Source organism: Mesoflavibacter sp. SCSIO 43206 (genome assembly GCF_019904215.1).
Taxonomy (GTDB): Bacteria; Bacteroidota; Bacteroidia; order Flavobacteriales; family Flavobacteriaceae; genus Mesoflavibacter; species Mesoflavibacter zeaxanthinifaciens.
This window is the reverse complement of the sequence record NZ_CP063201.1, coordinates 1,405,073-1,462,743: the sequence shown is the minus strand read 5'-3', so window position 1 is coordinate 1,462,743 and position 57,671 is coordinate 1,405,073. Positions and strand designations below refer to the sequence as shown.

46 protein-coding genes and 1 tRNA gene (2 of these 47 running past the window's edge) are annotated in these 57,671 nt (G+C 31.5%); 33 read left to right on the top strand and 14 right to left on the bottom strand.

Annotated features, from left to right (window positions below; all coding sequences use genetic code 11):
• Positions 1-1,777: the 3' portion of a 1-deoxy-D-xylulose-5-phosphate synthase gene (gene dxs / locus INR78_RS06780; protein ID WP_255593138.1), read on the top strand. The gene continues 2 nt to the left of window position 1, outside the view; only the last 1,777 of its 1,779 coding nucleotides appear in the window; its start codon straddles the left edge of the window (only 1 of its three bases is visible, at position 1); its stop codon occupies positions 1,775-1,777.
• A 31-nt stretch (positions 1,778-1,808) separates the two neighbouring features.
• Here dxs and INR78_RS06775 read toward each other — a convergent pair whose 3' ends face one another.
• From INR78_RS06775 to INR78_RS06765, 3 genes are read right to left on the bottom strand one after another with little or no spacing between them, the layout of a single operon-like run.
• The gene (locus INR78_RS06775) at positions 1,809-2,534 is read right to left on the bottom strand and encodes a fibronectin type III domain-containing protein (protein ID WP_223078000.1); all 726 of its coding nucleotides are present in this window, start codon (positions 2,532-2,534) and stop codon (positions 1,809-1,811) included.
• A 4-nt stretch (positions 2,535-2,538) separates the two neighbouring features.
• Positions 2,539-6,510: a thrombospondin type 3 repeat-containing protein gene (locus INR78_RS13685; protein ID WP_223077999.1), complete on the bottom strand. Its 3,972-nt coding sequence runs from the start codon at positions 6,508-6,510 to the stop codon at positions 2,539-2,541.
• Positions 6,511-6,554: 44 nt separating this feature from the next.
• On the bottom strand, positions 6,555-7,895 hold the full coding sequence (locus tag INR78_RS06765; RefSeq protein WP_106677335.1) for a deoxyguanosinetriphosphate triphosphohydrolase: 1,341 nt from the start codon (positions 7,893-7,895) through the stop codon (positions 6,555-6,557).
• 223 nt (positions 7,896-8,118) lie between these two features.
• Here INR78_RS06765 and INR78_RS06760 point away from each other — a divergent pair, with 223 nt between their 5' ends.
• On the top strand, positions 8,119-9,387 hold the full coding sequence (locus tag INR78_RS06760) for a hypothetical protein (RefSeq protein ID WP_223077998.1): 1,269 nt from the start codon (positions 8,119-8,121) through the stop codon (positions 9,385-9,387).
• Positions 9,388-9,460: 73 nt separating this feature from the next.
• The gene (locus INR78_RS06755; RefSeq protein ID WP_223077997.1) at positions 9,461-12,304 is read left to right on the top strand and encodes a TonB-dependent receptor; all 2,844 of its coding nucleotides are present in this window, start codon (positions 9,461-9,463) and stop codon (positions 12,302-12,304) included.
• A gap of 73 nt (positions 12,305-12,377) precedes the next feature.
• Here INR78_RS06755 and INR78_RS06750 read toward each other — a convergent pair whose 3' ends face one another.
• Complete coding sequence (locus tag INR78_RS06750) at positions 12,378-12,734, bottom strand: nicotinic acid mononucleotide adenyltransferase (protein WP_223077996.1); 357 nt, start codon at positions 12,732-12,734, stop codon at positions 12,378-12,380.
• 383 nt (positions 12,735-13,117) lie between these two features.
• On the opposite strand from INR78_RS06750, the gene INR78_RS06745 reads away from it, so the two are divergent.
• The 3 genes from INR78_RS06745 to INR78_RS06735 all read left to right on the top strand — a co-directional run bounded on the left by INR78_RS06745 (position 13,118) and on the right by INR78_RS06735 (position 17,715).
• The gene (locus tag INR78_RS06745) at positions 13,118-14,320 is read left to right on the top strand and encodes a porin (protein WP_223077995.1); all 1,203 of its coding nucleotides are present in this window, start codon (positions 13,118-13,120) and stop codon (positions 14,318-14,320) included.
• 72 nt (positions 14,321-14,392) lie between these two features.
• Positions 14,393-16,696, top strand: a complete 2,304-nt coding sequence (locus INR78_RS06740) for an inorganic phosphate transporter (RefSeq protein ID WP_223077994.1) — start codon at positions 14,393-14,395, stop codon at positions 16,694-16,696.
• Between the two features lie 143 nt (positions 16,697-16,839).
• Positions 16,840-17,715 carry an OmpA family protein gene (locus INR78_RS06735; RefSeq protein ID WP_223077993.1) on the top strand — a complete coding sequence of 292 codons (876 nt, stop codon included), beginning with the start codon at positions 16,840-16,842 and terminating at the stop codon, positions 17,713-17,715.
• 78 nt (positions 17,716-17,793) lie between these two features.
• Here INR78_RS06735 and INR78_RS06730 read toward each other — a convergent pair whose 3' ends face one another.
• Entirely contained in the window at positions 17,794-18,360 is a 567-nt protein-coding gene (locus INR78_RS06730; protein ID WP_223077992.1) for a DUF3109 family protein, read from the bottom strand.
• A 129-nt stretch (positions 18,361-18,489) separates the two neighbouring features.
• Here INR78_RS06730 and INR78_RS06725 point away from each other — a divergent pair, with 129 nt between their 5' ends.
• From INR78_RS06725 to INR78_RS06715, 3 genes are read left to right on the top strand one after another with little or no spacing between them, the layout of a single operon-like run.
• A complete protein-coding gene (locus INR78_RS06725) occupies positions 18,490-19,071 on the top strand; it encodes a MarC family protein (protein ID WP_027879542.1) in 582 nt (193 codons plus the stop codon).
• 53 nt (positions 19,072-19,124) lie between these two features.
• Positions 19,125-19,325 (top strand): hypothetical protein, encoded by a 201-nt coding sequence (locus INR78_RS06720; RefSeq protein WP_106677321.1) that lies wholly within the window; start codon positions 19,125-19,127, stop codon positions 19,323-19,325.
• 1 nt (position 19,326) lies between these two features.
• Entirely contained in the window at positions 19,327-19,929 is a 603-nt protein-coding gene (locus INR78_RS06715) for an FAD-dependent oxidoreductase (protein ID WP_223077991.1), read from the top strand.
• A gap of 24 nt (positions 19,930-19,953) precedes the next feature.
• Here INR78_RS06715 and INR78_RS06710 read toward each other — a convergent pair whose 3' ends face one another.
• The 3 genes from INR78_RS06710 to INR78_RS06700 form a co-directional block, all read right to left on the bottom strand.
• Entirely contained in the window at positions 19,954-21,549 is a 1,596-nt protein-coding gene (locus INR78_RS06710; protein ID WP_223077990.1) for a S41 family peptidase, read from the bottom strand.
• Positions 21,549-21,980, bottom strand: coding sequence for a dCMP deaminase family protein (locus INR78_RS06705; protein WP_027879546.1), 432 nt, complete (start codon positions 21,978-21,980; stop codon positions 21,549-21,551). Before INR78_RS06705 ends, INR78_RS06710 begins: the two co-directional genes overlap by 1 nt.
• Positions 21,981-22,132: 152 nt before the next feature.
• Positions 22,133-22,720 (bottom strand): HupE/UreJ family protein, encoded by a 588-nt coding sequence (locus tag INR78_RS06700; RefSeq protein ID WP_027879547.1) that lies wholly within the window; start codon positions 22,718-22,720, stop codon positions 22,133-22,135.
• 142 nt (positions 22,721-22,862) lie between these two features.
• Here INR78_RS06700 and INR78_RS06695 point away from each other — a divergent pair, with 142 nt between their 5' ends.
• Entirely contained in the window at positions 22,863-23,852 is a 990-nt protein-coding gene (locus INR78_RS06695; RefSeq protein WP_223077989.1) for an SMP-30/gluconolactonase/LRE family protein, read from the top strand.
• 73 nt (positions 23,853-23,925) lie between these two features.
• On the top strand, positions 23,926-24,930 hold the full coding sequence (locus INR78_RS06690; RefSeq protein ID WP_106677313.1) for a LacI family DNA-binding transcriptional regulator: 1,005 nt from the start codon (positions 23,926-23,928) through the stop codon (positions 24,928-24,930).
• Between the two features lie 36 nt (positions 24,931-24,966).
• Here the strand turns inward: INR78_RS06690 and INR78_RS06685 are convergent.
• A tRNA-Leu gene (locus INR78_RS06685) sits at positions 24,967-25,048 on the bottom strand.
• A 144-nt stretch (positions 25,049-25,192) separates the two neighbouring features.
• Between INR78_RS06685 and INR78_RS06680 the strand changes: the two genes are divergently transcribed.
• The 3 genes from INR78_RS06680 to pth all read left to right on the top strand — a co-directional run bounded on the left by INR78_RS06680 (position 25,193) and on the right by pth (position 27,508).
• Positions 25,193-26,134 (top strand): ribose-phosphate pyrophosphokinase, encoded by a 942-nt coding sequence (locus INR78_RS06680; RefSeq protein ID WP_223077988.1) that lies wholly within the window; start codon positions 25,193-25,195, stop codon positions 26,132-26,134.
• Positions 26,135-26,163: 29 nt separating this feature from the next.
• Positions 26,164-26,796: a 50S ribosomal protein L25/general stress protein Ctc gene (locus INR78_RS06675; RefSeq protein ID WP_106677311.1), complete on the top strand. Its 633-nt coding sequence runs from the start codon at positions 26,164-26,166 to the stop codon at positions 26,794-26,796.
• Positions 26,797-26,875: 79 nt separating this feature from the next.
• Positions 26,876-27,508: an aminoacyl-tRNA hydrolase gene (gene pth / locus INR78_RS06670; RefSeq protein ID WP_223077987.1), complete on the top strand. Its 633-nt coding sequence runs from the start codon at positions 26,876-26,878 to the stop codon at positions 27,506-27,508.
• A gap of 49 nt (positions 27,509-27,557) precedes the next feature.
• On the opposite strand, the gene INR78_RS06665 is transcribed toward pth, so the two are convergent.
• Positions 27,558-31,526, bottom strand: a complete 3,969-nt coding sequence (locus INR78_RS06665; RefSeq protein WP_223077986.1) for a reprolysin-like metallopeptidase — start codon at positions 31,524-31,526, stop codon at positions 27,558-27,560.
• Positions 31,527-31,643: 117 nt separating this feature from the next.
• Between INR78_RS06665 and INR78_RS06660 the strand changes: the two genes are divergently transcribed.
• The 13 genes from INR78_RS06660 (at position 31,644) to INR78_RS06600 (ending at position 45,743) form a co-directional block, all read left to right on the top strand.
• Positions 31,644-34,472, top strand: coding sequence for a M43 family zinc metalloprotease (locus INR78_RS06660; protein ID WP_223077985.1), 2,829 nt, complete (start codon positions 31,644-31,646; stop codon positions 34,470-34,472).
• A gap of 81 nt (positions 34,473-34,553) precedes the next feature.
• A complete protein-coding gene (locus INR78_RS06655; protein ID WP_255593137.1) occupies positions 34,554-35,465 on the top strand; it encodes a bifunctional riboflavin kinase/FAD synthetase in 912 nt (303 codons plus the stop codon).
• Positions 35,458-36,777 carry an HTTM domain-containing protein gene (locus INR78_RS06650; protein WP_223077984.1) on the top strand — a complete coding sequence of 440 codons (1,320 nt, stop codon included), beginning with the start codon at positions 35,458-35,460 and terminating at the stop codon, positions 36,775-36,777. Before INR78_RS06655 ends, INR78_RS06650 begins: the two co-directional genes overlap by 8 nt.
• 165 nt (positions 36,778-36,942) lie before the next feature.
• Positions 36,943-38,214: a serine--tRNA ligase gene (serS, locus tag INR78_RS06645; RefSeq protein ID WP_223077983.1), complete on the top strand. Its 1,272-nt coding sequence runs from the start codon at positions 36,943-36,945 to the stop codon at positions 38,212-38,214.
• Between the two features lie 444 nt (positions 38,215-38,658).
• A complete protein-coding gene (locus INR78_RS06640; protein ID WP_223077982.1) occupies positions 38,659-40,443 on the top strand; it encodes a tetratricopeptide repeat protein in 1,785 nt (594 codons plus the stop codon).
• A gap of 10 nt (positions 40,444-40,453) precedes the next feature.
• On the top strand, positions 40,454-40,777 hold the full coding sequence (locus INR78_RS06635) for a DUF4286 family protein (RefSeq protein WP_106677507.1): 324 nt from the start codon (positions 40,454-40,456) through the stop codon (positions 40,775-40,777).
• Between the two features lie 41 nt (positions 40,778-40,818).
• Positions 40,819-41,616: a 16S rRNA (adenine(1518)-N(6)/adenine(1519)-N(6))-dimethyltransferase RsmA gene (gene rsmA, locus INR78_RS06630; RefSeq protein ID WP_223077981.1), complete on the top strand. Its 798-nt coding sequence runs from the start codon at positions 40,819-40,821 to the stop codon at positions 41,614-41,616.
• A gap of 9 nt (positions 41,617-41,625) precedes the next feature.
• Positions 41,626-42,996 (top strand): magnesium transporter, encoded by a 1,371-nt coding sequence (gene mgtE, locus INR78_RS06625; protein WP_255593136.1) that lies wholly within the window; start codon positions 41,626-41,628, stop codon positions 42,994-42,996.
• Positions 42,997-43,001: 5 nt separating this feature from the next.
• Positions 43,002-43,937 (top strand): 2-hydroxyacid dehydrogenase, encoded by a 936-nt coding sequence (locus tag INR78_RS06620; RefSeq protein ID WP_223077980.1) that lies wholly within the window; start codon positions 43,002-43,004, stop codon positions 43,935-43,937.
• A 24-nt stretch (positions 43,938-43,961) separates the two neighbouring features.
• A complete protein-coding gene (locus INR78_RS06615; RefSeq protein ID WP_223077979.1) occupies positions 43,962-44,420 on the top strand; it encodes a DUF1801 domain-containing protein in 459 nt (152 codons plus the stop codon).
• Position 44,421: 1 nt separating this feature from the next.
• Positions 44,422-44,811 (top strand): VOC family protein, encoded by a 390-nt coding sequence (locus INR78_RS06610; protein ID WP_027879562.1) that lies wholly within the window; start codon positions 44,422-44,424, stop codon positions 44,809-44,811.
• Positions 44,812-44,831: 20 nt separating this feature from the next.
• Positions 44,832-45,329: a hypothetical protein gene (locus INR78_RS06605; RefSeq protein WP_223077978.1), complete on the top strand. Its 498-nt coding sequence runs from the start codon at positions 44,832-44,834 to the stop codon at positions 45,327-45,329.
• An 87-nt stretch (positions 45,330-45,416) separates the two neighbouring features.
• Entirely contained in the window at positions 45,417-45,743 is a 327-nt protein-coding gene (locus tag INR78_RS06600; RefSeq protein WP_223077977.1) for a helix-turn-helix transcriptional regulator, read from the top strand.
• Here INR78_RS06600 and INR78_RS06595 read toward each other — a convergent pair whose 3' ends face one another.
• From INR78_RS06595 to INR78_RS06585, 3 genes are read right to left on the bottom strand one after another with little or no spacing between them, the layout of a single operon-like run.
• Complete coding sequence (locus tag INR78_RS06595; RefSeq protein WP_027879564.1) at positions 45,744-47,567, bottom strand: lysophospholipid acyltransferase family protein; 1,824 nt, start codon at positions 47,565-47,567, stop codon at positions 45,744-45,746. It abuts the gene before it with no gap.
• Positions 47,568-47,608: 41 nt separating this feature from the next.
• Complete coding sequence (locus INR78_RS06590) at positions 47,609-48,859, bottom strand: aspartate kinase (RefSeq protein WP_223077976.1); 1,251 nt, start codon at positions 48,857-48,859, stop codon at positions 47,609-47,611.
• The gene (locus tag INR78_RS06585) at positions 48,860-49,339 is read right to left on the bottom strand and encodes a GNAT family N-acetyltransferase (protein ID WP_106677287.1); all 480 of its coding nucleotides are present in this window, start codon (positions 49,337-49,339) and stop codon (positions 48,860-48,862) included.
• Positions 49,340-49,456: 117 nt separating this feature from the next.
• Between INR78_RS06585 and fbp the strand changes: the two genes are divergently transcribed.
• The 5 genes from fbp to INR78_RS06560 are packed head-to-tail and all read left to right on the top strand — an operon-like array spanning position 49,457 to position 53,727.
• Positions 49,457-50,461, top strand: coding sequence for a class 1 fructose-bisphosphatase (gene fbp / locus INR78_RS06580; protein WP_027879567.1), 1,005 nt, complete (start codon positions 49,457-49,459; stop codon positions 50,459-50,461).
• A 53-nt stretch (positions 50,462-50,514) separates the two neighbouring features.
• Entirely contained in the window at positions 50,515-50,871 is a 357-nt protein-coding gene (locus INR78_RS06575) for a fructose 1,6-bisphosphatase (protein WP_223077975.1), read from the top strand.
• Positions 50,872-50,885: 14 nt separating this feature from the next.
• Positions 50,886-51,704 carry a cell envelope biogenesis protein OmpA gene (locus INR78_RS06570; RefSeq protein WP_223077974.1) on the top strand — a complete coding sequence of 273 codons (819 nt, stop codon included), beginning with the start codon at positions 50,886-50,888 and terminating at the stop codon, positions 51,702-51,704.
• Positions 51,691-52,182 carry a Rab family GTPase gene (locus INR78_RS06565; protein ID WP_027879570.1) on the top strand — a complete coding sequence of 164 codons (492 nt, stop codon included), beginning with the start codon at positions 51,691-51,693 and terminating at the stop codon, positions 52,180-52,182. Before INR78_RS06570 ends, INR78_RS06565 begins: the two co-directional genes overlap by 14 nt.
• 18 nt (positions 52,183-52,200) lie before the next feature.
• On the top strand, positions 52,201-53,727 hold the full coding sequence (locus tag INR78_RS06560) for an ATP-binding protein (RefSeq protein ID WP_223077973.1): 1,527 nt from the start codon (positions 52,201-52,203) through the stop codon (positions 53,725-53,727).
• Between the two features lie 50 nt (positions 53,728-53,777).
• Here the strand turns inward: INR78_RS06560 and INR78_RS06555 are convergent, their stop codons facing one another.
• On the bottom strand, positions 53,778-54,209 hold the full coding sequence (locus tag INR78_RS06555; protein WP_027879572.1) for a TerB family tellurite resistance protein: 432 nt from the start codon (positions 54,207-54,209) through the stop codon (positions 53,778-53,780).
• 241 nt (positions 54,210-54,450) lie between these two features.
• On the opposite strand from INR78_RS06555, the gene mfd reads away from it, so the two are divergent.
• Positions 54,451-57,671 carry the 5' portion of a transcription-repair coupling factor gene (mfd, locus tag INR78_RS06550; RefSeq protein ID WP_223077972.1) on the top strand. The gene runs 118 nt beyond the window's last position, so only the first 3,221 of its 3,339 coding nucleotides appear in the window; the start codon lies at positions 54,451-54,453; its stop codon lies off the right edge, out of view.

Genomic DNA, 57,671 nt, shown 5'->3' with positions numbered 1-57,671 from the left:
GAGCAAAATACTTCAACATATAAATTCGCCAGACGATTTAAAAACCTTAAATCAAGAACAGCTATTACTTTTAGCTAAAGAATTGCGTGAATTTATCATAAATATTGTTGCCACAAAAGAAGGTCATCTTGGTGCTAGCTTAGGCGTAATAGAACTTACTATTGCTTTACATTATGTATTTAACACACCAACAGACCAATTAATTTGGGATGTTGGTCATCAAGCTTACGGACATAAAATTTTAACCGGAAGACGTGATATTTTTGAAACCAATAGGCAATTAAATGGTATTTCTGGATTTCCTAAGCGTAAAGAAAGTGAGTATGATGCGTTTGGCGTTGGACATTCTTCTACATCCATTTCGGCAGCATTAGGTATGGCAATTGCTTCAAGAATAAAAGGTGATTTAACCACACAACATATTGCTGTAATTGGAGATGCTTCTATAGCTAGCGGTATGGCGTTTGAAGGCTTAAATCATGCTGGAGTAAGTAAAGCTAATTTACTAGTTATTTTAAACGATAATGCTATTGGAATTGACCCAAGTGTTGGCGCTTTAAAACAGTATTTAACCAACGTTAAAAAAGGCACTCAAAAACAAGATAATATTTTTGAAGCTTTAAATTTTGACTATTCTGGACCAATTGACGGACATGATTTACCAGCTTTAATTAACGAACTTGAGCGATTAAAATCTGTTAAAGGACCTAAGTTTCTTCACGTGATTACCACCAAAGGAAAAGGTCTTAAACAAGCCGAAGCTGACCAAGTAAAATACCATGCTCCAGGACAATTTGATGCAAAATCCGGTGAGCTTATCACAAAAACCGAAACTAAACCTCAACCACCAAAATACCAAGATGTTTTTGGTCATACTTTAGTAGAATTAGCTAAAACAAACCAAAAAATTGTTGGTATCACACCAGCTATGCCAACCGGAAGCTCTTTAAAATATATGATGGACGCATTTCCTGACCGTGCTTTTGATGTTGGTATTGCCGAGCAGCATGCAGTTACTTTGGCTGCAGGAATGGCTACACAAGGGTTAATTCCGTTTTGTAATATTTATTCGACATTTATGCAACGCGCATATGATCAAGTTATACATGATGTTGCTACACAAAACTTACCTGTTATTTTTTGTTTGGATCGTGCAGGATTAGTGGGACAAGATGGCGCAACACATCATGGTGTATTTGATTTAGCCTATTTACGTTGTATCCCAAATCTTATCATTTTTGCACCAAGAAATGAGGTTGAATTACGTAATATGCTTTACACTGCTCAATTAGGACTAAACCACCCAATTGCAATAAGATATCCTAGAGGAAGAGGTATTACAGTAGATTGGAAACAACCATTTTCTAAAATTGAAATTGGTAAAGGCGAGCAATTAAAAGAAGGTAAAGAAGTTGCTGTGTTATCTATTGGAACGATTTCAAAAAATGTTACTGAAGCACTTAACAGTATTGAAAACCCTGAAACTTTTTCTCATTACGATATGCGCTTTGTAAAACCTTTAGATGAGGCTTTACTTCATTCAATCTTAAAAAAACACAGCACAATTATTACTGTTGAAGACGGAACTGTTTGTGGTGGATTTGGCAGTGCTATTTTAGAATTTGCTGCAAATCACAACTATAAAAACAACTTTATTACAAAAGGAATTAAAGATGAATTTATAGAACATGGCACAACTGAAGAACTACAGAAAATCAACGAAATTGATTCAGAAAGTTTAAAAATTATATTTGAAAGCATAAAAAAAGCAGACTGATTAGGTCTGCTTTTTTTAAATTTAAGAACAATTAATTTGTTGTAAATGTCCAAACAGCACCTATCGTTTTGGTGCCAGAATTGTCTTTAGTATCTATTTGCCAGTAATATGTTGTTCCTGGATCTGTACTTACATCAAAGTTTTCTGCTGTTAAGTCTGTGCTAACTGCTGTTGTTGGAGGGTTAGATGTACCAAAATATACATCATAAGTTAATGTATCGTTTATATCTACATCTGCTCCAGACCAATTTAAAGAAGTTGTTCCAGACACAACTGCATCTTCTTCATTAGGACTTACTAAATCTGCTAAGAATGGTGCATAGTTAGAAACACCTTCTCCTTCTGTGTAAAATGCAAAAACCTGAGATGGACTAGCTGAATCTTCTGCATCTTTTGCTGTTACTGTCCAATAATAAGCTGTACCTGGTTGTAAAGTTAATGTTCTTGTAGTTGTTGTAGATGTAACTTGTTCAACTAAATTAGTCATATTATTATCTAACGCTACTCTCAATTCATAACTTACTGTATCACCATCAGGATCTGTAGCTGCTGCCCATTCAAAATTAACAGTACTATCTATACATAATAAATCTGATGTTGGGTAGATTAATTGACTAACTGCACTTGGTGCTGTATTTGGTGTATCTGGAGTAGGAGCTACTCCTCCATCACCACCATCTCCATCACTTCCTCCACAAGAAGCAATTACAACACTAAAAAATAATACAGTTATTATGTTATATAATTTCTTTTTCATCTTATTATTTTTTTATGATTTTTATAGTTTTTGGTGCTTTTTCTGACTGAATATTTACAAAATAAACTCCGCTTCTTAGCGATTGAAAAGGAATGTAAATTTCTTTATTATTCGCAACATCAAAAGAGTTACTATAAACTACTCTTCCATTTATATCATAAACATTTACAGGAAGAGCGTTTGCCTCTAAACCATTTGGCAGTATAACTTTTAAATTATCTACAACAGGGTTTGGTGTAGCCTTAAATTCTATAATATTAATTTGTTTAGTAAATGTACCTTCGCAAGCTTGAGCTGTCTTAATTTCTAACAATCCAGACTTTAAATTTTCTAATATTATATTGTCTTGGCTTGTAATTAAAATAACTTCACCATTTAAAGTCACTGTGTAAGGCGCTGTACCTCTGTACATATTAACTTCAATATCTTCTCCATTATTTTGTTCTATAAGCTCAAGTTCTATTGTTTCTGCAGCTTCAACACTAACCTCGGAACATTGAACATGGTCATATTCGTTAACAGACACACATACAGTGTATGGTCCACCTACAGATAAGTTTTCTATAGTTAAGTTGTTTGTTGTTAACTGTTCTGAAATATTTGTTCCTGGACCATTAACGGTAACCGTATAAGTTACATATGTTTCATTTACATTAATATTTATCTTACCGTTATCTTGTCCTTCGCATGTTTCTGAAACTACTTCTATTGAAATGTTATCTTGAGCTGCGTAACTAGTATCACAAATATCTCCTATCCCGTTATTGTTAACGTCTTCTTGATTTGGATTAGATGTATCAACACAATTATCTATAGAGTCTACAACACCATCTCCATCTGAATCTTGACAAACATCTCCTACTCCGTCATTATCACTATCTAATTGGTCTGGATTAGCTATTGTTGGACAGTTATCATTTATATCTAATATTCCGTCTTGATCTGTATCTTGACAAACATCTCCAATTCCGTTATTATCAACATCAGATTGATCTGCGTTTGCAACACTTGGGCAGTTATCTACACCATTAACAACACCATCATTGTCATCATCTCCATTTGGATCAAAAGAGAACTGTCCTGAAAATATACCTCTACCATAAGTAGCAGCAAAAACCATATTATCGTCTCTTAAATCTAAATCTAAAACTTTAACATTTGACATTCCGTTAAATGCAGGATTCCAAGTTGGATTAGCATCAGAAAAGTTGGTTGTATACCAAACACCTAACTCTGTACCTATAATTACTTCTTCATTATTTAAAGGATTTCTTAATATTGACTTTACTGGTAAATCTGGAAGATTACCTTCTTTAGTCTGCCAGTTAGCTCCTCCGTCATTTGTGTACCAGATATTTTCTACTCCATAGTTATGAATGGTAACAAAAATTTCATCTTCATTGTTACCTAACTCAATATCAGACACACTTCCTACTATAAAATTATTAAGTTCTAATTCTGTCCAAGTAGGACTACTACCATCTGCATTTTCTACTTTAAAAATATCTCCTAAAACTGTTCCTACAAATAAGGTTGAAGATGTTGTTGTAAAAGGAGAAACTGTTAAAGCAGTTGGTGTACTATCAAATTCAGAATTTGTTAAATCTGAAGACGTTAAAGTTGAGCTAGATTTTATGCCTGAGTATCTTCTTATTACAGTACTAAGGTTGTTAGAATAATTTGAATATAAAATATCCAGATTAGAGTCTAATGCTTGTGGGTTAATAAAAGCTCCGTTAGAAGCGTTTTCATTATTAATTGTTACGTTAGTATTAGTTTCTAAATTAAATAAATTAATACCTGAGTTGTACACGTAATTTCTTATAAAATACTTATCATCGCCTTGATCAAAAAATGTGTAAGCACCATCACCTCCATATGCCTCTACAGAACTATCCGCTCCATTTGAATTTGCATTTTGAAACAATTGCGTACCATTATCTTGTAAACCTCCTGCAAAATAATCTCCGTTAAAAGCTGTTGTTGGAGCTACACCGACAGTGTAAAATTGACTTGTATTAAAATCTTTATCTCTTGGACTTAAGACTACACCTGCATTTGATGAATAGTAAATTCCACCATCATTTCCTACTAACATGACACTAGAACTATTGTTTCCAAAAACTAAGGCATGTTGATCTGCATGAACTTCTTGATAGCCAAAACCACCATACCAATGAGATAATTGAGACCAAGAAGTACCACTATTAAACGACTTAAACAAATCTATTCCTCCTGCATAAACTATATCGTCATTTGCTGGATCTACTTCTAAAAGTAAGTCGTAAAAGGCTTGACCTCTAGTAAAGTCATTTGCTGATATACCAGTATCTGCATCATTTGGTAAAGTCATATTAGTAGTTGAAGAAAAACCGTCTTCTGTTTTAATCATTATAACGGGAGCAGTTGTTCCTTCTGCTAGGACATAGATTTTATTAGGGTCTGATGAAGATACTGCTATTTGAGTTCTATCTGCATCTGCTACGACTTCTTCTACACTAAAAGAGTTTCCGTCTGTAGATGATAAGATTGTTCCGCCTCCTTCACCAAACACATAACTATCAATTGTAGAAACCCAAATTTTATTATCTGCTCCAATTTCTATATCATTTGGACAATACTGAACGCCTCCTGCTAGTGATTGTAAAGAAACTAGTGACCACGAGTTTCCGTTATCTGTTGATTTGTATAGTCCAAATTCTGGTCCACCAAGATAGGTTGTTGCGTTAGCAGATCCGTAAAAACCATCTCCTGCAGCTACATAAACCTCAGAAACACCATTATTATCTCTTACTTTAATATCATTAATATGCTGAATACCAGGAACCAAATTACCTGTAAACGAACTAGACACAGGATTTAAAGAACCTGTCATTGTACTACCTGCAAGAATTGAAGCTTCTAGTATATCTCCATCTGCTTTAGAAATCATTACTGATGGTATTGTAATTGTATTATCATCTCCTCCCATAGGGATAGGTTGACCTACTACATTATTCATCATAATAACTCCTACTGCTCCTGCATTTTGAGCATTTTTTACTTTTTGAGTAAAGTTACAGTTACCTCTTCTTATTAAAGCTATATTGCCCGATATTTGAGCACCATTAACTAATGCGCTACATCCTTCTGTTGGTAATCCTGTTCCATCATCTACTAAAACTATATTTGCTGATATTACAGATGTAATTTCTGGTCCAAAAGCAGTTGTTGGGTATGACAAATAGTCTCCTGCTACATCTGAAGGTGAATTAACAGAAATATTAGATGCAGATTGAAATGATGTATCACCTGTAATACCTCCAAAAACATTTGTCCATGTTGCTCCTGCATCATCAGATTTCCAAACACCACTTCCGTTAACATCTCCTCCTACATAAGATTCTCCTGTTCCTAAGTAAAAGACATTACTATTGTTTGGATCGTATGTTATACAAGATACAGCTAAGTTTTCTGGTACATTAACTCTTTGCCACGATGATTCTGGATTTGATATGTTTGTGTTTTTCCATAAACCACCACTAACTCCTCCTGCAAAAACAGTTTCATTTGATGCATCGTTTGGATCAAACATTATAGCTCTTGTTCTTCCTCCTACATTGTTTGGTCCTCTTTCTACCCATCCATTATTCATAGCATCACCTGGCACTCTTCCAGCAGCTAATGTATTTAGTCTAGCGGCATTTATGCTATCTCTTAATGGTTGTAATTTTTCTGGTGTTGGTCGTCCTAATAGAGGATTCATGGTAAGTTCCCATTCTTGCTCGTAAAATTTATTTGGCGTTAAACCTTGAGCCTTTCTTTCTGACTTACTTAGTTTTAAAGTGTTTTTAAATGGGCTTTTTTCTAAGTTTTCTGAATGGATATTTCTAACTTGATTGTTTTGTTTTAAAGCAGAATTATCTTCAGAGAAATTTTGATATAATGCAAATATTCCTAAGGCTAATAATAAAATTATTAGTAATTTCTTTTTCATAATAATAAATAATTAATCTTTTTGCTAAAATAATATAAAATATTCTATAATGTAAATCCTTTTATCTTTTTATATTGAAGAATGGCTTGACTATCAGATAATGAAGCTACATAATGACAAATATTTAAAAGTCTTTGATATATACTTCCTTCTTTACTAAGTGTTTCTGGCAAACTCTTTAAAATTAATTTATCATAATTAGATGTTGGTCCTTCTTCAAAATTACTCTGAATAGATTTAGTGTAAGTTGTTAGAAGCGTATTTATTATTTGATAGCCTGCTATTTCTTTTTCTAACACTTCTTTTGATTGATAAATTTTCTCAACACTCAGCTTTATAATGTCATTTATTTGAGCTTCATATTTACTCTTATCTAATAAACTAATATTGAAATCTCCTTTTAAAATATCTTCTTCATTAGTCATAAATATTTGCACAGCTTCGTTTATAAGACTATTAATAGCTAAAGCTCTTAAGTAACTTACCCTATCTTGGGTATTAGTTAATAAAGCATACTTTTTAGTATTTATAGAGTCTCTAACTAGATTAATTAAATACTCTAAAGCAAACTCTTCTTCGATTAAACCTAGATTTATACCGTCTTCAAAATCTATGATTGTATAACAAATATCATCTGCTGCTTCTACCAAAAATGCTAAGGGATGTCTATTGTATCTTAAATGGTCGTCAGATTTTTTTATTAAACCTAATTCTTCAGCTACATCAACAAACGCTTTTTTTTCACTTTGAAAAAAACCATACTTTTTATCTGATATCTGATTAGTTGGTTTTTTAGGTAATGATTCTTTAGGGTATTTTGTAAAAGCACCTAATGTAGCGTAACTAAGTCTTAATCCTCCTTCTCTGCCTGACCTACTTTGTGTCGCGATTTTAAAACCGTTAGCATTGCCTTCAAAATCACATAAATCTTGGTATTCTTTATCAGATAGTTTTGATTGATATTTTTTTCCTTCACCATTTATAAAAAACTCTCCTATAGCTTTTTCTCCGCTATGTCCAAATGGCGGATTACCTATATCATGAGCCAAAGCAGCAGCAGCTACAATTGCTCCAAAATCATTTGCTTGATATCCTAAAGTGGTTTGTAAATGTGGATGTTTTTCTAAAATCTTTTGACCAACCTTTCTACCTAAAGAGCGTCCTACAACACTTACTTCTAAACTATGTGTTAAACGTGTGTGTATAAAATCTGTCTGAGACAATGGGATAACTTGAGTTTTATCTTGCAGACTTCTAAACTCTGAAGAAAATATAACCCTATCATAATCCACTTCAAAACCTAAGCGAGTTTCATCTTGTTCTTTTCTTAGTCGTTTATTAGTATCACCAAAGCGCTTTAAGGATAGTAATTGTTCCCAATTCATTATATAAGTTTTAGAGCTGCAATATAAGTAATTGGCATGTAAAATGTTTTCCATTTTAATGTTAACTAAACGTTTTCTAGCAATAAATAAACAATATACCTCATAACGTTAAGCTAACTTTTTAGTGATTAACTATTAATACCTAGTTAACTTAGACTTTACAGTTTGATAGTTTCTTTGCGGTGAATATTTAAAACTAAAAAACACACATAAAATCAATATCATGAAAAAATTATTATTCTTATCAATTTTATCATTGTCTATGGGTCTTACATCTTGTATCCAGGATGATGACACTCCAATAATTATCGAAGTTGGCAACGGAAATGGTGGAGGATCAACTACTGACCCACAAGATGTTGTAATCAACAAAACAGGTCTAATCACACAAGACGAGACTTGGACAAAAGATAATATTTACAGATTAAACCAAAAAGTAGTTGTAGAAGCTGGTGTTACTTTAACAATTCAAGAAGGTACAATAATAAAAGGGTCTCCAGGAACAGGATCTTTAGCTTCTGCTTTAATCGTTGCTAGAGGAGGAATGATAAATGCTGTTGGTACTCCTTCAGAACCAATTATTTTTACATCTACTTCAGATAACATTCAACCAGGTCAAACTGCTGGTACAAATTTATCTATAAACGACAGAGGTCTTTGGGGAGGAGTTTTATTATTAGGTAATGCACCATGTTCTTTTTCTGGTGACGTTGAAGAATTACAAATTGAAGGTATTCCTGCTGATGATACTTTTGGATTATACGGAGGTAATGATGCAGAAGATAGTTCTGGTGTTATGCAATACGTTTCTATACGTCACGGTGGAGCCTTAATTGGTGAAGGAAATGAAATTAACGGTTTAACTCTTGGAGGTGTTGGTACTGGTACTGTATTAGACAATATAGAAGTTGTTGCTAATGTAGATGACGGAATAGAATTTTTTGGAGGAACTGTTAATGCAACAAACTTATTAGTTTGGGGACAAGGAGATGACGGTTTAGATATTGACCAAGCTTATTCTGGTACTATCGACAATGCTGTAGTAGCGTTAGGAGATGTTTCTGATCACGCATTTGAAATTGATGGACCTGAAGGATCTGCACCTGGTTCTTTCTTATTACAAAATGCCACTATCATTGGTAACTTAAACACTAACAATGGTGAGTATGCTGACTTTAGAAAAGGGGCTACTGGTACAGTACAAAATATTTATGCTTACGGATTTAAAGATGATTCTGATGTAGAGCTAGATGCAGACGCAGATGCAACTACCTACAATAACGGTACTTTAGTATTTGCTAATTGGGAAATTGTTTTACCTGAAGCAGTAACTAATGTAGAAAACATTTTTGTTAACAAAGCAGAAAATGTAACTGTTACTGGTTTTGGATCTGAAGCTACTGCTGTAACTGAAGGCTCTCAAACTGTTGGAGCTACAACATCAGACTTAAGTTGGACTTACGCTAATGCAGTAGGAAACTTAGGATTCTAAAAAAGACTTATAACTAATAACAACTGCTCATATCTAAAGGTATGAGCACTTGTTATTTTATTTAAACATTAAAATGAAACAATTCAAACAATTAACCACTTTATTTTTTTTAATATTTACTGGTTTTTCTTTTGCTCAAACAGGTATTTTAAGCGGTACCGTTATGGATTCTGAATTTAATGATGTACTACCTTATGCAAATGTTGTAGTAAAAGGATCTACCAAAGGGACTACAACTGATTTTGACGGTAAATATGTATTAGAATTACCTGAAGGAACATATACTATTCAATATTCTTTTGTTGGTTATGAAACAAAAGAAATTACAGATGTTACAGTAAAAGCAAATGAAGAAGTAATAGTTGATGTTAGCATAGGACCTGCTAATAGCTTAGAAGAAGTCGTTTTAACTTCATCATCTAAAAGAAACTCAGAAAACGCTGTTCTTAACTTACAAAAAAAATCTGTGATGCTTATGGATGGGTTATCTGCTCAAACCATAAAAAAAACTGGAGCTAGTAATGCTGCATCTGCTGTAAAAAGTGTACCAGGTGTTTCCATACAAGGTGGTAAATATGTTTATGTTCGTGGTTTAGGAGATCGTTACACTAAATCAATATTAAATGGCGTGGATATTCCTGGTTTAGATCCAGACAGAAACACCATACAAATGGATATATTCCCAACAAACATTATTGACAATGTAATTGTTGTAAAATCTGCAGCTGCAGAATACCCTGCAGACTTTACAGGTGGTGTTGTAGACATCATCACAAAAGATTTTCCTTCTAAAGCAGAATACTCAATTTCTGCTGGAGCTGGTTATAACTCAGCAATGCATTTTAATGATGATTATTTGACTTATAACGGAAGTAAAAGCGACTTCTTAGGATATGACTCAGGAAAAAGAAATCTACCAATAAATAGATATCAGCCTATACCTGGTACTTTTAACAATAGTACAGTACTAACAACATTAACAAGACGTTTTGATAGCGAATTAGCTGCTAAAAATGAAACAAGCGGCATGAATTTCGATTTTGGATTTACCGCAGGAAACCAACATGATTTAGGTAAAAACAAAATAGGCTACATTGCTTCATTATCTTATAAAAACAATACAACCTTTTACGGAGATAGAATTGATGGAAACTACACCAAAGACGAAAACAATTCTAACAACAACAATTTATTAGCTACTAGATTAACAAACGGAGATGAAGGTATCAACTCTATTGTTCTTAATGGTTTAGCAGGTCTTGTTTTTAAAACAGATAACTCTAAGTTTAAAGCAAACGTTTTACACATTCAAAACGGAGAGTCATCTGCAGGTTTCTTCCTTCAAAAATTAGCTCAAGGTGGTGGTAATGCAGGTTTTGAAAACATACAAAAAGACGCTTTATTATACACAGAAAGATCAATTACTAATGTACTAATAAATGGTGATCACAAGCTTACAGATAACTTAGATTTAAACTGGAAATTTTCTCCAACTTTTACAAAAGTATTAGATAAAGACCACAGAATTACTCCATTAGAACAAAACCAAAATGGTAATTTTTCTATAAGCCCAAGTACTTCAAGTTTCCCTATTAGAATATGGAGAACTTTACAAGAAGAAGCTTGGAATGGAAAAATAGACTTAGTCAACAAATACAAGTTATTTGATAAAGCCGCTAAACTTAAATTTGGTGGAGCATACAGCTTTAAATACAGAGACTTTAGCACTGACCAATATTTATTTACTTCTACAACTTTAAATGTAGAAGATGGTAATGCAGACAATTTATTAGCTGAAGAAAACCTTTGGACAACATCAAATCAATCTGGAACATTCTTAAATTTTGGACAAGCATTTCAACCTGCTAACTCTTATGAAGGAGAACAAAACATAGGAGCTTTATACGCCTCTAATGAGTTTAATGTGTCTGAAAAATTAAAAGCTATTGTTGGATTAAGAACAGAATTATACAAAACATTTTACACAGGACAAAATCAAGCTGGTGATGAAATTTTTGATGGAGAAAAAATCTTAGATGAATTTGATTTATTTCCTTCTGCTAACTTAATCTATGCACTTACAGATAATACTAATTTAAGAGCATCCTACTCTAGAACAACCGCAAGACCTTCATTTAAAGAAGCTTCTAATATTCAAATTTTTGACCCAATTACTAATAGAACCTTTATTGGTAATGGTTTTGGTAACGAATTTTATGATGCTGTTAAACCTTCTTATGTAAGCAATTTTGATGTAAGATATGAGTGGTTTAGAGAACAAGGACAAATGATTGCGATAAGTGGTTTTTACAAAGACTTTAAAGACCCTATAGAAAGTGTCTTTTTTCCATTTTCACCAGATCAATTAACAGTTGCAAACTTAGGTAATGCTAAAGTTTATGGTTTAGAATTAGAACTTAGACAAAATTTAGGGTTTATTTCTGAAGGATTAAGAAACCTAAAGTTTAAAGCTAACGCTTCTATCATCGAATCTGAATTAGAAATGGCTGAAACTGAATTTATCAGACGTCAATTAGCAGCTAGAGATGGACAGACTATTGACAGAAAACGTCAATTACAAGGTCAATCTCCTTTCTTACTAAATATAGGTTTTGACTACTCTAATGATAGTATAGGTTTAAGATCTGGGTTATTTTACAACGTACAAGGTAAAGCTTTAGAAGTAGTAGGTACCGGTATAGTACCAGATGTTTATACACAACCTTTTAATAGTTTAAACCTTACATTAAACAAAGAGTTTGGAGCAAGTAAAAAATCTTCAATAGATTTAAAAATCACAAATTTACTTGGTGATAAGAGAGAAAGTGATTACGAGTCTTTTAACACAGACAATCAAACATTTTCATTAAGAGATCCTGGTACAGAAATATCTCTAGGGTATTCTTATAAGTTTTAAATAAAATAATTTTTTCAATAAAAAAGGCTTTACATTTTTGTAAAGCCTTTTTTATAAATAAGTATTTGTATAATTAATCTCTAATTGCAATATCTTTTTTACTCTTCCATTCTGTAACATTTACAATAACATTGTTATTATAATCTACTTCTTGTAAAGTATCTTCAATCCAAAATAACCATTTTCCAACTTTTTTACCATCTTCATATTTACCAACAGCTAATTTGTTACCTTCATTATCAAATTTAAGCCAAGTTCCTACAAGCTTGTTTTGCTTATTAAAAAAACCTTGCTGAGCAATAGTCCCATTATCATGATAGTATGTTGCTTGGATTAAATCTCCTTTTTTCTCTATGGTTGGCTTATTGACTTCTTGAGCTGAAACAAACCCTGAAATTAATACCGCAAAAGCCAAAATTAAATTTTTCATAGTATATATTTTTATAAGATTATTATTAATGTTTACATAACAAATATAGTTTATTTTTTACAATTTAGAGACATTTACATAACATTAATTTAACATTAAAAACATAAAAATCTGCAAAACAACCACTTAAGATTCGTCTAGCAAATTAATAATAAGTTAATATACACGTTACAATAACATTACCTCTAAGGATGATATTTGTAATGTCTTAAGACAAATCAATTAGTATTTCATATAATCTATTAGTTTTTGTCGACTACATTATCATGATTTCTAACGAGACTGCTTTTGGCCAAAGCAGTCTTTTTTCTTAAAACTTAATCATTTGTAAACATTTAGTTAACATTAGAGTTGGTTATTTGTAGCGACAAAAACTAATAATTTTGAAACTAAAATTTACCCTAGCATTAATTATAGGTGTTTTTTCCTATACTAATGCACAAGAAATTAGTGATACATCTTTTGGTAAAGGGTTAATTAATTTTACTGCAAAAGACAGCTCATTTAGTATAAAATTTGCTCCTCGTTTTCAGGTTAGATATAACTCTTCTTGGGACTATAATGGTGATAAATACGAAAATACAGAATACAACTTTATAGTTCGTAGAGCAAGACTTAAATTTGATGGATTTGCTTACAGCCCAAAACTTAAATACAAAATCGAGTTAGGATTATCTAACAGAGATATATCTGGTGCTAACCAATTTAACCGTAATACTCCAAGGTACATTCTTGATGCGGTAATTATGTGGAATTTTGCTAAAAACTGGGAACTTTGGGCTGGACAAACAAAATTACCAGGTAACGTAGAGCGTGTAGTATCTTCCGCAAACCTACAGCTTATAGATCGTTCTTTATTAAATAGTAGATTTAATATAGATCGTGATATGGGTATTCAATTACGTCATAAAACTAATTTAGGTGGTAATTTTTTAATGCGTGAAAAATTTGCTTTATCGCAAGGAGAAGGTCGTAATGTCACAGAAGGAAACGAAGGTGGTTTACAATATACAGCAAGACTTGAGTTTTTACCTTTCGGCACCTTTAAGTCTAAAGGAGATTATTTTCAATCTGATTTAAAAAGAGAACAAAAACCTAAATTAATGGTTGGCTTTACGTATAATTTAAATCAAGACGCTGTTAAAGATAGAAGTGTTTTAGGATCGTATATGTTTAAAAGTGATGGCTCACTTTACAAAACAGATATTACAACTGTTTTTGCAGATGCCATGTTTAAATACAACGGACTTTCCTTTATGGGCGAATACGCAAAAAGAACTGCAGACCAACCAATTGCAATTGACACAGATGGAGTAACACCAACAGGAGACATTGTACTTACAGGTCATGCTTTAAACCTTCAAGCAGGTTATTTATTTAAAAATAATTATGAAGTTGTTGGAAGGTATACAACTTTAGATTATGAAGCCGTTACCGAAAAGCTCCCTAGAAATCAATACACCTTAGGTGTTAATAAATTTATTGTTGGTCATAAATTAAAAGTACAAAGTGATTTTAGTTATTCTACCTTAGATAATAAGCAAGATAATATTACCTTTAGGCTTGGTTTTGATATTCATTTTTAACAAAAAAAATAACATTGAGATAACATAATACTCAATGTCACTTAAGATATTTGCACACTTATTTAACAAACTATGGAAAACATATATTTATACATGATTATAGCTTTAGCTATACTAGCTATTGCAGATCTTGTCGTTGGAGTTAGTAATGACGCTGTTAACTTTTTAAATTCAGCTATAGGTTCTAAAGCCATTTCTTTTAAAACTATAATGATAGTAGCCAGTCTTGGTGTTGCTGTTGGTGCTGTTTTTTCTAGCGGAATGATGGAAGTTGCCAGAAAAGGTATTTTTAATCCAAGTCAATTTATGTTTGATGAGATTATGATCATCTTTATGGCAGTTATGATTACAGATATCTTGCTACTAGACTTTTTTAATTCTGTTGGTATGCCTACCTCAACAACTGTATCTATTGTATTTGAATTACTTGGAGCTGCAGTTGCTGTAGCTTTAATTAAGATAGGACATAATAGTGGTGATTTTGGTGAAGTAATTAGGTATATTAATACTTCTAAAGCATCTCAAATCATATTTGGTATTTTGCTCTCGGTGGTAGTAGCTTTTTCGGTCGGCGCATTTGTACAATGGGTTTCAAGACTACTTCTTTCTTACAATTTTGAAAAGAAAGCAAACTGGGTTGGTGCATTGTTTGGCGGTATTGCATTAACAGCGATTACCTACTTCATTTTCATGAAAGGATTAAAAGGAACTTCTTACGCCAAAGAATCTTTTGATATTTTAGGTGGCGCAACTATGAAAGACTTTTTAGAAAATCAAGTACTATCAATAGTTGCTGTTAGTTTAACATTTTGGTCAATATTATCATTTGTACTTATTTCAGCTTTTAAAACTAACATTTATAAACTTATTATAGTTGTAGGTACATTTGCTCTAGCTTTAGCTTTTGCTGGTAATGACTTGGTTAACTTTATTGGTGTTCCTATGGCGGCTTACAATGCATATGATGCTTGGATGGCTTCTGGCGATGCTGCGTCTAGTTTTTCTATGGAAATTTTAGCAGAAAAGGTTCCTACAAATAACTGGTTATTATTAGCTGCAGGAATGGTAATGGTATTAACATTATGGTTTTCTACAAAAGCTAAAAATGTTGTAAAAACATCATTAGACTTATCTAGTCAAAGCAATACAAAAGAGCGTTTTCAGCCTAACTTTTTATCACGTAGTTTTGTAAGATCTGCAATGTTAATGTCTCAAATGTCATCTTATATTCTACCAGAATCTTGGCAACAAAAAATAGACAAGCAATTTGAAGCACCAAAACTAAATATCCCTAAAAATAAAGAAGTAGAATTACCTGCATTTGATTTAGTTCGTGCAGCTGTTAATTTGATGGTAGCAGCAGTATTAATATCTATAGCTACTTCATATAAATTACCTCTATCTACAACTTATGTAACATTTATGGTAGCAATGGGTACGTCTTTAGCAGATCGTGCATGGGGCGCAGAAAGTGCAGTATATAGAGTTGCTGGAGTAATCAACGTAATTGGTGGTTGGTTTTTCACAGCTATTAGTGCTTTTTTAGCGGCTGCGTTGGTAGCTTATTTACTTAACTTAAATGTTAATGTAATGTTTCCTATTCTACTTTTAGCAGCATTTGCTTTGTTAATTAGAAGCTCTATGGCTCATAATAAAAAGTTAAAAGTAACAAAAGCTGAAGATAGTCTAACAAAAGCTGAAAGTAGCTCTATACAAGGTGTTATTCACGAAAGTGCAAAAAATATTGCAAATGTTGTAAAACGTGGTAATAGAATCTACACCAATGCTATAAATGGTTTGGCTACTCAAGATTTATCAATGCTTAAGAAAAATAAAAAGCAAGTCAAAAAATTATCTGATGAAGTAGATGATTTAAGAGACAACATCTTTTATTTTATCAAAAACCTAGACGAATCTAGTGTTGGAGCTAGTAACTTTTATATTCATGTTTTAAGTTACCTACAAGATATGACTCAGTCTTTAGAATATATTTCTAAAGCCAGTCATAAACACATACACAACAATCATAAAAAACTCAAATTCAATCAAATAAAAGAATTAAAGCAGGTAGATGAAAAGCTAGAAGTTTTGTTTAACGATACCAAAAATGCATTTGATTCTGGTTCTTTCGAACAAATTGGTCAAATTTTAAATGAAAAGACAGAATTATATGCTTTAGTTAAAGAAAAAATCTCTGCTCAAGTAGAACGTACTCGTACTGAAGAATCTTCTCCTAAAAATACAACTTTGTACTTTAGTTTATTATTAGAAACTAAAGATCTATTGAATGCTACAATGAATTTATTAGAAGAGTACAACACGTCTTTTGATAGTAAAATTCCACCAGCAAAACTTATAGAAAAAGAAGAAGAATAAATAATTCTATTACTCTAATATCAACTAAAAAGCCTCAAAATATTGAGGCTTTTTTAATATTTAAAATTTCACTTTAACAAAATTTAAACATCTATACTGTGTTAGGCAGCGTAAATAAAGTAACTCAAAAATTTAAACTATTTATGAAAAAACTAACATTAGTAGCACTAAGCGCAATATTTTTAACTGCTTGCGTTTCAAAAAAGAAATATTTAGCCTTAGAACAAGAAAAAGGCGAAATTAAAAGTGAACTAACAAAAACCAGAGTAGAAAAAGAAGAACTTGAAAAGAAGTTTGCCATTATCGAAGCTAGAGTGCAAAACTACAACTTAAAAATTAACAATCTTACCGAAGAAGTTGGAGAGCTTACAGAAGAAAACAAAACAAAATTTGATGCAGTTGGTAACAAAGCTGTTATTTCAGAACAATCAAAAATTGGCATGCGTAAAACCTTAAGTAAGGTAGACCCAGAAGTGATGAAGTATGTTACTACTCTTGAAGATTCTATGAACTTAGCTTTATCTTTAAACCTGAAAAAATTTGTTGATGAAAGTGAAATTGATGAAAGCGATGACATATCAATAAATATTGACGAAACTGTAGTAATGATTTCAATTTCAGATAAAATGCTATTTAATACAGCTAGCTATAGAATTAATAACAAAGCCAATAAAGTATTAAAAAAAGTAGCAGATGTAATTAAGTCAGAGCCAAGCTTAAATGTTATGATTGAAGGTCATACAGACTCAAGAACCATAAATACAGACAAAATACAAGATAATTGGGACTTAAGTGTGCTACGTGCAACTTCTGTTGTTAGAGCATTACAAAAAGACTATGGTGTACCGCCAGAGCAATTAATTGCAGCTGGAAGAAGCAGTTACCAACCACTAACCGATAACGACAGTAAAGAAAACCGAGCAAGAAACCGTAGAACACGCATTGTAATATTACCAAATATTGATAAGTTTTTTGCACTAATGGCCTCTAGTGAAACGCTAGAAGCTAACGATATGTAAATTATAAAACTATAATTTGAAAATAAAAAAGAGTAGACATATGTCTACTCTTTTTTGTTTTATAGTGTTTACAACACATTACTTCATGTTATTAGCTACTTTTTCTAGCTCGCTATACCAATCTTCTCCAAACTTTCTTATTAAAGCGTCTTTTACAAACTTATAAATTGGCACTTGTAGCTCTTTACCTAGTGAGCAAGCGTCATCACAAATATCCCATCGTTCATAGTTTACTGCAGAAAACTCTGTATAATCTTTAACTCGTATTGGATATAAATGACAAGATATTGGTTTTTTCCAATTTATTTCACCTTTATTAAAAGCCTCTTCAATACCACATAGCGCAGTTTTTTTGTCATCAAAAATAACATAGGCACAATCGGCATTATCAATTAACGGTGTTTCAATTTCGTCCCAGTCGTTTGTTGTAGATGTCCCTTGTGCTTCTATAGCTTCTATACCTTCTTTACGTAAAAAAGGTTTAACCTTCGGGTAGATTTCTTCAAGAATATCTGCTTCTTCTTTAGACAATGGTGCGCCAGCATCTCCATCTATACAACATGCACCTTTACAAGCCGATAGATTACAGACAAAGTCCTTTTCAATAATATCTTCAGAAACAATAGTTTTTCCTAACTGAAACATTTTGATTTAATATTTTTTGCAAATATAGAGCTATTTGTCTCAAAAAAAAGACCTTAAAAAGAAATCAATATTTCGCTTGAATTTCAATGAATTAAAACTAATTTTGCGCCAAATTTAAACCCTAGTAATATGTCATTAAGTTTTAAAGAAATCTTTACCGTATTTATGGTCCTTTTTGCTGTAATTGATATTGTAGGTAATATTCCTATTATTATAGATTTACGTAAAAAAGCTGGTCATATTCAAAGTGAAAAAGCAGCTATTATTGCTGGTATTATTTTAATTGCATTTTTGTTTTTAGGTAAAAGTATATTAAATCTAATTGGTATTAATGTTAACTCTTTTGCTGTTGCAGGTGCATTTATTTTGTTTTTTATTGCTTTAGAAATGATTTTAGGCATCACCCTTTATAAAGATGAAGAAACTAATCCAATGACAGCTTCTGTTTTTCCGTTAGCGTTTCCGCTTATTGCTGGACCAGGAAGTTTAACAACATTATTATCGTTACGTGCAGAATATAGTATCCAAAACATAATTGTGGCAGTAGTTTTAAATGTTATAGTTATTTACATTGTTTTAAAAACATCAAGACGTATAGAGCGACTAATAGGTCAAAACGGTATACAAATTATTAGAAAAGTTTTTGGTGTAGTATTATTAGCTATTGCTGTAAAACTATTTACCGATAACATTAAAATCTTATTGGCTTAAATATTGTATTTTTGTATAAACTTTTACAAAGCATTTATACATCTTTTAAACTAATGAAAATCTTTATACATATTCTTACATTATTAGCTGTAGCATTAATTATTTTTAACGCTACACAATTAAATCTTGACGCTTTACTAGAAGGACAAAGTTTAATTGCTCTAATTACAATTATTGCCTCTTTGTGCGCTATAATGTTACTTCAAATTTTACGTATTTCTAAAAAAATTGAAGCTAAAAGTAAAGGACTTTAAGATGAAAGATACAATTATTATTGGTGGTGGCGCAGCTGGACTTTCTTGTGCATTGGTATTAGGTTCTGGATTAAAAAAACCTTTTGCAGAAGGAAAAAATGTTGCTATTATTATGCATCAAAAAGCTTCGCATTTACAAACTGCATTATTTAATAACGTATTAGGATTACAACCTGGTACATTAGGTAATGATATTCTTAAAGATGGAAAAGAGCAGCTAGCTAACTTATATCCAGAAGTAGAGCAAATAGAAAAAGAAAAAGTAAAAAAAATTGAAGAAACTAGATTTGGCTTTACTGTAATCACTAATAAACAAAGTTATGACACTAAACGTGTAGTAGTTGCTGTTGGATATACTAATTTATTAGACATTGAAGGTCTTGAAAGTTATATAAAACCTCATCCTAGAGCTGTTATTGAAAAAGATAGAATCTGGTTAGAAAACAAAGATCATTTAGTTAAAAAAAACCTATATGTAGCAGGTACATTAGCTGGTTGGCGTAGTCAATTTGCAATTGCATCTGGAAGCGGTGCGCATGTTGCTACAGATATTTTAACAATTTGGAATAATGGTAAGCACACTAAAGTGCATGATAAGGCGTAGGTGATTTTAGTTTTACAGAAAAGATTACTCTTCAACTTCTACTTTCTGATGTAATTGGATGACCTTATCAATCATATCATCGTGTTTATTAAGTATTTTATGGTAAGCACCAAAACCATATAGCTGTTCTGCTATTGTAGCTTTTAGGTAATGTTTAACTTCTTCTCTATAGGCTACAAAAACAATGTTAGATCTTGTTTTAATTTTCAAATACTCTTCAAAATCTTTAATCATATTATCTTCTACTAAATAATTATCAAAAAAATCTTGTCTTGATATAGAAGAGTAATAATTGCGGTCTTTTTCTATTTCTTCAAAAATGAAATTATTAAAAAAACCTTTTCTTTCTAAAAAGCTAAGTGTTTCGTTTTCCATTTTTCTGTTTAAAGGCACAAAAACATCTGGTATAATTCCGCCACCACCATACACTACTTTTCCTTTTGGTGTTGTATATTTTAATGAGTCTGCTACTTCAATTTTAGATTCGTCAATTAGCTCACCACTTTTCATTCTGTACGAATAATCATCATAGTAATCTGTATTACCATTAGCGTAAGACCTTTGTATAGATCGTCCTGTTGGTGTATAATATTTAGATACTGTTAAGCGTACTGCGCTACCATCTCCTAATTGCATTTCGCGTTGGACTAAACCTTTTCCATAAGATCGTCTTCCTACAATTGTACCTTTATCGTTATCTTGTAAAGCGCCTGCAATAATCTCTGAAGCTGATGCTGAATTTTCGTCTATCATTACAAAAAGTTCACCAGTTTCAAAATCTCCTTTAGATGTTGAGTAGCTTTTTTCTATATCTCCTTTTTTGTTTTTTGTATAAACAATAAGTTTATTGTCCTCTAAAAATTCGTCAACAATATTCACAGCTATTTCTAAAAATCCTCCAGGATTTTCTCTTAAGTCTAAAACTAGACTATTTGCACCTTCTTTTTTTAAACGTTTTAATGCTTTTTTAAATTCTTTGTATGTGCTTTCTGCAAAACGATTAATTTTTATGTAACCTAAATCTTCGGTTAACATGTATGCTGCATCTACACTTTTTATTGGCACAACATCTCTTGTTACGTTAAAGGTTAAAAGTTTGGGTTCGCCTTTTCTGTAGACTTTTAACTTGACTTCAGAATAGCGCTTACCTCGTAAAGTTTCTACTAAACTATCATTTGTTTCGCCTAAAAGAGATTTTCCGTTTGCTTCTAGTATACGGTCGCCACCTTTTATTCCTGCTTTATCACTTGGACCGTTTTCAACAGTTTTTATTACTGTTATTGTGTCTTTAAATGTGTAAAAATTAATACCAATACCCACAAAATTCCCTTTCATGTTTTCGGCAGAACGTTTCATTTTTTCTTTAGGAATATAAACCGAATGTGGATCTAAGTTATCTAATATTCCGTTTACGGTAACGTCTACTATACTATCTGTATTGACATCTTCTACGTATTCGTAATCTATATAATCAATTAGTCTATTTAACTTGTCTTTTTTACTGTTTGATGTAAATAGTTTATCTGATGTGTCTCCAAAGTCTAAATTACCACCAATAAATATGCCTGCTGCTACTGCTAGTCCTATTATAAATGGTATGTAAACTTTAAGTTTTGACATTATTCTTCTAATTGTTCTATATGTTCTACTTGTATACCTGCTTTGGTTAAAAATTTTATACCAGAATCGTCTTTATATCCTTGATTATATACTACGCGTATTATACCTGCTTGGTGTATTAGCTTACTACACTCTTTACACGGTGATAGTGTTATATATAATGTTGCTCCTTTACAGGATTGTGTTGATGAGGCTACTTTTAATATTGCGTTAGCTTCGGCATGTAAAACATACCATTTGGTGTAACCTTCTTCATCTTCGCAAAAATTTTCGAAACCTGTCGGTGTTCCGTTATAACCATCAGAGATTATCATTCTATCTTTTACAATAACTGCGCCAACTTGTTTACGTTTACAGTAAGATAATTTCCCCCATTCTTTAGCTATACGCAAATACGCCTTATCGTATTTTAATTGTTTTTTTTTGGACATGTAGTTAGTTTTTGTCGGATGTTTAGGTAGACAAACAAAAAACCTAACCCAAACCTATAACGAAGATATAAGGTTAGTATTTTAATTACAATTTAAAAGGATAAGTTTTATGAAAAATTTAGATAAAATTGGCTCTTTTTAATATTTAATTACTATAAAATCCAATTATCTATTAACATCGGAATTACTAGTCCTATTACTATTGAAGAGACTACCATCATCCAATCTCTTTTAGAAAACCTAAATATTGTTTGAAATATATATCCTAAAAATAGAACAATAAAGACTATTATTATTTGCGCTATTTCTATACCTAAAGCAAACTCTAATAAAGCTATAAATTTATTATCGCCAGAGTCTAAGTTCATTCTAAATTCTCTTCCAAAACCAAAACCGTGTATTAAACCAAAAAATAATGTCGACACAAATAGAATACCTATTTTCTGGCTATTTTTTTGCTTACCAGCAGTAAACACATTGTAAACTGCCATAATTAAAATGGTAATTGGTATTAAAAACTCAATCAAACTTGCTTGTACACGTACATGACCATAAACAGACAAAATTAAAGATAAAGTATGTCCTACTGTAAACATGGTAACCAGTAATAAAACGCGTTTCCAATCTCTAAATAAATAAGGTACAGCTAATACGATTAAAAATAATACATGGTCATATGCGTTAATATCTAGCACATGATTCATTCCATATTGTACAGTTTGCCAAAAGTCGTTAAACATTAGGTGTTATTTTTAGGGTTGGGTAAATATACAAAAAGTAAAAAAACGCAAAAGTAATTTCAATATTTACTTATGTCAAAACTTAAAACTTATTTTTGGTTGTATCTTCGCAAAAAAAATACTCAATTCGCATCTAATACTAATGGTAAAAACAATTTTTAAATTTATAGCACTTACACTTCTATTTTCAATATTAACGTTAACTAGTTGTAAGGAAAATAAAACACTAGTAGAAAAAAATGAGATTACTAATATTGCTACTCTAGAATATAAAATTAGTTCTAAATTAGGAGAAGGCGCTATATGGAATTATAAAACTGAAGAATTATACTGGGTAGATATTGAAGGGCAAACACTAAATATATATAACCCTAAAACAAAAAATAATAACGTAATTAAAACACCATCAAAAATAGGGACCGTTGTCCCTTATACAAAACAGCAAGCGGTTATAGCTCTTGAAGATGGTATATATCAGGTAAATTTAGACAACGGTAAATTAAATCAAATTTCTAATATTGAAGCTTCGATGACCGAGAACCGTTTTAATGACGGAAAGTGTGACCCACAAGGAAATTTTTGGGTTGGTTCTATGCATTTAAAAGAATCTTCACCTAAAGCAAGCTTATATAAAGTAGCACCTAACGGAACTACAACAAAAATGATTGATAGCGTTACAATCTCTAACGGAATTGTTTGGTCTAAAGATGCAAAAACCATGTATTATATAGACACACCAACCAAAACCATTAAAAGTTATAATTACGACATAAAGACCAGTACAATTTCTAACGAAAAAGTAGCAGTTAATGTCCCAGAATCTTTAGGCTATCCAGACGGAATGACTATTGATCAAAATGATATGTTATGGGTTGCTTTATGGAATGGTAATGCTGTAGCGCAATTTAATCCAAAAACAGGACAGCTAATTTCAAAAATAGAAGTACCTGCACATAATGTAACATCTTGTGCTTTTGGAGGCAAAAACTTGGATGTTTTATATATCACAACGTCTACCAACGATATGACAAATGAAGAAAGAGAAAAATATCCTCTAGCAGGATCTATTTTTAAATATAAACCAGAAGCTAAAGGCAGACCAGCTTTCTTTTTTAAAGAAGCAATTAGATAAAACAAAAAACAATATTAATTCTTGCTATTATAGTAGGAATTTGTAAATTTAATACTTGGGAAATTCAGAAAAAATGAAGAAAAGCATCACATTAAAAGAGTTATCAAAAATATTAGGTGTTTCAATATCAACAATATCTAAAGCATTAAATGATAGCCCAGAAATTAGTCATGATACCAAAACTAAAGTAAAAGAACTTGCTGCGCTTCATAAATATCAACCTAATGTATTAGCTAGAAATTTAAAATCTGGAACTACCAAAACCATAGCTGTAGTTATCCCAAGTGTACAAAACTTCTTTTTTGCACAAGTTTTATATGGTATTGAACAAGAAATTGCAAAAACAGATTACAACTTAGTTGTTAGTCTTACAAATGAATCTTTAGAAAAAGAATCTAATAACTTAAACCATTTCTCAAACGGAATTGTAGACGGTTTTATAGTAACCGCTTCTGAAGAAACTCAAATTAAAAAAGAATATACTCATTTTACATCTGCTCTAGATAATAAAAAAGCTATTGTTATGTTTGACAGAGTAGTTAAAGATATTAATTGTGATAAAGTTTTGGTAGATGATAAAGAAGCAGTTTACAAAGCTACATCGCACTTAATAAAATCTGGCAGGAAAAAGATAGCGCTAGTATCAACTATTAGCAACTTAACAGTTGGTAAATCAAGAATAGCAGGTTACAAACAAGCGCTTAATGAAAACGGAATAGAGTTTTTAGAGTCTTATGTAGTATCATCATCCGAAGAAGGTATAAAAAAAGAAACAGATTTATTTTTAAGTAATAATCAAACAGATGCTATAATAGCATTAGATATTCAATCATCATTATCTGGTCTAAAATCTGTTAAAGAAAAAGGATTAGAAATACCTAAAGATGTTGCTATTATTGGCTATTCTAGTGAAAGAACAGCATCTCATCTAACTCCAGAATTATCTACTATAAGCCAAAATGGTATAGAAATAGGAAGAAAAGCCACAAAATTATTGATAGATCGATTAAAATTCCCTGAGAAACCATTTGAAAATATAGTAGTCGCTTCAAAGATTCAAAATAGACAATCCTCATAAAAAAAGTCTTCTAAACAAGACATTTAGAAGACTTTGTACTCAAGGTGGGAATCGAACCCACACTTCCGAAGAAACCGGATTTTGAATCCGGCGCGTCTACCAATTCCGCCACTTGAGCAATTAGGAAGTGCAAAATTAAATATAATTTTAATCTTTTATACTAAAAATAGCTACTAATGTCTTTTAAAGCTGAAAAATTATACTAAATTTGCACCTCAAATAAAAATCTGTAGTCTTAAGTGCTGCTTAACAACACATTACTATGTCTAGTACAACAACAGAAGCCAAAATATTTTCTATAACACAAAGTAAAACTTTAGCAGAAAAAATTGCGGCTGCTTACGGTACTAATCTAGGTAAAATAATTACCTCAACGTATAGCGATGGAGAGTTCCAACCTTCTTATGAAGAATCTATAAGAGGAACAAGAATTTTCATAATTGGATCTACAAATCCTAGTTCTGAAAATTTAATGGAAATGTTATTAATGATAGATGCCGCAAAACGTGCATCTGCAAGACACATAACAGCAGTACTACCTTATTTTGGTTGGGCTAGACAAGACAGAAAAGACAAACCAAGAGTACCAATTGCAGCAAAATTAGTTGCAAAAATGTTGGAAACTGCAGGAGCAACTCGCATTATAACAATGGATTTGCATGCAGACCAAATACAAGGGTTCTTTGAAAAACCAGTAGATCACTTATTTGCATCTACTATATTTTTACCTTATTTAAAGGAGTTAAATTTAGACAATTTAACTATAGCTTCTCCAGATATGGGAGGATCAAAACGTGCCTACGCATACTCTAAAGCATTGCAAAGCGATGTAGTAATATGCTATAAGCAACGTGCTAAAGCCAATGTAATTTCTCATATGGAACTTATTGGTGACGTAACTGGTAAAAATGTTGTATTAGTTGATGATATGGTTGATACTGCTGGAACATTAACCAAAGCTGCCGATTTAATGATGGAAAGAGGAGCAAAAAGCGTAAGAGCTATTTGTACTCATCCAATACTATCTGGCACCGCTTATGAGAGATTAGAAAATTCTAGATTAGAAGAGTTAATTGTAACAGATTCTATACCTCTTAAGCAAGAAAGCAAAAAAGTAAAAGTTTTAAGCTGCGCAAATTTATTTGCAGAAGTAATGCATAATGTACATCATAATGCATCAATAAGCTCAAAATTTATAATGTAGAAATAATTAAATAAATATAAATAACAATTATGAAATCAATTACAATCAACGGATCTCAAAGAGAAAGCGTGGGCAAAAAAGCAACAAAAGCCTTACGTAATGCTGGTCAGGTTCCTTGCGTATTATACGGAGGAGACAACCCAGTGCATTTCTCTGCACCAGAATTAGCCTTCTCAAAACTAGTATACACGCCAAATGCGCATACAGTTGTGATTGAGCTGGAAAATGGAGACACTTACAATGCTATTTTACAAGACATTCAGTTTCACCCAGTAACAGATAATATTTTACACATTGACTTCTACCAATTATTTGATAACAAAGAAGTAACAATGGAAATTCCTGTACAATTCACAGGTAACTCTAGAGGTGTAAGAAACGGTGGTGTTTTACGTAAAAACAAACGTAGCTTACGTGTAAAAGCGTTACCAGGTAATTTACCTGATTACATCGAAGCAGATATTACAGATTTAAAGATTGGTAATAAACTTTATATTACTGCTTTAGATAGTGAAGACTTCAAATTTATGCATCCAGACAACACTGTAGTTTGTCAAGTAAGACGTTCTAGAGCATCTATGGCTGTTGCTGATGATGATGAGGATGAAGATGAAGATGTACCAGCAACTGAAACAGACGATGTTGCAGCTGTAAAAGAATAAACTCTTTTTAAACTCATAAATAAAGCATTCTGTTAATTCAGGATGCTTTTTTATTTTTGAAAAAATAAAACTTTATAAGATGTGTGATTTTTTCAAAAAATTATTTAAAAAAAATCCAACTGTATTAGTTAAAGAACAAAACCCTATGAAAAAATTTTTAATTGTTGGCTTAGGAAATATTGGCGAAAAGTACACAAACACAAGACACAATATCGGTTTTAAAATTTTAGACCAATTAGTGTCTAAAGAAGAATTAACTTTTGAAACAGTTAAACTAGGAGATATTACAACTTATAAATTTAAAGGAAGAACATTTATACTTTTAAAGCCCAGCACCTATATGAATCTTAGCGGAAAAGCTGTACAATATTGGCTGACTAAAGAAAAAATACCCTTAGAAAACTTATTAGTTATCACTGACGACTTAAATTTACCTTTTGGTACTTTGCGTTTAAAAACTAAAGGTAGTGACGGAGGACATAATGGCTTAAAAGATATTCAAGAAAAATTAAACACAACTAAATACAATAGGTTTAGATTTGGCATAAGCGACGCGTTTAGTAAAGGTAGACAAGTAGACTACGTTTTAGGAGAATGGGATGAAGAAGAAAACCAAAAACTACCCGAACGCTTAGACAAAAGTATAGAACTAATTAAATCTTTTGGTACAGCTGGAGTTAATAACACAATGAATACCTTTAACGGTAAATAAAAAAAGGAAGCTAAATTAGCTTCCCTTTTTTTTACTACTATGCTAAAAATCAATCTATAATAAGTTTTTTAGTTTTAGTATTTTCTCCATCTGTTACATTAAGTATATACATTCCTGACTCAACATCATTTAAGCTAATTTGTTGAATAAAATTATTTGAGTTTTTAAAACTTTGATAAAATACTTTTCTGCCTCTTATATCATAAACATAAATTTCTACATCTTCTTTAAAAACTGTATTTTTCATTTTAATGGTAAATTCTCCATTATTAGGATTAGGATAAACACTAAATTTAGTGTTATTTAAAACATCATTTCCAATTGATAAAGCACTAAACAAGCACAACTCTAAATCAAAAGACAAAATTGTTCCTCCATCTTCAGGACCATAAGTATCATCTACAGATAAGGTCCAATTTCCTGCAGACATTTCTCCGTTTAATAAAGACAAATCACCTTCTGGTATAAACACTCCTGTAAAAGGAGCACTTCCTGTTGTAATAGAGCTTGTCGCATCTTGATCAAAAGCTGTATTAGTATAATTATCAGAACTACCTCCATTTCCTGTAGATAACTCTATAATTGTTCCTGCAGGACTTATCAAAGAAATATCTAAATCACTATTCCAAGTATGATTAATACTTATCGTAACATTAACATCTGCAATAGGTGCATCTTCTAAAATATTAATTACGGAAGTATAATTAGCATCTGCTCCAGTTGAAGCGATTGTAATTGGTAAATCTGTTGCACTATAAACAGTACATTCTACATCACACACATCTCCAATACCATCTCCATCGGCATCTGCTTGGTCTGCGTTTGGAGTATAGATACAATTATCTGAAGTATTTAAAATACCGTCATTATCAATATCATCGTCACACACGTCTCCTATTCCATCTCCGTCTACATCTGCTTGATCAAAATTTGGAGTATTTACACAATTATCAGATCCGTCTGGTATACCATCTCCATCCGTATCATTCTGCGGAGAACCACAAATCTCGATTGACCAATTTACTAAATCTCCAGTATCAAAACCGTAGCTATCTATAACTTTTAATGTCCAGTCTCCAGAAGAAAATTCAGAGTTTAATATAGAAAGCGCTTCGGTAGGTTGATAAACACCAGTAAATGGCGCTGTACCACTAGCAATTGGGTTAGCCGCATCATCATCAAATACCGTATCTGTATAATTCATACCCGAACCACCATTTTCAAAACTTAAATCTATCTCTGTACCTGCAGGACTAACTAATGAAACGGTTAAGTCTGAAACATAAGAATGAGTAATATTAATTGTAACATTTACATCTATTATAGAGCTAACATCTGTAACTGTAATTATAGAAGATATTCCTGTGGTATTACTATCTGGTATTGCAATTGGTGTATCATTAGAAGTATATGTATTACACGCTATGTTTGCTGTTTCAAAATTTGAAGTAGCATAAGCACCATTACCACAATCGTTTACAGCTCTAACTCTCCACCAATACATTGTTTGAGTTGCTAAGCTTGTTGATGTATAATTATTTGATGTTAATGTTTGGCTATCTATTATAGAAGTAAAACCAGAATCTGTAGCAATATCTAACTCATAAGAAGTCGCATTTGGGTCTGAATCCCATGTAAACAAAGCATTAGATGGCGCCACATCTGTTACGCCTAAAGCAGGTGTTAAAGTGTTGATGGTTGAAAAATTTGTGTCATTTACATTGAATTCTACATTTGCAGAACTAGTAATTGAACCTGATGTTCCTGTTAGCGTAAACGGATAATTTCCTATTGACAAACCTCCGATACCTGTTACTGTAACTGTTACTGCTGTTCCGTCTGCTGTAGCTGTTGTAGGAGTTATAGTTGCAGTTGTACCTGCAGGTAAACCAGAAGTAGAGAAAGTGGTTGTTCCTGAAAAACCTAAAAAAGTATTGTAAGTAAAATTAAACACAGCGTCATTAGGGCTACAAACATCAACAGGAGTATTATTTGCTGTTATAACAAATTCTGATTCTTGTATGCTAAAATTAGTAGAATTAATTGCATAAAAAATATTGTTATTACCTTCTACCATTACTCTTGCTGTAGCAGTATCTCCGCCTGTGACAGGAACTGTAATGTCATGCGAACCATCATTTGGCACATCAGTAGCTAATACATAAGGGTAAGTAAAACCACCATCTGTAGACAGTTTAATATTAACTGTTGGTGTGTTAACTGCACCAGTATTTGTACCAGCTACATCCCATGTAATTGTTTCTGTAGAACCAGCGTCCCAAGTAACCGCAGAAGTTTGAGAAGTGACAGCAAATGGTCCAGAACTACCATCTACTGTTACGGTCATGGTATCAAAATCGCTTTGAGGTGTTTGACCAACTCCGCCAGCATCTGATCTATCCCTAACAGTTAAAGCAAAATTTAACGTTCTACCTATGGTAGATACGGTTTCCCAAGAACTATTATCAAAAGTTTCTACAGGGTTAGTTTCTGTTAATTCACCTGCAATAACTCTTTCTATTATTGGCATATATCTATCTGGATTGGTACTTGGTGGTCTAGATCTCCATACAGGACCTGTATGCGCTGGTCCAAAAGACGTACTAGTTGTAGATCCGCTATCTATTTGTTCCCAAGTATAAGTTAATACATCTCCAGAATCTGCATCAGTAGCAGCTCCTTTTAAGACAAAAGCAGTACCATTAGGTATTGTATAATCTAAACCAGCATTAGCTACTGGAGGATTATTTGTAATAGCTGTTGTTGTTGCACAATTGTTTGGTGCTGATGCTACATTTGTTAAAATCTGATTAATACTATGATAATGAAAATAAGCATCACTATGATCTTGCACATCATTTGCACCAGTAATACCAGCATATCCCATAATTGTTGTACCACTTCCAGGTTCTGAGTTTACACCAGTTCCTTCTGTATTAAAAGCAAAGGTATGATTTGCTCCCATTTGATGACCAATCTCATGAGGCACGTAATCAATATCAAAAAAATCTGACATATAAGCTCCTCCATCATTATCTAAGAAAGAATGAGAAGAAAACCCGCTTCCTTTTTGATTATCTTCACAAACACAGCCAATGCAACCTGCATTACCATTATTACCTCCATAAGCAAATAAATGTCCAATATCATAATTTGCTTCTCCTACGGTACTTGTTAATTCGTTTTGTAATTGACTATTAAAACTACCTGTATAAGGATCTGTTGCTGGATCAGGAAAAATAATTTCTGTTCCTGTAACTAATGTAAATGTTATTGCCATATCCACTTCATAAACCTCATTTACTCTGTTTAATGTAGATACAACTTGCGCTAAAGCATCTTGTTGAGCGTCTCCATTAGCTGCGTTACCATCATCCCAAAATTGGGTATATTCTCCGTTTGTAGAAACTGCAATTCTATAATCTCTTAATAACTGGTCATTTGCATCCATCATTCTAGACTGACCTATGTTTTGATCTCTAATCTTAGTTTCATCAGTTAGACATTCAAACCTCTTAACATCTTCATTTATAGATTTTCTTTTGTAAGCTATATGTTCTACATTAGAAAATCTAGACACTGGTTGTATTAATGTTAATTTTTGATTTGCTCGTGTAATCATAACATTAACACCTAAAGGAGTTACGCTAAACCTAACTCTAGTAGTAACATCATTTACAAGAGAACCTAAATAGGTTTTTATATTAGGGTATTGTATCGATAACTCTTTAGATAAAACAGGAGCTTCCACAACTCTAAATTGAAGTGTTTTACCAGTTTCATCAGGTATCGACACAATTGTACTGGACTGACCATTAGAATTTGACCTTAATGGAGCGCTTTGTAATTTTGCCTTAAAAGCTTCAATATCCAGACTAAATAAAGCTGAATGATTAGAATCAAACTTCTTTAAGTTAACATTTTCAATACTATTACTTGATATTTTTTTCCATGAATTTTGCGCTAAACCAGAGAAAAAAGATAAAATGAAAACAGTTAAAAGTAGTTGTTGTTTCATAATTTAAAATTTCAATTGCTTATAAAAATAGTTAATATTTAAAACAAACCCATTAAATTAACTTACTAATAATTAATTTTTAAGTAAATTTGGGCTATAATTTTAAAAATTCTATAAATGAAAAACTCTACTCTAAGTGCTTTATTATTTATTTTATTTGTAAGCTTCTCCTTAAAAGCTCAAAATAATCAAAATAAAAAAGCAACTAACGGTCAGAACTTCCAACTTACAGATCAAACTAAAGAATCTATAAACCAAACTGGATTTGCAAGATGTTTGACTGACGAAAACGAACAGGCTTTACAGCAACAATATCGCAACAGAGCTGACAGAACTGATTTTGAAAATTGGTTAGCTCCTAAAATTGCTGAAATAAAAGCAAACAGAGCAAGTCAAAGATCTGAATCGCAGCAAGTAATTTATAATATTCCTGTTGTAATACATGTTGTACATACAGGTGAAGCAGTTGGTACAGGACCAAACATTACTGATGCTCAAGCATTATCTCAAATTCAAGTTTTAAATGAAGATTACAGACGTCTTGCTGGTACACCTGGTGGAGCAAACACTACAGGTCTTGCTGTTGATGTTGAAATTAACTTCTGTATTGCTCAAGTAGATCCTAATGGTGCACCTACTACAGGTATTGTTAGACATAACATAACACCTTATAGTAATAGTCAAACACCTGCAGATCCAACTGATTGGGAAACTAGACCTAATGTTGAGTCTATGAAGTCTGTTACACAATGGGACCCTACCAAATATTTAAACATGTGGACAATAAATCCAGGAGGAAATCCTATTAATGACCTTTTTAATCCTGGATTAGGAGGATTATTAGGTTACGCTCAATTTCCTGATAATACACCTAATTTACCTGGTTTAAATCCTACAGGCGGAATGGCTAGTACTGATGGTGTAGTAGCTGGTTATTATGTTATGGGAACCATTGCAGAAGACGATGGTACATTTATGCTAGACGGTACTTACAACCTAGGAAGAACGATGACACATGAAGTTGGTCACTGGTTAGGTTTACGTCATATATGGGGAGACGGAGACTGTAGTGCAGACGATTTTTGTGCTGACACACCAAATGCTGCAGCACCAAACTATACTTGTAATCTTTTTAATAACTCTTGTACGGACAATCCTGATTTTGATCAAGTACAAAACTACATGGATTATACTAACGATGCTTGTATGGATACGTTTACTCAAGATCAAAAAGACCGTATACAAGCCATTATGGCAAATGCACCAAGACGTGTCGAGTTAAACTCTTCAACTGCTTGTTCTATATCACCAACAGTATATGTAACTACAGCTTTACCTGAAAATGTTACAGAAGGAAGTGATTGTAACTTCCAAGACATAACAATTGACTTAACAATGTCTATAGCAGGTAACGCTTCTGCAACTGCTAGTTTAGTTAACACAGGAACTGCTACAGAAAATGAAGACTTCGAACTTATTAACAACTCTGTAACTTTTGCTTCTGGTTCAACAACTCCAAGTAACTCAGTTACACTAAGAATCTTTAATGATAACTTTGTAGAAGCTGATGAAACAATTTCATTATCTGTAAATGTTTCTACTACAGGAAACGTAACTGCATCTTCAAATGTTTACGAAACAATGATTATTAATGATGATGAAGCTGTAACAACAACTACAACTACAGATGTATTCTTTGACGATTTTAACGATGGTGATGTTTCTGATTGGTCATTTATTGATTCTGATGGAGACACAAACAACTGGATTCCTGTTACTTTAACAGATTCTGGTTTAGGTGCTGGAGACATTTCTGTTTTAAGATCTTTTTCTTGGGTAAGTACTACTGGAGCTTTAACACCAGATAACTGGGCAATTACACCAGCTATAGATTTAACTTCTGTTACAGGATCTTTACAATTACAATGGAAAATTGCAGCTGTTGATCCAGACTGGGATGTAGAAAACTATACAGTTTACGTTGCAACTTCTAACACTATAACTGCTTTACAAGCGTCTCCAACAAGTTTTAACGAAAGCACTCTTGATGGAATAAACACGTTAACCACAAGAACATTAGATATATCTAGCTTTATAGGACAAACTATTTATGTAGGATTTAGACATCATAACGTATCAGATCAATTCTCTATAGAGCTTGATGACGTAAGAGTTAGCGCTACTTTTGATACTAGTGTTCAAACAGACGTTAATACATCTACTCCAGATCAATTTAACTTATTAACTTCTGGATTAGTTTACTCTACAGACGTAACAACAGGAGATATTATGACAGATATAGATAATACTTCTGGATTTAATTATGGATGTGCTACTGTTGCTGTATCAAGAGACGTTGCAACTGCAGGAGCAGATGCTGTAGCATATAATGGTGGTACTGATCCTGCTGGTTATGTTACTGCTAAAACATTTGACATTACTACAGCAAATGCTAGTACTTCAGATGCTGCTACAATTAATTTCTACTTTACCCAAGCAGAAATTTCAGCATGGGAAACTGCAACTGGTAATACCATAAACGATTTATTTGTATTAAACGAAACTACAGGAGAAGTTGTTGCTGTAACAAACTCTACTTTTGGATCAGATTATAAGCTTACTGCAAACCTTAGTATGGGTATTGCTGGTACTTATTACTTTGGTAGTCAATTAGCATTTTTATCAAATAACGATTTTGAATTAGCTAATAGCATCTCTATCTATCCAAACCCAACAGTTTCTGTTTTAAACATTAAAGTAGATAACCAAAATGACATGCCAGATTCTTATAAGGTTTACAATATGTTAGGTCAATTATTAATTGATAATAAAATTAATAATGCTAGTGATTTAACAATTGATACAACACCTTTTAGTGACGGAATGTATTTTATAAAAATTTCTAAATCAAATAGAAACTTAACTTTACCATTTATTAAAAAATAAATAGTTTAGAAAATAAATAACTAAAGCCAATTGAGTAAAATCAATTGGCTTTTTTATTTTTGTATATCTAGAAATTAAATAGTGAAAAATAAAAACTCAAACCATACAGTCTTAACCATTGGCACCTTTGATGGTGTACACATTGGACACCAGAAAATTATTAAACGTTTGGTTGAAATTTCAGAAATCAAAAATCTTACACCTTCACTATTAACCTTCTTTCCACATCCTAGGATGGTTTTACAAAAAGATGCCAATATTAAACTTATCAATACAATTGATGAGAAAAAAGACATTCTTAAACAATTTGGTATTTCTAACCTAGTCATAAAAGAATTCACAAAAGAATTTTCTAGACTAACAGCCGAAGATTTTGTAAAAAACATTCTTGTAGATCATCTTAAAGCAAAACACATCATTATTGGATACGATCATCATTTTGGTAGAAATAGAAATGCTAACATTGAAGATTTAAAACAATTTGGAAAGGATTTTGATTTTGAAGTCGAAGAAATTTCTAAACAAGACATCAACGATGTAGCAGTAAGCTCTACAAAAATTAGAGCCGCTTTACAAGAAGGCAACATAAAAACTGCTAATACTTATTTGGGTTACAACTTTATGCTAACTGGTAAAGTTATTGATGGGAAAAAATTAGGCCAAACTATTAATTACCCAACAGCCAACTTACATATAGAAGAAAACTATAAACTTATCCCAAAACATGGTGTTTATATTGTAAAGTCAATAATAGATAATATTACAGTCTATGGTATGATGAATATTGGTCACAATCCAACAGTAAATGGCAAACATCAAACTATAGAAACTCATTTTTTTGATTTTAATAAAGACCTTTACGGACAAAATTTAAAAATAGAATTATTACAAAGACTTCGTGATGAACAAAAGTTTAATTCTGTTGAAGAATTACAAAGTCAGCTTCATATTGATAAAAACAATGCTTTAGAATTTATAAAATCTCATGCTTAACAAATTCTTATTTAAACAAATTGACAATAGTTCTCTAATAGTGTTTCGTATCATTTTTGGAGCTCTTTGTTTTTTAGAATCTGTTGGCGCTATTTTTACAGGTTGGGTTACACGTACTTTAGTAGAACCTAAGTTTACTTTCAATTTTATTGGTTTTGAATTTTTACAGCCCTTACCTGGTAATTGGATGTATGTGTATTATGTATTGATGGGTATTTTTGGCTTATTAATAATGCTTGGCTACAAATATAGATTAAGCATGTTAGCATTTACTTTAATGTGGTCATATACTTATTTAATGCAAAAATCTTCTTATAATAACCATTATTATTTATTAATGCTGTTAAGCGCTATAATGGTGTTTTTGCCTGCAAATAGATACGCTTCTTTAGATGCAAAAATAAATCCAAATATCAAGGAAATTAGCATGCCTAGTTGGGTAAAATGGGTGTTTGTCATACAATTATTTATACTATACACTTACGCTTCTATTGCAAAAATATATCCTGATTGGCTAGACCTATCGGTACCTAAACAATTAATGGCTAGTAAGGCTAATTATATGATAATTGGAGATTTACTTCAATATAAATTTATAGCTCAATTAATTGCTTATGGAGGAATACTCTATGATGGATTAGTAATACCACTACTACTTTATAAACCAACAAGAAAATATATGTTTGTTGCCTCTATTTTCTTTCATTTATTTAACTCTATTGTTTTTCAAGTAGGTATATTTCCTTATTTAGCTTTAGCATTTTCGCTTTTCTTCTTTGAACCTGAAAAAGTCAAAAACATATTTTTAAAAAATAAACCACTTTACACAAAAGCTGAAATTATTGTAAAAGGCTACAAACCTATTTTAGTTAGTATTGGTGTTATATACTTTGTCATTCAAATAGCGCTCCCGTTAAGACAACATGTTTTTACAGACAATGTGTTATGGACAGAAGAAGGTCACAGATTATCTTGGCGAATGATGTTAAGATCTAAATCAGGAAGAACTAGTTATAAAATTATAGATAAAGCAACTAATAAGTCAGAGTTTATTGTAATGTCTAACTATCTAACCAAAAAGCAAATTAGATCTGCTAGCTGTAAACCAGATGTGATATGGCAATTTGCACAGCATTTAAAGAAAGAATATGCTAAAAAAGGTAAAGACATTATGGTCTTTGTAGATGCAAAAGTTAGCGTTAATGGTAGACCTTATAGACGTCTTATTGACAAAAATGTAGATTTAGCTGCTGTCCCTTGGCATTGGCACAAACACAGTGATTGGTTATTACCTTCTCAATTAGATAAATAATTTGTTTTTATAAACCCAAAATCTTACTACTTTTACCACTTAATTTTAGCGTTACTTATTTGCGTTAAGGATTGAAGTGGCATCCTTTTTTTGCTGCCACATATGGCAAAAAAAGATATAACTGAAAGCCTGACCTTTAGGTAACGCCCAAATAATAAAAAAACAATGTTACAACTACCTTTTATTAGAGAGAACAAAGAAGCGGTTATAAAACGTTTAGCTGTAAGAAATATTGATGCTAAACCTTTAATTGACCAAGTAATTATTTTAGATGAAGAACGCCGTGCACTACAAACACAATTAGATAATGTATTGGCAGAATCTAACAGTATCTCCAAAGAAATTGGTATGTTGTTTAAATCTGGTAAAGCTGAAGAAGCTAATGCACTTAAAGCTAAAACTGGCGATTTAAAAGAAAGCTCTAAAACCTTATCAGAACAGTTAAACCAAAAGGCAGACGCTTTAAGCCAATTGCTTTATCAAATCCCTAACGTACCACACGACAGTGTCCCATCGGGAAATACCGATGAAGATAACGAAGAGATTTATAAAGAAGGAGATATACCTCAATTACATAGCGAAGCGTTACCACATTGGGAATTAGCTAAAAAATACGATATAATCGATTTTGAGCTTGGTAATAAAATTACTGGAGCAGGTTTTCCTGTATACAAAGGTAAAGGTGCAAGATTACAACGTGCTTTAATTGCTTATTTTTTAGATAAAAATACAGAAGCAGGATACACAGAGTTTCAGTTTCCTCATTTAGTAAACGAAGCATCTGGCTTTGGTACAGGTCAATTACCAGATAAAGAAGGACAAATGTATCACGTTACAGGAGACAACTTATACCTTATTCCTACTGCAGAAGTTCCAGGTACTAATATTTTTAGAGATGTGTTATTAAACGAAAGTGATTTACCAATTGGTATTACAGGATATACACCTTGTTTTAGACGTGAAGCTGGAAGTTACGGTGCACACGTACGTGGTTTAAACCGCTTACACCAATTTGATAAAGTAGAAATTATTAGAGTTGAACATCCTGATAATTCTTATAATGCTTTAGACAGCATGGTTAATCATATAAAAGAGATTTTAAAAGAGTTAAAATTACCTTATCGTATTTTACGATTATGCGGTGGTGATATTGGGTTTACATCTGCTTTAACTTTTGATTTTGAAGTGTTTTCTACTGCTCAAGACCGTTGGTTAGAAATATCTAGTGTATCTAATTTTGAAACCTATCAAGCTAATCGTTTAAAACTTAGATTTAAAAATAAAGAAGGTAAAAACGAGCTTGCTCATACATTAAATGGTAGCTCATTAGCTTTACCTCGTGTTTTAGCAGGTATATTAGAAAATTACCAAACCGAAAAAGGAATTAAAATACCAGATGTTTTAGTGCCTTATACTGGTTTTGAGTGGATTGACTAAAATCATCGATAAAAGTCAATATTTCCTTACAAAACAACCTTTAAAATCGTTAAAGTGTTAAAAAATGACGTTTTTTAACGATTTTTGAGCTATCCGTTTTGCTAAGATTTTAAAAAACCTTTTATTTGATTGTTTTCTTAATTAAAACCTACCTTTATTATGAAGACTATAGCTAGAATTTTACTATGTATTCTCTTTATTGTAATAATGACTAAAATTTTTAATACAGATTTTAGCATCTCTTCAGAGTCTAAACATGGGATTGTTTTAGCCAAAAACTAAAAATTTATTACATAGATATACCCCAATCTTAGTAATTGAATCTTATAGTGAATATATGATTAATAGCACTTTTATTAGATTGGCAAATGCCTGATTAAATTCAGGCATTTTTTTTGCATTATATTTACATAATGTCCCTATCGGATTTGTTATATTTACCCTATGTTTTTAAAGCGCGTTTTAACAATATTAATCTTCTTTTTTTGCTTGTGTTCTTACGCTCAAGACGAAATTGTTGCAAATGAATATTTTAAAAATGGCGAATTTGAAAAAGCACTTTCTAGCTACAAAAGGCTTTTTAAAGACAAGCCTAACAACACTAACTACTTACTTAAAATAGTTGAAATTGAGCAAGAATTAGAACTGTATAAAGAAGCAGAACAAAGACTTATTAAAGCTTTAGAAACAAGTAAATCTCCAAATTTATTAGTAGAACTTGGTTACAACTATCAATTACAAAAAGATACAATTAACGCTAACAAAAATTATCAAAAAGCCATAGCTACACTAGAGCAAAGACCTACAAATGCCTACAGCATAGGTCGTGTATTTCAAAATCATTCATTGTTAGAAGAAGCAATTCAAGCATACACAAAAGCTATGCAATTACAACCTAGCTTAAACTTTAATTTGCAATTAGCACGTATCTATGGAGAGCAATCTAACATAGAAAAAATGTTTGATAGCTATTTAAGTTTTATCTCTGCAAATCCAACGTATCTAGACACAATAAAGCGATATATAAGCGAATTTATCACAGAAGATAGTGACAACGAAGGCAATATTATCTTAAGAAAAACCTTGCTGAAAAAAATACAGCAAAATCCAGATTTAATGTGGAACGAAATGCTAAGCTGGTTATTTATTCAGCAAAAAGACTATAACAAAGCATTTGCCCAAGAAAAAGCCATTTATAAAAGACAACAAGAAAGTTTAGATCGTGTTATAGAACTTGGATTTATTGCTAAAAATAATAAAGATTACGAGATGGCTATTTCTATTTTTGAATATGTTGTAGAAACATCTCAAGAGATTTCAACTAAGTTAGAAGCACAACTAAAAATTATAGAATTAAAGACTGAAATAGCTTTACCAAAAGACTATAATGATATCGAAAAATCGTACACTTCAATTTTAGAGCAATACGGTAAAACACCTCAAACTTTAAACATTCAAAAGTCTTATGCTCATTTTTTAGCCTTTTATTTAGAGCAGCCTGAAGAAGCTATTTCAATATTAAAAAACACGTTAAAATATAATATTCCTGAGATTTATTTAGCCGAAGTCAAACTTGAACTTGGTGATATTCTAGTATTTCAAGAGAAGTTTAATCAAGCTTTAATTTATTACACTCAAATTCAACGTAACTTAAAAAACAGTCCAATTTCTCAAGAAGCTAGATTTAGAGTTGCAAAAGCTAGTTATTATAAAGGCGATTTTAAATGGGCAGAATCTCAGCTTAAAATTTTAAAAGCATCTACATCACAACTAACCGCTAATGATGCATTAGATTTAAAACTGTTAATTAGTGATAACCGTGCCGAAGACAGTACACAAACTGCTTTAAAAAAATACGCTAAGGCAGATTTATTAGCATTTCAAAATAAAAACAAACCAGCAATAGCTATTCTAAACGATATTTTAAAAGCGCATAAAACCGAGGTTATTGTTCCGCAAGCTTTACTTAAACAAGCTGAATTATTTGAAAAAGAACACGATTACGACAGCGCCAAAGCTAATTACCTGCGCATAATTAAAGACTTTAAAGACAGTATTCTGTTAGACAATGCACTTTATAATTTAGCCGAATTATTAAACAACACTTATAACCAACCCGAAGAAGCAAAACCCTATTACGAAACGATTCTTTTTGATCATCCAGATAGTATTTTTTATGTAGAGGCGCGTAAAAAGTTTAGAAAACTTCGTGGTGATGATATTAACTAAAAAAAACAAAATGATTATATATAACGTAACCGTAAACATAGACGACTCTGTGCATAACGAGTGGCTAACTTGGATAAAAGAGCATATACCGCAAGTATTAGCCACAGGAAAATTTACAGAAGCAAAACTAACTAAAGTTTTAGTAGAAGAAGAAATGGGCGGACAAACCTACTCTATTCAATATCGTGCACATTCCAAAGAAGCATTACAAGATTATTATGCTAATCATGCAGAACAACTAAGACAAGATGGATTACAAAAGTTTGCAGATAAAATGCTTGCTTTTAGGACAGAACTTGAAGTTATAGACGAGTATTCTGTAGATTTTAAATAATCTAAATTTCATTATAATTTTAAAAACTTTCAAAAAAAATTATGTCTAAAAACCATAAAAATAAAACCGAAGTCAAAGCCAAAAAGTTTTTAGGTCAACATTTTTTGGAAGACGAAAGTATAGCTCAAAAAATAGCAGACGCCTTAACCTTAAACGGTTACGATCAAGTATTAGAAATTGGTCCAGGAATGGGCGTACTAACCAAATATTTATTAGAAAAACCAATAACAACTTATGTTATTGAAATAGATACAGAAAGTGTAGATTATTTAAAAAATAACTATTTGCATTTAGCACCACGTATTTTAGAAAAAGACTTTTTAAAATACAATTTAAAAGAAACTTTTGGGGACCAACCATTTGCAATATCAGGTAATTTCCCTTACAACATATCAACACAAATTGTGTTTAAGACTTTAGAAATGCGCGACCAAATTCCAGAATTTTCTGGAATGTTTCAAAAAGAAGTTGCCAAGCGTATATGCTCTAAAGAAGGCTCTAAAGTATACGGAATTCTTTCTGTATTAACCCAAGCATTTTATGATGCAGAGTATTTATTTACTGTGCCACCAAACGTTTTTAATCCGCCACCAAAAGTAGATTCTGGTGTGTTGCGCTTAATAAGAAAAGACAATTATAGTTTACCGTGTGATGAAGCTTTATTTTTCAAGGTTGTAAAACAAGCTTTTCAGCAACGACGCAAAACCATCCGTAACAGTTTAAAAACCTTCAATTTGTCTGATAATTTAAAAGCAAATAGTATCTTTGACCAGCGTCCAGAACAATTAAGCGTTGATCAATTTATAACGCTTACCCAATTAATTGAAAACGACAAATAATATCTGCGTTTGGAAGAAAAAGAAAACATACAATTTCAGTTAACAGATCAGCTTATAGAACAAGTAGAAATTCTTATCGAACAAAAAAATGATAAAGAATTAAAAAAACTACTTGACGAATACCATTATGCTGATATTGCTGAAATACTAGATGAAGTCGATCTAGAAGAAGCCATGTATGTGATTAAGCTTTTAGATTCTGAAACAACTGCAGATATCTTAATGGAGCTTGATGAAGACAATCGAGAGAAAGTCTTAAGAAATCTTTCTGCCAAAGAAATTGCAGAAGAAATTGAAGAGCTAGACACCGATGACGCTGCAGATATTATTGCCGAATTACCAGAAGAAAGACAGCACGAAGTCATCTCTAAAATTGAAGATTTAGAGCACAAAGCCGAAATTAAAGAACTTTTAAAGTATGACGAAGATACTGCTGGTGGATTAATGGCAAAAGAACTTGTAAAAGTTTACGAAACTTGGACGGTAGCCGGTTGTTTACGTCGTATACGTGGTCAAGCAAAAGATGTTACTCGTGTACATTCAATTTACGTTGTAGATAAACAAGAAAAACTAGTAGGTAGACTTTCTTTAAAAGATTTAATTACCGCTAAAAGCGAACAAAAAATTGCAGAACTTTCTAACGCAAATGTAGACTATGTTTTTGTAGATGAAGAAGCCGAAGAAGTAGCAAGAGTTATGCAAAAATATGACTTAGAAGCAATACCGGTTATAGATCAAGAACGTACTTTACTGGGTCGTATAACCATTGATGATATTGTAGATGTTATTCGTGAAGAAGCCGATAAAGATTATCAAATGGCAGCAGGTATCTCTCAAGATGTAGAGGCAGATGATAGTATATTTAAATTAACACGTGCACGTTTACCTTGGCTGCTAATTGGTGTTGTCGGTGGTATTGGTGCAGCAAGTATTATTGATAGTTTTAGTGGCAATTTAGGACCATATATTATCCTTCTTAGTTTTGTCCCATTAATTCAAGGTACTGCTGGTAATGTTGGCGTACAATCTAGTGCAATTATTGTACAAGGTCTTGCAAATGGTAGCATTGGCAACAATGTATTTAAAAGACTTTTAAAAGAATTACTTTTAGGCTTAGTTAATGGTATAGCAATTGGCTTATTAGCATTTATTATCACTCATTTTATATTTGGTGCGCCATATAATGTATCTTTTACCATTGGTATTGCCTTAATCACTGTAATTATTATGGCAGCATTAATAGGCACATTTATCCCAATTTTTTTAGATAAAAAAGGAATAGATCCTGCAGTAGCAACAGGACCTTTTATAACAACAAGCAATGATATTTTTGGTGTGTTTTTATACTTTTTAGTCGCCAAAATAATTTTAGGATTTTAACTAAAATGAAAATTTTACACTTAGACACCAATCATCCTTTATTACTAAATCAACTTAATGATTTAGGTTTTATTAATGATGAAGATTATACCTCATCAAAAGAAGAAATTAAGCTAAAAATTAAAGATTATGATGGCTTTATCATAAGAAGTAGGTTTAGTATTGACAAAACATTTTTAGACGCAGCAACCAATCTTAAATTTATAGGTCGCGTTGGTGCTGGTTTAGAAAATATAGATTGTGATTATGCTGAAAGTAAAGGTATTACACTAATTTCTGCTCCAGAAGGCAACCGTAATGCTGTTGGAGAACACAGTTTAGCTATGCTTTTATCCTTGTTTAATAAATTAAATAAAGCAGATAACGAAGTACGTAACGGTAAATGGCTACGCGAAGATAATAGAGGTATCGAGCTTGATGGAAAAACCGTTGGACTTATCGGTTATGGTAACATGGGTAAAGCGTTTGCAAAAAAACTTCGTGGTTTTGATGTCAAAGTTTTGTGTTATGATATAAAAGATAATGTAGAGGATGAAAATGCTACTCAAGTATCTTTACAAAAACTTCAAGAAGAAGCAGATGTTTTAAGTCTTCACACACCAGAAACGCCTTTAACAATTGGTATGGTCAACCAAGACTTTATTAATAATTTTAAAAAACCTTTTTGGTTAATAAATACCGCAAGAGGTAAAAGTGTTATAACTTCAGATTTAGTAAATGCTTTAAAATCTAACAAAATTTTAGGTGCTGGATTAGATGTCTTAGAATATGAAAAAACATCTTTTGAAAGTTTATTTTCTTCAACTTTACCAGAAGCATTTCAATATTTAATAGAAGCACAAAATGTAATTCTTTCACCACATGTAGCAGGTTGGACTATAGAAAGTAAAGAAAAACTTGCGCAAACAATCGTAAATAAAATAAAAGCAAAATTTTGCTAACTTAGTGTTTCAATAAAACACTAAATGACATACGACGCAAAAACACCCGAGGATTACATAAAACAAGTCCCTGAAGAGCGACAAGACGCTTTAAAAAAACTTCGTAAAACAATAAACGACAATTTACCTAATGGGTTTAAAGAGTGTATAAACTACAACATGATTGGTTATGTTGTACCTCACGAGATTTATCCAGATGGATACCATTGCGATCCCAAATTACCATTACCTTTTATGAGTTTTGCTTCTCAAAAAAACTCAATTAACTTTTACCATAGCGGTATTTATGCAAAACCAGAATTACATGACTGGTTTGTCAATGAATATCCAAAGCATAATAAACGTAAACTAGATATGGGAAAAAGCTGTGTTAGATTTAAAAAAATAGACGAAATTCCTTATGATTTAATTGCAGAACTAGTACAAAAAATGACAGTTGAAGAATGGATTTCAATCTACGAATCTGTTTTAAAAAAGAAATAAAATGAAAAAAAGAGTTACAGGAATTGGAGGTTTATTCTTTAAAACCAAAGACCCAAAAGCAACAAAAGATTGGTATCAAAAACACTTAGGATTTAATACCGACGATTACGGTTGTACTTTTTGGTGGAAAGATGAAGCAGGTAATAAATGCTCTACACAATGGAGTGCTTTTGATCAAGACACCAAATATTACGAACCTTCAAAAAAAGACTTTATGTTTAATTATAGAGTCGAAAACCTAGAAGAACTATTAAAGGTTTTAAAAGAAGAAGGCGTAACAATTATTGGCGAAATGGAAACCTATAGTTACGGAAAATTTGGTTGGATTATGGATAATGATGGTAATAAAATAGAATTATGGGAACCAATTGATAGTGCTTTTGAAAAATAACCAATTAAAATACAAAACCAATGAGCGAAGACAACAAAAACCTAGAAGATAAAGCTGAAGAGCTAAATAATACTACCAAAAACAAAGAACAAGCTAAAGAAAAAATAGACCAGTTTACAGAAAAAGCTGAAAATAAGTTTGAAGATATAAAAGAAGACGCAAAAGATACTTTTGAAAAAGCCAAAGCAAAAGCGAAAGAATTTGTAGAAGAAGATGCTAAAGAACTTTATGATGAGGCTAAAGAAAAAGCATCTAAAATAGCAGATGAAGCTGAAGAAAAACTTGACGAACTTAAAGCAGATGCTAAAGCAGCTTATGAGAAAGCTAAAGCAAAATCAACCGAGTTTATTAATGAAGACGCAAAAGAGTTTGTAGACGAAACTAAAGAAAAGGTATCTAAATTTGCAGATGAAGCTGAAGAAAAATTAGATGAGCTAGCAGAAGATGCTAAAGAAGTTATTGAAGAAACTACTAAAAAAACTAAAAGCTTCTTTCAAAGGTTGTTTGGTAAAAAGTAAAAATCACGAAGTCTAGACTAATGTTTAGACTTTTATTTTATTTAATAAAATTGTAATATTGCAATATCACGTTTATATAATTGAACTATGGGTTTTACTAAAAAACATATTTTTACAGATCAAATAAACACTATTGCTAACTATACAAAAGTTATTGGTCATCCTGCACGTGTTGCTATCATACAACACATTAGCGAAAATAAAGACTGTAATTGCAACGATTTAGTAAAGGCTATTGGTTTAGCACAACCAACAATCTCTCAACATCTTGCAGAAATACGTAAAACAGGTTTATTAAATCAAAAAGTAAAAGGTAAAAACTTATACTACACTATTAATAAAGATCAGTTAAATGAGTGTAGACGTGTTGTTAATGACTTTTTTGTAAAAACGCAGGTAAGCTGTTCCAAATAACTACTCATTTTCGCTTTGTTCTGACAACTTACGCTCAAGTTCTTCTTGAAACTCTTCCATTACCGGTCTAACTGTACTTTCTGGTAAGTCGGCAATCTCTATATACATTAAACCGTCTACCGAGTTATTAAACAATGGATCTACATTAAAAGCAACTAAACGTGCATTTTGTTTAATGTACTTTTTAAGTAATACAGGTAAGCGTAATGCACCTGGTTCTATCTCGTCAATAATTTTATCAAACTTATTTAAGTCAGCTTCAGTAGCATCAAACACAAAATCTTTATCTGCATCTTTTAGTTTGACCTTAAATTCTTTTTTAGGTCTAACGTATTGTGCTATATAAGGATCATAGTAATGCGATTTCATAAACTCGATCATCAAAGATTTTGAGAAGTTTGAAAATTGGTTACTAATACTTACGCCTCCAATTAAATATTTATGTTCAGGATAGCGTAATGTTGTGTGTACAATACCTTTCCAAAGCAAAAATAAAGGCATTGGTTTTTGTTGATATTCTTTAATAATAAATGCACGACCCATTTCTATAGATTGGCTCATCATTTTATACAATTCTGGCTCAAATCTAAACAAATCCTGAAGGTAAAAACCATCAATGCCGTAAGTGGCAAAAATCTTAGATCCTAATCCCATACGATAAGCACCTGCTATAACATTAGCTTCATTATCCCATAAAAACATATGGTGATAATAAGTATCAAAACTATCTAAATCTATAGCTTCGTTTGTTCCTTCTCCTACTTCTCTAAAAGTTATTTCACGCAGACGACCTATCTCACGTAACAAGTTGGGCATCTTATCTGCAGATGCTAAAAAGACCTCATAGTTTTTACTGGTTAGCAATCTTAAATCGGCATCTCGCAAAGCATTAACTTCTGCAATCATAGTTTCTTGACTTACAGGAGTTACAATTTTTTTTGGCGGTCTTATACTTTTAGGCGATTTTAACGTAGATGAAATAGTCTCTATTATTTTCTCTTTAGGTTCAAAAGAGTTAGAAAGCATATAGGTTTTTCGTCTTAAAAACTCTGAAAAGTCTGCTAGACTTTCATGTTCGTTTTGGTCTGCTACAGAAACTGGTCTACCTATTCTTACTTTAATAACACGTCTTTTCTGTGTCAATAATTCTGAAGGTAATTTTGCAGTTCTAAAAGTGTCACTAATCTTAGATAGTTTATAAAAAAGATTGCTGTTTTTGGCGTGAAAATAAATTGGAACAACTGGCACATTAGCTTTTTGCACCAACTTCATAGCGGCTTCTTCCCATGGTTTATCAACCATTAATTTTTCATCCTTATAGGTTGATACTTCTCCTGCTGGAAAAATCCCTAAAGGATGACCTTCTTTTAAATGCATTATAGCATGCTTAAAACCAGATATGCTTGACTTAGCATCTTTTCTGTCTTCAAAAGGATTAACAGGCATGATGTAAGGTTTTAATGGCTCTATACGATGCAGTAAAAAATTGGCTATAATTTTAAAATCTTTGCGTTGTTCTAACATCAATTTTAACAACAAAATACCATCAATACCTCCTAATGGATGGTTAGACACAGTAATGTAAGCTCCATCTTTTGGTAAACGTTTTAGATCTTCTTCAGGAATTTCAAATTTAATTTGAAATTCATCCAAAATACTATCTAAAAAATTTAAATCTTTTAGATGCTTATTTCTATCGTAAATTTTATTTAATGTAGAAATTTTTAAAACTTTCATTAAAAGCCATCCAACAAAAGTGCCTAAAAACCCATATTTGTCAAGTTTTATAGCAGACGAAACTTCTTTAGCAGTGACTAATCCCATTTATTTTTTTAAAGTTAATGCCCACAAAAGTAAGCAAACATTTATTTAGTTACTATTTGTACCGTATTTTGATACATTTGTTTTAATAAAATCGTTTTTCCTTTCTCTAATTTCTGTATTGCTTGCTCATTATAATGCCTAATAGTAAATAGTGATACATTATCGTGACAAGTTACTTTAAATTTAGCTTTTAGATGAAGTAATAACGGCTCTAAGTTATTATAATTGTTTTCAAAACACACCGAAAAACTTATGGCTGAGTTTTGAATAACATCTACTTTCATTTTGTATTTGGACAACAAGTTAAAAATTTCGCTGATATTTTCTTCTACCACGTATGAAAAATCTAAGGTAGATAATGATATTAAAACTTGATTTTGTTTTAAAATGAAACATGGCACTACGGGATCAATACCTTTAAACTTTTTAACTACTGTACCATTATTTTGTGGTTGTATAAAAGACTTTACATGTAATGGTATTTCTTTACGTTGTAGTGGTTGTAATGTTTTAGGATGTATTACTGATGCACCATAGAAAGCTAACTCTATTGCTTCTGTATAAGAAATTACATTTAATAATTGTGCATTTTCAAAATATCTTGGATCTGCATTTAATACGCCTGGCACATCTTTCCAAATGGTTACACTTTCTGCATTTAAACAATAGGCTATAATTGCTGCAGTATAATCACTTCCTTCTCGACCTAAAGTAGTCGTAAAATTGTTTTTGTCGCTTCCTAAAAACCCTTGTGTAATATTTAATTGATTAGTATTTATATGAGTTAAAATATTAGTCTGGGTTTGATCCCAGTTTACATTTGCTCGTCTATAATAATCATCTGTTTTTATTAATTGTCTTACATCTATCCAATTATTTTTATAGCCAACTTCATTTAAATAGGCGCTTATTATTGTTGTAGACACTAATTCGCCATAACCGATAACTTGATCATAAACAAAATTGTAATCTGGAGATTTATTGGTTTTTAAAAATGCTTTTAATTCTTCAAAGAGCGTTTTTACAGTATTGAAAACAGAATGTCTTTCGTTTTCAAATAAATCAATGATAATTTGATTATGGTATTTTATAACGTCTTGTAAAGCAGCTTGTAATTCTGCTTGATTGTTAAAATAATTGCCAATTACAACTTCCATTGCATTGGTTGTCTTTCCCATTGCAGAGATAACAATTAGTGTGTTTTCATGTCCAACCTCTTCTAATACAGATACTAAATTTTTTACACCTAAAGCATCTTTAACAGATGCTCCACCAAACTTAAATACTCTCATTTATAATTTTTCTATATAGTTTTTTATGGCGTCTCCTTCTAATTGAGCTAAATACCAATCTTTTAATATTTTAGCTCCTTGTTTTTCATAAAAATTAATAGCACTTGTATTCCAATCTAAAACTTCCCAACAAATACGTTGTACACCTTGACTGTAACCGTATTTAATAACCTCATCAAGCAGTAATGTACCTAAGCCTTGTCCCCTAAACTCTTGTTTTACTATTAAATCTTCTAAATGTACAGTTTTTCCTTTCCATGTAGAAAATCTAAAATAAATTAAGGCTATTGCTACTATTTCTTGTTCGCTCTCGGCTACAAAACAAGTAAATAAAGGATTTTTACCAAAACCGTGTTCTATTAAATCTTTTTCTGTTACAATTACAGCATCTGGCTCTTTCTCAAAAACAGCTAATTCTTTTATTAGCTCTAATACTTTTGGCATGTCAGATTGCTTTGCAAAACGAATATTAAATTTCATCTTAAAAAGTTTTATTCAAATATAGTCTAAACAGATTATAGACCATAAAATTAATTTAAACGAAAACGTTGTAGTTTATTGAAAATTCTATGATATTTGTATCCAAATATAAGCTTCATGTCTAAAAAAAATCAAACCTTAGGTGAATTTATTATCGAAAACCAATCCTCTTTTAAGTATTCTTCTGGAGAGTTATCTAGACTAATAAACTCTATTAGACTTGCTGCAAAGGTTGTAAATCATGAAGTAAACAAAGCTGGACTAGTCGATATTATTGGCGCTGCTGGCGACACGAATATACAAGGAGAAGATCAACAAAAACTAGATGTATACGCAAATGATAAGTTTATACATACATTAACGAACCGAAACATTGTTTGCGGGATTGCTAGTGAGGAGGAAGACGACTTTATTAGCATAAACAGTCAAGATTCTAACAACCAAAACAAATATGTAGTCTTAATAGATCCTTTAGATGGCTCTTCAAACATAGATGTCAATGTATCTGTAGGAACCATTTTTTCGGTATTTAGGCGTGTTACGCCTGTTGGTACACCTGTAACTATAGAAGACTTTTTACAGCAAGGTAATAAACAAGTAGCTGCTGGATATGTGGTTTACGGTACTTCTACAATGCTAGTATACACAACAGGTCATGGTGTAAATGGCTTTACGCTAAACCCAGCAATTGGTACGTTTTATTTATCACATCCTGATATGCAATTTCCTGAAGACGGAAATATATACTCTGTAAACGAAGGTAATTACATTCACTTCCCTCAAGGTGTAAAAAACTACATTAAGTATTGCCAAATGGAAGAAGGCGATAGACCTTACACCTCAAGATATATTGGATCTTTAGTATCAGATTTTCATAGAAATATGATTAAAGGCGGAATTTACATGTATCCAAAAAGCTCAAAAAATTCTAACGGAAAACTACGTTTATTATACGAGTGCAATCCTATGGCATTTTTAGCAGAACAAGCTAATGGTAAAGCTAGTGATGGTTATACTAGAATACTTGACATTACCCCAACAGAGCTACACCAACGCGTACCTTTTTTCTGTGGAAGTAAAAATATGGTATTAAAAGCTGAAGAGTTTATGCAAAACGCTTAACTGGTAGCTAAATAACTATTTTTTTTGCTATTTTTATCTCCTAAACTATCAACATGGCAAAACAAGATAAAAATCAAGAAAATATGGCGCCAAACGCTGTAGATGCTAGCTCAAAAATTGACGCTATAAAACAGCTTATTTTTGGAGAAAACATGCAAGCTTACGATAGTGAGTTTGAAACTCTAAAAAAAGATATACTTAACAAAAAAGAAGAATTAGAGCAATTAATAGACGAAGTTAAAACAGAACTACTTCAGAATATTGATAATTTAAGTACAGACGTAAACATACGTATTACAGAGCTTGAAGCTTCTCTTGAAGAAAAAATAGAGGCTTTAGACGAGAAAAAAGTAGACCGTAAACTTCTGGGTGAACTTTTTACTAAGCTTGGTGAGAAGATTAGTCAATAAAATTGACTCTATAAATGACTCAAGAAGATAAATTACAAATCTTAAAAGACATCTTATTAAAAGATGAGCATGAGTATGCTTTATCGCTTGAACAAAAACTAAAAGATCTTGAAGCAGTAATAAACCAACAACCTAATTTATCAAAAAAAATTAATCCAATAATTGACGATAAATTACAAGAGTTTGTTGAAGAAATACCTGAAACATTAGGACCTACTATTACCGAAACTTTAAAAGCAGAGATTAAAAACTCTCAAGATGCTGTTGTAGAAGCTTTATACCCTATTATGGGTAAAATGATAAAAAAATATGTGCAAAAAGAAATACAACTTTTATCTGAAGCTATTAACAATAAAATGAATAACACCTTTTCTTTTGAGTCTTTAAAACGAAGGTTTAGAGCAAAAAGAAGTGGCGTATCAGAAGGTGATATAATCCTTCAAGACCACTTTAAACCAACCATAGAGCAGATTATGGTTATAGAGCAAGGTTCTGGTATTGTAACTTCAGAATATTCAAAAACCCAAAACATAGACCAAGATACAGTTGCTGGTATGCTTACCGCAATTAAAAGTTTTGCAGAAGATGCTTTTCAAGCTGAAACTCAAAATTTAGAATATATAGAATATGAAAACTATCATATTCATCTTCAAAACTTTTCTAATTACTACATTGCTGTAGTAATATCTGGAGCATTTACAGCCACATTTAGAAACAAACTAGAGGATAAGTTATTAGATTTTGCTCAAAATGTTATAAATAAAACAGACTTAGAAAATAGTAGTATTTTAGCAACAAAATTAAAAGCACAATTTGAACATGAAATTATCTAAAAAAGTTGTTTTAATAGGGCACTTTGGTGTAGGAAAATCGTCCTTAATTAGACGCTTTGTAGAAAACACTTTTACAGAAGATTATAAAGTTACTATTGGTGTACATATCTTAAAAAAAGATATTCAAATTCCAGAAACCAACAAAGACGTTACTCTAGTAATTTGGGACTTAGAAGGTAATGATGATATTACCAACACAAGACCATCATATCTTATTGGAACACATGGTTTTATTTACGTGTTTGATTTAACAAGACCAAACACCTATAAAAACTTAGAATTTGACTTAAATTATATAAAAGAACGTTATCCTAACTTACCTGTTAAAGTTATTGGCAACAAAAAGGACTTAGTTACAAACGAGTTTATTAAAGAAAATAAAGAGATTTTTAAACAGTATGTAGACTTATATACAAGTGCAAAAACTGGCAAAAATGTAGAAGAGGTTTTTAATCAACTAGCTAAATCTTTAGTTTAAACATAAAACATTCTTAAAATGTTAGAAGAGTATAAAAAAAATTACGCACAATCTGTAAATCAATATTTAATTGTAGATACAGAAGGCAACATTAAAGAATCTGATGATGTTATCTTTAAAAATATAGAAGGTAAACATATATCAGATATTCATCCTTTTTTTGAAAGTCTAACAGCTACATTAACCGAAAAAAACAAAGATTTAGTATTTTCTTGTATTCACCTTAATGATGAAGAAGGCAATACTATAATAACAGATATTATTGTAAAAACTTTTGATGGAAAAAAACCACCGTTAATTGTTATCCTAGATTTAACGGTACACTACAATAACTACCAAACTACAGCACAGGTAAGAAATGAGTCGGTAATAAACTCTCAAATACTAGAACTAAAAAACGAGTATTTAAAAGAAAAAGAAGCTTTTAAAAATGCATTCATAGCAAATTTCAATCATGAATTAAGAGATCCAATAACAGGTATTTTAACTTTTTCTGAGATTTTAAAAAAGACAGGATTAACAGATGAGCAAACTAACTATATAAAAGTCATGGACTCTTCTACAAACTACTTAAAGCAGTTAATAGAAGACATATTAGATATATCTAAAATAGAATCTGGAAAAGCAGAAATTATCTTAGAACCATTTAATCTACATGAATTATTAGACGAAATAGCTCAAATACACAAAATTAATTCTGAAAAAAAAGGTTTAGAATTTATTACTGATTTTAATAGCAATTTACCACAAATAGTTGGTGGTGATAAGATGAAGCTAAGACAAGTTTTAAGCAACTTATTAAGCAATGCTATTAAATTTACAGAAGTAGGAACAATTACTTTTAAAGCTTCATTAAATCAAACAAGAGCAAGAAAAGCTAATATTCATTTTGAAATTTCTGATACTGGAATAGGAATACCAGAAGAAGATCAAAACTCAATTTTTGAAAGTTTTAAACAGCTTAACAATTCATATAAATATACTGGATCAGGCTTAGGACTTGCTATTGCAAAACATTATGTAGAGTTAACCGGAAACAAAATAACAGTAGATTCTACAGAAGGAAAAGGCTCTACATTTTCTACTAATTTAAACTTTAGAATAGACCCAAGTTACAAATTAGAAAAATCTAATAATGAAGAAACTTCTTTTATAGAATCTGATAAAAAATACAATATTCTGTTGGTAGACGATTCAGAAATCACTCAGCTATCAGTTCTTAAAATACTTGCTTCTAAGGGTAATTACTTTTTAGATATTGCCACAAAAGGAGAAGATGTCATACCAAAAGTAACAAACTATGATTCTCCTGTAGATTTAATCCTTTTAGATATTAAATTACCAGATATAAATGGTGATGAAGTAGCAAAACTAGTAAGAAAATTACCAGAGAGAGAGCATAAAAAAACGCCTATTATAGCCTTAACAGCTAGAGTATTTAAGGATGATTTAAAAAAATATAAAAAAGCAGGTATTAATGATGTTGTAAAAAAGCCTTTTGATGAAGATACCCTTTTAACCAAAATAAGAGAACATCTAAAATAAAAAAAAAGCAAGCGTTATGCTTGCTTTTTTTATGTATTTCAAAAACTATTTTATCTATTCATAGTTTTAATTTCTTCCATAAAAACCTCTAGATCTACTCCATTTTTAACAAGCTCTAAAGCTTTATCTGCAACGTATTTAGAATTACTAGACTTAAAACCTAAACCAACACAAAGACGCTCTAACATAGCCATTTGGTTTTCTCCTTCAATTTGATCTGCCCAAACCATTCTAGCTAAATCGTATAAACGCTCTAAACGCATATCATAAGAAGTTGGTGGGTTTATAGGATGAGATTTATAATCCTTTAATATTAACTTATAATCTTCTTCGCTAATATCTAAATTACGTGCTAATCTATCTAAAAACGCCTTTTCTTCTTCTGTGATAATACCATCACTCATAGCAACTCTTACAATTGCAGCAAAATGATCTTCATTTCGCTTCTTAAACCCACTATCAAATAAATCTGAAAATGACATACTTTTTAATTTTAATTCACTGCAAATATAGTTAAACCTTGCTCCTTTTAAAATTAAAAAGTTTCTTTTTTTAACATGTATACTTAATATTATTAAAACCAATATAATTATTTTATTATCAATATTTTAAGTCATTTTTTAGAGTTTATTTTCATTAACATTGTTAATATCAGATTAAATTAATTAATCAGAAAGCTTTTAAAAAATCTAAGCCTTATATTTGCAAAAAATTCTATTTAAGGTGAGTAAATCTAACATCTCGCAAGCCTATTTACAATCTTTGCAAACGCAAAAATTGCAAACTGCTATTGCCCTACCTAAAAGTAAATCGCACGTTAAAGGATTAGTAGGATCTTCGGTTTCGTTTATAATTTCACAAATTTTTAAACAATCCGATTTACCATTTTTACTAATATTTCAAGATAAAGAAGAAGCTGCTTTCTATTTAAACGATTTAGAACATTTAATAAATAAAAACGATGTTTTATTTTATCCAGGAAGCTATCGCAGACCTTACCAAATTGAAGAAACAGATAACGCCAACGTTTTACTTCGTGCAGAAGTTTTAAACCGTATAAACTCACGTAAAAAACCTGCTATAATTGTTACGTATCCAGATGCGCTTTTTGAAAAAGTTGTGACTAGAAAAGAGCTAGAACGTAATACACTAAAAATTACTGTAAACGATAATTTATCTATAGATTTTGTAAACGAAGTCTTGTTTGAATACAAATTTAAACGTGTAGATTTTGTTACCGAACCTGGAGAATTTTCGGTACGTGGCGGTATTGTAGATGTGTTTTCCTTTAGTCACGACCAACCATATCGTATAGAATTTTTTGGTGACGAAGTAGACAGCATTCGTACCTTTGATGTAGAAACACAATTATCTACAGAGCAAATTAAAAAAATTAGCATTATTCCTAATGTTGCTAATAAACTAATTGAAGAAAAAAGGCAAAGCTTTTTACAATACATCGCTCAAAAAACAGTTGTTTTTGGGAAAAATTTCGATTTAACTTTTAACAGAATAGACGATTTTTTCAGTAAAGCTCAAACTGCATTTAACAACTTATCTACCGAGCTTAAACACGACAAACCAAATGAGCTATTTTCAAATTCTGAAACCCTAAAAAAAGAATTATTAGATTTTAGCATAGTAGAATTTGGGACAACATCTGTTTTTAAAGCTGAGCAATTTGTAAAGTTTGACACAGTACCTCAACCTGCATTTAACAAACAATTTAATTTATTAATAGATAATTTAAATGCTAATCACGATAAAGGTTACACCAATTATATTACTTGTGTAAGCGAGCAACAAGCAAAGCGTTTTTATGATATTTTTGAAGATGTTGATGGCAATGTTCATTATCAAACCATTGTACAACCTTTGTATCAAGGTTTTATAGATCACGACTTAAAAATGGTGGTTTATACAGATCACCAAATTTTTGAACGCTACCATAAATTTCATCTTAAAAATGGCTATGCAAAAAAACAAGCCATTACCTTAAAAGAACTTACAAATCTAGATATTGGCGATTATGTTACGCATATAGATCATGGTATTGGTAAGTTTGGCGGACTACAAAAAATTGATGTAGATGGTAAAAAACAAGAAGCTATAAAGTTGGTTTATGGCGAGCGTGATGTGTTATACCTAAGTATACATTCCTTACACAAAATAACTAAATTTAATGGTAAAGATGGTGCGCCACCAAAGATCTACAAATTAGGTAGTAAAGCTTGGAAAACTCTTAAAGAAAAAACCAAATCTAGAGTTAAGCACGTTGCTTTCAACTTAATAAAACTATATGCAAAACGTAAGTTAAAAAAAGGATTTCAATATAAACCTGATAGTTATTTACAGCATGAGTTAGAAGCTTCATTTTTATATGAAGATACGCCAGATCAAGTTACTGCTACTGCAGATATTAAAGCCGACATGGAAAGCGAAAGACCAATGGATAGATTGGTTTGTGGCGATGTTGGTTTTGGTAAAACCGAAGTCGCTATTCGTGCTGCCTTTAAAGCTGTAGATAATGGTAAGCAAGTTGCGGTTTTAGTACCAACTACTATTCTAGCCTTTCAGCATCATAAAACCTTTAGCGAGCGTTTAAAAGAATTTCCGGTAACGGTAGATTATGTAAACCGTTTTAAAACTGCAAAAGAAAAACGCATCACTCTAGAAAAACTAGAAAAAGGTCATGTAGATATTATTATTGGTACACATCAATTGGTTAATAAAAGCGTTAAGTTTAAAGATTTAGGACTTTTAATTGTTGATGAAGAACAAAAATTTGGTGTCGCTGTAAAAGAAAAACTTAAAAGCATAAAAGAAAACGTAGATGTACTTACGCTAACTGCTACACCAATACCGCGTACACTTCAGTTTAGTTTAATGGCTGCAAGAGATTTATCGGTAATTACAACGCCGCCACCAAACCGTTACCCAATAGAAAGTCACGTGATTCGTTTTAACGAAGAAACTATTAGAGACGCAGTTAGTTACGAGATAGAACGTGGTGGACAAGTGTTTTTTATTCATAATCGTATTGAAAACATCAAAGAAGTTGCAGGTATGATTCAACGTTTAGTGCCTGATGCAAAAATTGGTGTTGGTCACGGACAATTAGAAGGTAAAAAGTTGGAAGAACTTATGCTAAACTTTATGAATGGTACTTTTGATGTTTTAGTAAGTACAACCATTATAGAAAGTGGTTTAGACGTTTCTAACGCCAATACTATTTTTATTAATAATGCTAATAATTTTGGGTTAAGTGATTTGCACCAAATGCGCGGTCGTGTTGGACGAAGCAATAAAAAAGCATTTTGCTATTTTATTACTCCAGATTATCACGCTATGACAACAGATGCCAGAAAACGTATTCAAGCATTAGAACAGTTTTCTGAGCTTGGTAGCGGATTTAATATTGCAATGAAAGATTTAGAAATTCGTGGTGCAGGAGATTTACTTGGCGGCGAACAAAGTGGTTTTATAAACGAAATTGGTTTTGACACCTACCAAAAAATCTTAAATGAAGCTATAGAAGAGCTTAAAGAAAACGAATTTAAAGACCTATACGACGAACCTGAAGAGAAAAAACAATACGTTAAAGACATTACAATCGATACCGATTTTGAACTACTCTTCCCAGACGATTACGTAAACAGTATAACCGAAAGGTTAAATCTGTATACCTCTTTAAATAACCTAAAAACGGAAGACGAGTTAACTACTTTCGAAAATCAATTAATAGATCGTTTTGGCGAGTTACCAACTCAAGTAGTAGACTTGCTTAATAGCGTTAGAATTAAATGGATAGCTACAAAAATAGGTATAGAAAAAGTAATCATGAAAAAAGGTAAACTTATTGGTTACTTTATTAACGACCAAAAAAGCGGATTTTACCAAAGTAATTACTTTACAAAAGTGTTACAATACGTACAAACACATCC

What these genes read in the sequence shown, in the direction of transcription:
- INR78_RS06695 (WP_223077989.1), top strand. Translation starts at nt 22,863, where the DNA reads ATGGTAAAAACAATTTTTAAATTTATAGCACTTACACTTCTATTTTCA.
- INR78_RS06710 (WP_223077990.1), bottom strand. Translation starts at nt 21,549, where the DNA reads ATGTCAAAACTTAAAGTTTACATACCATTTATAATAGGACTAGCAGTA.
- INR78_RS06675 (WP_106677311.1), top strand. Translation starts at nt 26,164, where the DNA reads ATGAAATCAATTACAATCAACGGATCTCAAAGAGAAAGCGTGGGCAAA.
- INR78_RS06620 (WP_223077980.1), top strand. Translation starts at nt 43,002, where the DNA reads ATGAAAATTTTACACTTAGACACCAATCATCCTTTATTACTAAATCAA.
- INR78_RS06615 (WP_223077979.1), top strand. Translation starts at nt 43,962, where the DNA reads ATGACATACGACGCAAAAACACCCGAGGATTACATAAAACAAGTCCCT.
- INR78_RS06590 (WP_223077976.1), bottom strand. Translation starts at nt 48,859, where the DNA reads ATGAGAGTATTTAAGTTTGGTGGAGCATCTGTTAAAGATGCTTTAGGT.
- INR78_RS06635 (WP_106677507.1), top strand. Translation starts at nt 40,454, where the DNA reads ATGATTATATATAACGTAACCGTAAACATAGACGACTCTGTGCATAAC.
- rsmA (WP_223077981.1), top strand. Translation starts at nt 40,819, where the DNA reads ATGTCTAAAAACCATAAAAATAAAACCGAAGTCAAAGCCAAAAAGTTT.
- INR78_RS06600 (WP_223077977.1), top strand. Translation starts at nt 45,417, where the DNA reads ATGGGTTTTACTAAAAAACATATTTTTACAGATCAAATAAACACTATT.
- INR78_RS06565 (WP_027879570.1), top strand. Translation starts at nt 51,691, where the DNA reads ATGAAATTATCTAAAAAAGTTGTTTTAATAGGGCACTTTGGTGTAGGA.
- INR78_RS06575 (WP_223077975.1), top strand. Translation starts at nt 50,515, where the DNA reads ATGGCAAAACAAGATAAAAATCAAGAAAATATGGCGCCAAACGCTGTA.
- INR78_RS06755 (WP_223077997.1), top strand. Translation starts at nt 9,461, where the DNA reads ATGAAACAATTCAAACAATTAACCACTTTATTTTTTTTAATATTTACT.
- serS (WP_223077983.1), top strand. Translation starts at nt 36,943, where the DNA reads ATGTTACAACTACCTTTTATTAGAGAGAACAAAGAAGCGGTTATAAAA.
- INR78_RS06665 (WP_223077986.1), bottom strand. Translation starts at nt 31,526, where the DNA reads ATGAAACAACAACTACTTTTAACTGTTTTCATTTTATCTTTTTTCTCT.
- INR78_RS06705 (WP_027879546.1), bottom strand. Translation starts at nt 21,980, where the DNA reads ATGTCCAAAAAAAAACAATTAAAATACGATAAGGCGTATTTGCGTATA.
- INR78_RS06725 (WP_027879542.1), top strand. Translation starts at nt 18,490, where the DNA reads ATGTCATTAAGTTTTAAAGAAATCTTTACCGTATTTATGGTCCTTTTT.
- INR78_RS06750 (WP_223077996.1), bottom strand. Translation starts at nt 12,734, where the DNA reads ATGAAAAATTTAATTTTGGCTTTTGCGGTATTAATTTCAGGGTTTGTT.
- INR78_RS06735 (WP_223077993.1), top strand. Translation starts at nt 16,840, where the DNA reads ATGAAAAAACTAACATTAGTAGCACTAAGCGCAATATTTTTAACTGCT.
- fbp (WP_027879567.1), top strand. Translation starts at nt 49,457, where the DNA reads ATGTCTAAAAAAAATCAAACCTTAGGTGAATTTATTATCGAAAACCAA.
- INR78_RS06605 (WP_223077978.1), top strand. Translation starts at nt 44,832, where the DNA reads ATGAGCGAAGACAACAAAAACCTAGAAGATAAAGCTGAAGAGCTAAAT.
- INR78_RS06765 (WP_106677335.1), bottom strand. Translation starts at nt 7,895, where the DNA reads ATGAATTGGGAACAATTACTATCCTTAAAGCGCTTTGGTGATACTAAT.
- INR78_RS06560 (WP_223077973.1), top strand. Translation starts at nt 52,201, where the DNA reads ATGTTAGAAGAGTATAAAAAAAATTACGCACAATCTGTAAATCAATAT.
- INR78_RS06595 (WP_027879564.1), bottom strand. Translation starts at nt 47,567, where the DNA reads ATGGGATTAGTCACTGCTAAAGAAGTTTCGTCTGCTATAAAACTTGAC.
- pth (WP_223077987.1), top strand. Translation starts at nt 26,876, where the DNA reads ATGTGTGATTTTTTCAAAAAATTATTTAAAAAAAATCCAACTGTATTA.
- INR78_RS06775 (WP_223078000.1), bottom strand. Translation starts at nt 2,534, where the DNA reads ATGAAAAAGAAATTATATAACATAATAACTGTATTATTTTTTAGTGTT.
- INR78_RS06730 (WP_223077992.1), bottom strand. Translation starts at nt 18,360, where the DNA reads ATGTTTCAGTTAGGAAAAACTATTGTTTCTGAAGATATTATTGAAAAG.
- INR78_RS06690 (WP_106677313.1), top strand. Translation starts at nt 23,926, where the DNA reads ATGAAGAAAAGCATCACATTAAAAGAGTTATCAAAAATATTAGGTGTT.
- INR78_RS06650 (WP_223077984.1), top strand. Translation starts at nt 35,458, where the DNA reads ATGCTTAACAAATTCTTATTTAAACAAATTGACAATAGTTCTCTAATA.
- INR78_RS06720 (WP_106677321.1), top strand. Translation starts at nt 19,125, where the DNA reads ATGAAAATCTTTATACATATTCTTACATTATTAGCTGTAGCATTAATT.
- INR78_RS06610 (WP_027879562.1), top strand. Translation starts at nt 44,422, where the DNA reads ATGAAAAAAAGAGTTACAGGAATTGGAGGTTTATTCTTTAAAACCAAA.
- INR78_RS06700 (WP_027879547.1), bottom strand. Translation starts at nt 22,720, where the DNA reads ATGTTTAACGACTTTTGGCAAACTGTACAATATGGAATGAATCATGTG.
- INR78_RS06715 (WP_223077991.1), top strand. Translation starts at nt 19,327, where the DNA reads ATGAAAGATACAATTATTATTGGTGGTGGCGCAGCTGGACTTTCTTGT.
- INR78_RS06570 (WP_223077974.1), top strand. Translation starts at nt 50,886, where the DNA reads ATGACTCAAGAAGATAAATTACAAATCTTAAAAGACATCTTATTAAAA.
- INR78_RS06680 (WP_223077988.1), top strand. Translation starts at nt 25,193, where the DNA reads ATGTCTAGTACAACAACAGAAGCCAAAATATTTTCTATAACACAAAGT.
- INR78_RS06760 (WP_223077998.1), top strand. Translation starts at nt 8,119, where the DNA reads ATGAAAAAATTATTATTCTTATCAATTTTATCATTGTCTATGGGTCTT.
- INR78_RS06740 (WP_223077994.1), top strand. Translation starts at nt 14,393, where the DNA reads ATGGAAAACATATATTTATACATGATTATAGCTTTAGCTATACTAGCT.
- INR78_RS13685 (WP_223077999.1), bottom strand. Translation starts at nt 6,510, where the DNA reads ATGAAAAAGAAATTACTAATAATTTTATTATTAGCCTTAGGAATATTT.
- INR78_RS06660 (WP_223077985.1), top strand. Translation starts at nt 31,644, where the DNA reads ATGAAAAACTCTACTCTAAGTGCTTTATTATTTATTTTATTTGTAAGC.
- INR78_RS06555 (WP_027879572.1), bottom strand. Translation starts at nt 54,209, where the DNA reads ATGTCATTTTCAGATTTATTTGATAGTGGGTTTAAGAAGCGAAATGAA.
- INR78_RS06585 (WP_106677287.1), bottom strand. Translation starts at nt 49,339, where the DNA reads ATGAAATTTAATATTCGTTTTGCAAAGCAATCTGACATGCCAAAAGTA.
- INR78_RS06640 (WP_223077982.1), top strand. Translation starts at nt 38,659, where the DNA reads ATGTTTTTAAAGCGCGTTTTAACAATATTAATCTTCTTTTTTTGCTTG.